The 51,686-nt window shown below is 62.1% G+C and carries 44 protein-coding genes and 1 pseudogene (1 of these 45 only partly in view); 18 read left to right on the plus strand and 27 right to left on the minus strand.

The genetic code is table 11. The annotated features are described in order from the left end of the window. From gltA to INF35_RS12370, 4 genes are all read right to left on the minus strand, one after another. Positions 1-772, minus strand: the 5' portion of a protein-coding gene (gltA, locus tag INF35_RS12355) for an NADPH-dependent glutamate synthase (protein WP_193502866.1). Its footprint begins 632 nt before the window's first position; only the first 772 of its 1,404 coding nucleotides appear in the window; it begins with the start codon at positions 770-772; the stop codon falls past the left edge of the window. A gap of 1 nt (position 773) precedes the next feature. After that, positions 774-1,616 carry a sulfide/dihydroorotate dehydrogenase-like FAD/NAD-binding protein gene (locus INF35_RS12360; protein WP_193502868.1) on the minus strand — a complete coding sequence of 281 codons (843 nt, stop codon included), beginning with the start codon at positions 1,614-1,616 and terminating at the stop codon, positions 774-776. Between the two features lie 165 nt (positions 1,617-1,781). Next, positions 1,782-2,444: a response regulator gene (locus INF35_RS12365; protein WP_193502870.1), complete on the minus strand. Its 663-nt coding sequence runs from the start codon at positions 2,442-2,444 to the stop codon at positions 1,782-1,784. 14 nt (positions 2,445-2,458) lie between these two features. After that, on the minus strand, positions 2,459-4,129 hold the full coding sequence (locus INF35_RS12370; protein ID WP_193502872.1) for a sensor histidine kinase: 1,671 nt from the start codon (positions 4,127-4,129) through the stop codon (positions 2,459-2,461). 235 nt (positions 4,130-4,364) lie between these two features. Between INF35_RS12370 and INF35_RS12375 the strand changes: the two genes are divergently transcribed. The 9 genes from INF35_RS12375 to INF35_RS12415 all read left to right on the plus strand — a co-directional run bounded on the left by INF35_RS12375 (position 4,365) and on the right by INF35_RS12415 (position 14,134). Then, positions 4,365-5,063 (plus strand): F0F1 ATP synthase subunit A, encoded by a 699-nt coding sequence (locus INF35_RS12375; protein ID WP_193502874.1) that lies wholly within the window; start codon positions 4,365-4,367, stop codon positions 5,061-5,063. 71 nt (positions 5,064-5,134) lie between these two features. Next, entirely contained in the window at positions 5,135-5,353 is a 219-nt protein-coding gene (gene atpE / locus INF35_RS12380; RefSeq protein ID WP_193502876.1) for an ATP synthase F0 subunit C, read from the plus strand. A 14-nt stretch (positions 5,354-5,367) separates the two neighbouring features. Then, positions 5,368-5,856, plus strand: coding sequence for a F0F1 ATP synthase subunit B (gene atpF / locus INF35_RS12385; RefSeq protein WP_193502878.1), 489 nt, complete (start codon positions 5,368-5,370; stop codon positions 5,854-5,856). After that, on the plus strand, positions 5,853-7,892 hold the full coding sequence (gene atpA, locus INF35_RS12390; protein WP_193502880.1) for a F0F1 ATP synthase subunit alpha: 2,040 nt from the start codon (positions 5,853-5,855) through the stop codon (positions 7,890-7,892). Before atpF ends, atpA begins: the two co-directional genes overlap by 4 nt. Continuing rightward, positions 7,880-8,809, plus strand: coding sequence for an ATP synthase F1 subunit gamma (gene atpG / locus INF35_RS12395; protein ID WP_193502882.1), 930 nt, complete (start codon positions 7,880-7,882; stop codon positions 8,807-8,809). The genes atpA and atpG overlap by 13 nt, the downstream gene beginning before the upstream one ends. A 49-nt stretch (positions 8,810-8,858) precedes the next feature. Further along, on the plus strand, positions 8,859-10,256 hold the full coding sequence (gene atpD / locus INF35_RS12400) for a F0F1 ATP synthase subunit beta (protein WP_193502884.1): 1,398 nt from the start codon (positions 8,859-8,861) through the stop codon (positions 10,254-10,256). Further along, positions 10,256-10,663 (plus strand): F0F1 ATP synthase subunit epsilon, encoded by a 408-nt coding sequence (locus INF35_RS12405; RefSeq protein WP_193502886.1) that lies wholly within the window; start codon positions 10,256-10,258, stop codon positions 10,661-10,663. The genes atpD and INF35_RS12405 overlap by 1 nt, the downstream gene beginning before the upstream one ends. Before the next feature lie 356 nt (positions 10,664-11,019). Then, the gene (locus tag INF35_RS12410; protein WP_193502888.1) at positions 11,020-12,399 is read left to right on the plus strand and encodes a hemolysin family protein; all 1,380 of its coding nucleotides are present in this window, start codon (positions 11,020-11,022) and stop codon (positions 12,397-12,399) included. A gap of 169 nt (positions 12,400-12,568) precedes the next feature. After that, the gene (locus INF35_RS12415; RefSeq protein ID WP_193502890.1) at positions 12,569-14,134 is read left to right on the plus strand and encodes a nitrite/sulfite reductase; all 1,566 of its coding nucleotides are present in this window, start codon (positions 12,569-12,571) and stop codon (positions 14,132-14,134) included. A 99-nt stretch (positions 14,135-14,233) separates the two neighbouring features. On the opposite strand, the gene INF35_RS12420 is transcribed toward INF35_RS12415, so the two are convergent. From INF35_RS12420 to INF35_RS12455, 8 genes are all read right to left on the minus strand, one after another. Further along, entirely contained in the window at positions 14,234-15,145 is a 912-nt protein-coding gene (locus INF35_RS12420; protein ID WP_193502892.1) for a ketopantoate reductase family protein, read from the minus strand. Between the two features lie 15 nt (positions 15,146-15,160). Beyond that, positions 15,161-15,892: a polyphosphate polymerase domain-containing protein gene (locus INF35_RS12425; protein ID WP_193502894.1), complete on the minus strand. Its 732-nt coding sequence runs from the start codon at positions 15,890-15,892 to the stop codon at positions 15,161-15,163. Beyond that, positions 15,889-18,126 carry a CotH kinase family protein gene (locus INF35_RS12430; RefSeq protein ID WP_193502896.1) on the minus strand — a complete coding sequence of 746 codons (2,238 nt, stop codon included), beginning with the start codon at positions 18,124-18,126 and terminating at the stop codon, positions 15,889-15,891. The genes INF35_RS12425 and INF35_RS12430 overlap by 4 nt, the downstream gene beginning before the upstream one ends. Beyond that, positions 18,123-18,797 (minus strand): DUF4956 domain-containing protein, encoded by a 675-nt coding sequence (locus tag INF35_RS12435; protein WP_193502898.1) that lies wholly within the window; start codon positions 18,795-18,797, stop codon positions 18,123-18,125. The genes INF35_RS12430 and INF35_RS12435 overlap by 4 nt, the downstream gene beginning before the upstream one ends. 349 nt (positions 18,798-19,146) lie before the next feature. Next, a complete protein-coding gene (locus INF35_RS12440; protein WP_193502900.1) occupies positions 19,147-19,302 on the minus strand; it encodes a hypothetical protein in 156 nt (51 codons plus the stop codon). Beyond that, positions 19,299-21,605: a xanthine dehydrogenase family protein molybdopterin-binding subunit gene (locus tag INF35_RS12445; protein ID WP_235983221.1), complete on the minus strand. Its 2,307-nt coding sequence runs from the start codon at positions 21,603-21,605 to the stop codon at positions 19,299-19,301. The genes INF35_RS12440 and INF35_RS12445 overlap by 4 nt, the downstream gene beginning before the upstream one ends. Next, the gene (locus INF35_RS12450; protein ID WP_193502902.1) at positions 21,595-22,071 is read right to left on the minus strand and encodes a (2Fe-2S)-binding protein; all 477 of its coding nucleotides are present in this window, start codon (positions 22,069-22,071) and stop codon (positions 21,595-21,597) included. The genes INF35_RS12445 and INF35_RS12450 overlap by 11 nt, the downstream gene beginning before the upstream one ends. Then, the gene (locus tag INF35_RS12455) at positions 22,061-22,861 is read right to left on the minus strand and encodes an FAD binding domain-containing protein (RefSeq protein ID WP_193502904.1); all 801 of its coding nucleotides are present in this window, start codon (positions 22,859-22,861) and stop codon (positions 22,061-22,063) included. The genes INF35_RS12450 and INF35_RS12455 overlap by 11 nt, the downstream gene beginning before the upstream one ends. A 197-nt stretch (positions 22,862-23,058) precedes the next feature. Between INF35_RS12455 and INF35_RS12460 the strand changes: the two genes are divergently transcribed. From INF35_RS12460 to INF35_RS12480, 5 genes are read left to right on the plus strand one after another with little or no spacing between them, the layout of a single operon-like run. Then, on the plus strand, positions 23,059-24,150 hold the full coding sequence (locus INF35_RS12460; RefSeq protein WP_193502906.1) for an ABC transporter substrate-binding protein: 1,092 nt from the start codon (positions 23,059-23,061) through the stop codon (positions 24,148-24,150). Beyond that, positions 24,113-25,111, plus strand: coding sequence for a FecCD family ABC transporter permease (locus tag INF35_RS12465; protein WP_193502908.1), 999 nt, complete (start codon positions 24,113-24,115; stop codon positions 25,109-25,111). The genes INF35_RS12460 and INF35_RS12465 overlap by 38 nt, the downstream gene beginning before the upstream one ends. Continuing rightward, positions 25,108-25,932: an ABC transporter ATP-binding protein gene (locus INF35_RS12470; RefSeq protein WP_193502910.1), complete on the plus strand. Its 825-nt coding sequence runs from the start codon at positions 25,108-25,110 to the stop codon at positions 25,930-25,932. The genes INF35_RS12465 and INF35_RS12470 overlap by 4 nt, the downstream gene beginning before the upstream one ends. Beyond that, positions 25,920-26,261 carry a winged helix-turn-helix domain-containing protein gene (locus INF35_RS12475; RefSeq protein ID WP_193502912.1) on the plus strand — a complete coding sequence of 114 codons (342 nt, stop codon included), beginning with the start codon at positions 25,920-25,922 and terminating at the stop codon, positions 26,259-26,261. The genes INF35_RS12470 and INF35_RS12475 overlap by 13 nt, the downstream gene beginning before the upstream one ends. Then, positions 26,188-27,318, plus strand: coding sequence for an NTP transferase domain-containing protein (locus INF35_RS12480; protein WP_193502914.1), 1,131 nt, complete (start codon positions 26,188-26,190; stop codon positions 27,316-27,318). Before INF35_RS12475 ends, INF35_RS12480 begins: the two co-directional genes overlap by 74 nt. Before the next feature lie 88 nt (positions 27,319-27,406). Here the strand turns inward: INF35_RS12480 and INF35_RS14085 are convergent, their stop codons facing one another. From INF35_RS14085 to INF35_RS12520, 8 genes are all read right to left on the minus strand, one after another. Continuing rightward, the gene (locus tag INF35_RS14085) at positions 27,407-31,033 is read right to left on the minus strand and encodes a DUF7601 domain-containing protein (protein ID WP_193502916.1); all 3,627 of its coding nucleotides are present in this window, start codon (positions 31,031-31,033) and stop codon (positions 27,407-27,409) included. A 189-nt stretch (positions 31,034-31,222) separates the two neighbouring features. Then, positions 31,223-32,269 (minus strand): SIS domain-containing protein, encoded by a 1,047-nt coding sequence (locus tag INF35_RS12490; protein WP_193502918.1) that lies wholly within the window; start codon positions 32,267-32,269, stop codon positions 31,223-31,225. Positions 32,270-32,292: 23 nt separating this feature from the next. Then, positions 32,293-33,012, minus strand: coding sequence for a sulfite exporter TauE/SafE family protein (locus tag INF35_RS12495; RefSeq protein WP_193502920.1), 720 nt, complete (start codon positions 33,010-33,012; stop codon positions 32,293-32,295). A 5-nt stretch (positions 33,013-33,017) separates the two neighbouring features. After that, positions 33,018-33,869, minus strand: coding sequence for a class II fructose-bisphosphate aldolase (locus INF35_RS12500; RefSeq protein WP_193502922.1), 852 nt, complete (start codon positions 33,867-33,869; stop codon positions 33,018-33,020). 35 nt (positions 33,870-33,904) lie between these two features. After that, positions 33,905-34,753, minus strand: a complete 849-nt coding sequence (locus tag INF35_RS12505) for a carbohydrate ABC transporter permease (protein ID WP_193502924.1) — start codon at positions 34,751-34,753, stop codon at positions 33,905-33,907. A gap of 14 nt (positions 34,754-34,767) precedes the next feature. After that, complete coding sequence (locus tag INF35_RS12510; RefSeq protein ID WP_193502926.1) at positions 34,768-35,706, minus strand: carbohydrate ABC transporter permease; 939 nt, start codon at positions 35,704-35,706, stop codon at positions 34,768-34,770. A gap of 151 nt (positions 35,707-35,857) precedes the next feature. Continuing rightward, a complete protein-coding gene (locus INF35_RS12515) occupies positions 35,858-37,162 on the minus strand; it encodes an ABC transporter substrate-binding protein (protein WP_193502928.1) in 1,305 nt (434 codons plus the stop codon). A 559-nt stretch (positions 37,163-37,721) separates the two neighbouring features. Continuing rightward, the gene (locus tag INF35_RS12520) at positions 37,722-38,714 is read right to left on the minus strand and encodes a LacI family DNA-binding transcriptional regulator (RefSeq protein ID WP_193502930.1); all 993 of its coding nucleotides are present in this window, start codon (positions 38,712-38,714) and stop codon (positions 37,722-37,724) included. A 295-nt stretch (positions 38,715-39,009) separates the two neighbouring features. On the opposite strand from INF35_RS12520, the gene INF35_RS12525 reads away from it, so the two are divergent. Next, complete coding sequence (locus tag INF35_RS12525) at positions 39,010-40,389, plus strand: L-fucose/L-arabinose isomerase family protein (RefSeq protein ID WP_193502932.1); 1,380 nt, start codon at positions 39,010-39,012, stop codon at positions 40,387-40,389. A gap of 15 nt (positions 40,390-40,404) precedes the next feature. Beyond that, complete coding sequence (locus INF35_RS12530) at positions 40,405-41,586, plus strand: diphosphate--fructose-6-phosphate 1-phosphotransferase (protein WP_193502933.1); 1,182 nt, start codon at positions 40,405-40,407, stop codon at positions 41,584-41,586. 118 nt (positions 41,587-41,704) lie between these two features. On the opposite strand, the gene nagA is transcribed toward INF35_RS12530, so the two are convergent. Then, a complete protein-coding gene (gene nagA / locus INF35_RS12535; RefSeq protein ID WP_193502935.1) occupies positions 41,705-42,847 on the minus strand; it encodes an N-acetylglucosamine-6-phosphate deacetylase in 1,143 nt (380 codons plus the stop codon). Between the two features lie 322 nt (positions 42,848-43,169). Here nagA and INF35_RS12540 point away from each other — a divergent pair, with 322 nt between their 5' ends. Further along, positions 43,170-44,501, plus strand: coding sequence for a DUF3329 domain-containing protein (locus tag INF35_RS12540; RefSeq protein WP_193502938.1), 1,332 nt, complete (start codon positions 43,170-43,172; stop codon positions 44,499-44,501). Between the two features lie 212 nt (positions 44,502-44,713). Continuing rightward, positions 44,714-45,073, plus strand: coding sequence for a helix-turn-helix transcriptional regulator (locus INF35_RS12545; RefSeq protein ID WP_193502940.1), 360 nt, complete (start codon positions 44,714-44,716; stop codon positions 45,071-45,073). Positions 45,074-45,126: 53 nt separating this feature from the next. On the opposite strand, the gene INF35_RS12550 is transcribed toward INF35_RS12545, so the two are convergent. The 6 genes and pseudogenes from INF35_RS12550 to rpiB form a co-directional block, all read right to left on the minus strand. Then, positions 45,127-45,330 carry a cysteine-rich KTR domain-containing protein gene (locus tag INF35_RS12550; RefSeq protein WP_328740888.1) on the minus strand — a complete coding sequence of 68 codons (204 nt, stop codon included), beginning with the start codon at positions 45,328-45,330 and terminating at the stop codon, positions 45,127-45,129. A 222-nt stretch (positions 45,331-45,552) separates the two neighbouring features. Further along, positions 45,553-47,916, minus strand: coding sequence for a phosphoketolase family protein (locus tag INF35_RS12555; RefSeq protein WP_193502942.1), 2,364 nt, complete (start codon positions 47,914-47,916; stop codon positions 45,553-45,555). Between the two features lie 77 nt (positions 47,917-47,993). Then, on the minus strand, positions 47,994-48,689 hold the full coding sequence (locus INF35_RS12560; RefSeq protein WP_193502944.1) for an L-ribulose-5-phosphate 4-epimerase: 696 nt from the start codon (positions 48,687-48,689) through the stop codon (positions 47,994-47,996). 8 nt (positions 48,690-48,697) lie between these two features. Next, the gene (gene araA / locus INF35_RS12565) at positions 48,698-50,176 is read right to left on the minus strand and encodes an L-arabinose isomerase (RefSeq protein ID WP_193502946.1); all 1,479 of its coding nucleotides are present in this window, start codon (positions 50,174-50,176) and stop codon (positions 48,698-48,700) included. Between the two features lie 315 nt (positions 50,177-50,491). After that, positions 50,492-51,145 (minus strand): annotated as a pseudogene (locus tag INF35_RS12570) (ribulose-phosphate 3-epimerase). Beyond that, the gene (gene rpiB / locus INF35_RS12575; RefSeq protein ID WP_193502948.1) at positions 51,145-51,576 is read right to left on the minus strand and encodes a ribose 5-phosphate isomerase B; all 432 of its coding nucleotides are present in this window, start codon (positions 51,574-51,576) and stop codon (positions 51,145-51,147) included. Before rpiB ends, INF35_RS12570 begins: the two are co-directional and overlap by 1 nt. Between the last annotated feature and the right edge of the window lie 110 nt (positions 51,577-51,686).

Consider the following 51,686-nt stretch of genomic DNA (forward strand, 5'->3'; position numbering starts at 1 on the left):
CGTTGGCGGAGTAAACGCCCTTCAGGCTCTCGCCGGGGATGCCCATAAAGCGGGGCAGACCGGCGCCGGAGGCGATGTAGACAGCCTCAAAGCCGTACTCGCCCATAAGCTCGTCGATGGTCAGCACCTTGCCGATGACCATGTTGGTCTCGATGTCCACGCCCAGGGCGCGCAGGCCCTCAATCTCGGTCTGGACGATGTCCTTGGGCAGACGGAATTCGGGGATGCCGTACATGAGAACGCCGCCCGCCACGTGCAGCGCCTCAAAAATGGTGACCTTGTAGCCCATCTTGGCCAGGTCGCCGGCGGCGGTCAGGCCGGAGGGGCCTGCGCCGATGACAGCCACCTTGTGGCCGTTGGGAGCCGGCGGGGTGACCGGGGTATGTACGTTTTCCCGGTGCCAGTCAGCCACAAAGCGCTCCAGACGGCCGATGCCCACCGGCTCGCCCTTGATGCCGCGGACGCACTTGCCCTCGCACTGGTTTTCCTGGGGGCAGACGCGGCCGCAGACGGCGGGCAGAGCGCTGGAGGCGGACAATACCTGATAGGCGGCCTCAAAGTCGCCCTCGGCCACCTTGGCGATGAAGCCGGGGATGTCGATATCCACGGGGCAGCCGGAACGGCAGGGATGATTCTTGCACTGCAGGCAGCGCTTGGCCTCATTGACGGCCATGTCGGCGGTGTAGCCCAGAGCGACTTCCTTGAAGTTCTTGTTGCGGACGTTGGGGTCCTGGCTGGGCATGGGGCACTTTTTGGGGTCCATATTGGGCATGTTACTCGACCTCCTTCTTCAGCAGGTTGCACTCTGCTTCCCGGGCGTGGGCTTCAAAATCGCGGTACATGGTGCCGCGGTGCATGGCCTCGTCGAAATCGACCTCAAAGCCGTCGAAGTCGGGGCCGTCCACGCAGGCGAACATGGTCTTGCCGCCCACGGTCAGGCGGCAGCCGCCGCACATGCCGGTACCGTCGATCATGATGGGGTTCATGGAGACGACGGTCTTGACGTTGTATTTCTTGGTGACGGAAACCACGAATTTCATCATGATGAGGGGTCCGATGGTGATGACCTCGTCAAAATTCGCACCGTCCTGGATGCACTTTTCCAGCGGAGCGGTGACAACGCCCTTGTCGCCGTAGCTGCCGTCGTCGGTCATGAGGATGAGCTCATCGCAGCAGGCCCGGAACTCATCCTCCAGGATGACCAGGTCCTTGTTGCGGAAGCCCACGATGCCGGTGACCTTGGCGCCCGCCTCGTGGAGAGCACGGGCCACGGGCAGAGCGATGGCGCAGCCCACGCCGCCGCCCACCACGCAGACGTTCTTCAGGCCCTCGATCTCGGTGGGTTTGCCCAGGGGGCCGACAAAATCGTGGAGGCTGTCGCCCTGGTTCAGGCTGTTGAGCTGCATGGTGCCTGCGCCCACGATCTGATAAATGATGTCAACGGTGCCCGCAGCGGCGTCGGTCCCCGCAATGGTCAGGGGGATACGCTCGGAATCTTCCTTGGCGCGCAGAATGATGAACTGTCCCGGCTTCGCTTTTTTGGCGATCAGAGGTGCTTCGATCGACATTTCCGATACCGTGGGGTTCAGGCTGCGTTTCTTTACGATCTTAAACACGGTCGTTCTCCTTTTCCTTGACTGGATTTTTCCGGCGTGGCGATAGGGACAGGCCTTCCGCGCCGTGAAAGCATTACAGAGTAATTGTACGGCATTTTGCCCGCAATGTAAAGCAAAACTATTTATTGTGCTGAAGTGCCCGGCCGCCTTTTTCGGGCGGGGCAGTCACTTGATGAGCCGGTAGACCAGGCAGGGGCGTCCGCCGGTGCCGTAGTCCATGTCCCCGGCCACCATGCCCTGCTGGGCCAGATAGCTCATATACCGCCGCACCGTCACCACCGACAGCCCCGATGCCTCGGCAATGGCCTCGCAGGTATGGCGGCGGGCGGGGTCGGCCCGCAGGCAGGCCAGCACCCGCTCCTGGGTCTGGGCCTGCATTCCTTTGGGCAGGGGGGCGGGGGGCGCGGCATGCATCAGGCTGTCCAGAGCGCTCTGGTCCAGACTGCCCGCCCGCATGGCTGCCCGGCGGCGGCAGAATTCCTCCAGTGCCCGGCAGAACCGCTCGTAGGCAAAGGGCTTGACCAGATAGTCCACAATGCCCAGCCGGGTCAGGGCTTCCACGGTGGCGGCGTCGTTGGCGGCGGTGATCATGATAACGTCGGACGCCACCCCCGCAGCCCGGATGGACCGCAGCAGTTCCAGCCCGTTCATCTGGGGCATATAAAAGTCCAGGATGACCAGATCCGTCGGGTGGCGGGTCAGCCAGTCCAGCGCCTGCCGGGGGGCCGAGAAGGTCCTTGTCACGGTAAAGCGGCCGTCCTTTTCGGCGTAGCGGCGGTTGAGCTCGGTGATGATGGGATCGTCCTCCACAATAACCACTGTATACATAATTGCCTCCGGTCTCAGGGTTGGGATTGGGGTTCGGGTGCAGGGTCGGTCCCCTCGTCCTGTTCCGCCTCGGGCGGGCGGAAGGTCACGATGAAGGAGCTGCCCACCCCCTGGGTGGACTCCACCCGGATATCGCCGTTGTAGGCGTCCACCACGCTCTTGACCAGGAACAGGCCGGTGCCGTGGCTGCCGCCCTTGGTGGTAAAGCCCCGCTCAAAGATATGTTCCCGCAGTTCGGGCGTCATGCCGGGGCCGTTGTCGTCCACGCTGAGGATGAGGCCCCGGTCACTCTCCCGGATGGTCACATCCACCTCATGCAGCACCCCCGACGGCGCGTTGCTGAAGGCGTCCAGGGCATTGCCGATGAGGTTGCCCAGAATGGTGATGAGCCCTGCCGTGGGCAGGTAGTTGGCGTCGGCGGAAAGGTGGCTTTCGGGGTCCAGGGTCATGCGCACCCCCAGCTCGGCGGCGCGGCAGCTCTTGCCGATGAGCAGCGCCGCCACCGACGGCTCGGCAATGCGCTCGGAGATCATGCCCACCGACAAAGCCCGGGTCTGGGTCAGCTGCAAAACGTATTCCTCCGCCTGTTTGGCCTCTCCCAGCTGCAAAAGCCCCAGAATGACGTGGAGCTTGTTCATGAACTCATGGGTGTAGGCCCGCATGGCCTCCACAATGTGCTGCACGCCGGTGAGCTCTTTTGCCAGGTTTGCCACCTCGGTGCGGTTGCGGAAGATGGCCACCGCTCCCACGATCTTTCCGCCCCGCCATACCGGCATCCGATCGGACAGAATGCGCACATGCTTGAGGGATTCCAGCCCCACATTGTACTCCGCCCGGCCGGTGCGCATGACCCGGGGGATGGTGGACTGGGGATAGACCTGGGACAGGGGCTTTCCCACCACCGCGCTCTTGTCAAAGGAGAGCATCTCGGCGGCGGCGCGGTTGATGTATATAATATGTTTTTCCTTATCAATGGCCAGCATGCCCTCGTCCAGGGCGTCCAGCAGTTCCATCCGGCGGAGGAACAGATCCCGGAAGGCATCGGGCTCATAGCCCAGCAGGTCGCTCTTGATGCGGCGGGCCAGCTGGGTGCTCAGCAGCGTCCCCACTCCCAGAGCCGCTGCCCCGATGAGGAGATAGACGGCCAGCGTGCGCAGAACGGTATCGTGGATGGACTGCAGGTAGAGGCCGGCCATAACATAGCCCCGCACCGTCCCGTCCCGGTCCACCACGGCGGTATAGGCGCAGTGGTCAGCGCCCTCGGGGGCCTGGGCGTCGTCAAACACCGGCTCCCCTGACGCCTGGAGCAGTTCCATCAGGGCAGCGTCCAGCGGGGCGATGCGGTCCTCCCCGGAGCCGGTGTCATCGCCGGCCTCGGCGTCATAGAATACCTGAGGGCTGCCGTCGGGCCCGTACACTGCGAACAGATCGATGCCCGAAATATTCCGGGTAGCCTCTTCCACGTAGGCCGCCGCCTCCGCCCACTCTTCCCCGTCCGCCAGGGCCATGGCGTCCGCCACCGCCTGCACTGCCGCCGTGAGGGTGCGGTCCCGGGCGGCGCTCTCCTGGGTCAGGCTGATCCACAGCCCCGCGCCCGTAGCCAGGATCATGGCCACCAGAATGCCCAGCACCGACACCCGCCGGATCTGCTGGGACACCGTCTGTCCGGTCTGCTTTCTGTCCATGGCGCACCCTCCCGCTGTCCATATGCTCTGTGCCGCCGTTGACCGCGGCAGATTCTGATGCCATGATACCACATCGGACAAAATGCATCAATCTTGCACAAAATTGCACAAACCTTGCCCGGTTTTGTTCCCTGCTTCCCTGTCGCTTTGCACGGTTTTGTTTTTTTTATTTTCGTAACCCTTAACCGCTTTCCCGCGCAGGAGTAAGATGTAGGCGAAAAAGAGGTGAACAAGTTTGGAAGGTTTCAAACAAGCCCTGGTCGACGCGCTTGCCAACGAAACGGCCTTCACCATCCCGGTGCTGGGCGGCATTCCCATCTCCTCGGCGGTCCTGGTGAGCTGGATCATCATGGCCGTGTGGATGGTGGTCACGCTGCTGGCCACCCGGAACCTGAAGGTCCGCAACCCCGGCAAGGTGCAGGTCATCCTGGAATCTGCCGTTAATTTCCTCAACGGCTTCGTCAAGGAGACCATCGGTCCGCACTGGCGTCCCTTCGCCCCCTATCTGGGTACGGTGGCGCTGTACATCGGCCTGGCAAACATCATCAGCATTTTTGGTCTCGTTCCGCCCACCAAGGACGTCAGCGTGACCGCGGCTCTGGCCATTATGAGCCTGTTTCTGATCTACGGCGCGCAGTTCCGCTACAACGGCCTGCGCGGCGGCATGAAACGCTTTGCCGAGCCCATGCCCCTGCTGACCCCCATCAATCTGATGGAGATCGCCATCCGTCCGCTTGCTCTGTGCATGCGACTGTTCGGCAACGTTCTGGGCGCCTACATCATCATGGAGATGATCAAATATCTGGTGCCCGCCGTTGTCCCCGCCGTCTTCTGCATCTATTTTGATCTGTTCGACGGCCTGATCCAGACAATCGTCTTTGTCTTTTTGACCGCTCTGTTCGCGGGCGAGGGAATCAAGGAAGAAGAAGCCTGATCCCCGGCCCATCCCCCTGCGCGGCTGACCCCGCGCCACCCAACACGATATTATTTCAGGAGGAACGTATTATGTCTATCGGAATCATCGCCGCAGGTCTCGCAGTTCTCACCGGCATCGGCGCCGGCATCGGCATCGGCATTGCCACCGGCCACGCCAGCGACGCCATCGCCCGTCAGCCCGAAGCTTCCGGCAAGATCAACAGCACCCTGCTGCTGGGCTGCGCCATGGCCGAAGGCACTGCCATCTTCGGCTTCATCACCGCGCTCATCATCATCTTTGTCGGCTGAGGGAGGTGTGCCCAATGCTGGATTTCCAGCCCTGGACGATCTTTTTTACCATCGTCAACCTTTTGATTCTGTATTTCTTTTTCCGCAAGTTCCTGTTCGGCCGCATCAACGCTGTTCTTGAGCAGCGGGAGGAGCTGATCAAGAGCCAGATCTCCGAAGCCGAGGAGAACAACTCCAAGGCTGCGGCTCTGAAACAGGAGTATGAGACCAAGCTGGCCGGTGCCCGCGAGGAAGCCGCCCAGCTGGTCACCGACGCAAAGAACCGCGCCGACCAGGCCTATGCCGACCGCATGGCCCAGGCCGAGGCCGACGCCAAGAAGACCGCCGTGGAGGCGGAGGCCCGCATTGCGGCCGAACGCAGCGAAATGATGCGTCAGGCCCGGGGCGAGGTGGCGCGTCTGGCCGTCATGGCTGCGACCGAGGTTGCAGGCAAGCGTCTGGACACCGACTCCGACCGTGCGCTGGCCGAGGAGTTTTTGGCAAAGGTGGGTGAGGAGCAATGAGCGAAGCGACCGAGCGTTACGCGGCGGCCCTCTTTGGGACCGTGAACGGCGATGCCCGAATCGTGCGCGAAGCCGCCGATGCCCTGATGGCGGACGCCCGCCTTTGGAACACGCTGCAGAGCCCCGCTGTCACCGCCGCTGAAAAGAAGGAGCTCATTGCCGGTGCCGCCTGCCTGGACGGCCGGGACGAGCTGAAAGCTTTTCTGACCCTGCTGGCGGAGGAAGACCACCTTGCCGCCCTGCCCCAGGTCATGGCGGAATTTTCCCGCCTGGCCCTGGCTGCCGAGGGCGGCGTCAACTGCCTGGTGACCTGCGCCCGTGAGCCGGATGAGGCCACCCGGGAAGCCATCCGCAAGGCAGTGTGCAAGCTGCGCGGCGCGTCCAACGCCGTTTTGCAGATCAAGATCGATCCCTCCCTGCTGGGCGGCTTTGTGCTGGATGTGGACGGCGTCACCTACGACCGCAGCGTCAAAGGCCGTCTCAACCGCCTGGCCAAGGGCATTCAGGACGGCCCCGCCGACGCCGACCTTGACAAGCTGGCCAACCAGATGAAGCAGTCGCTGCAGGGCAACTCCGGCGACGCCATGGCCACCGAGACCGGCCGCGTCATGGAGATCGGCGACGGCATCGCCACCGTCAGCGGCCTGCGCCGCGCGGTCTACGGCGAGCTGGTGGAGTTCGAGAACGGCACCCCCGGCATCATTCTGGACCTGCGCCGCAAGCGCACCGGTGTTGTTCTGCTGGGCAGCCAGGAGGGCTTGGCCGAGGGCAGCATCGTCCGCCGCACCGGCCGTCCCGCCGACGTGCCCGTGGGCGACGGTCTCATCGGCCGTACCGTGGACGCCCTGGCCCGCCCCATCGACGGCCTGGGCCCCATCGAGTGCACCGAGACCCGCCCCATCGAACATGAGGCCCCCGGCGTCATCAGCCGTGAGCCGGTCAACCAGCCCATGCAGACCGGCATTCTAGCCATCGACGCCATGGTCCCCATCGGCCGCGGCCAGCGTGAGCTCATCATCGGCGACCGCCAGACCGGCAAGACCTCCATCGCCATTGACGCCATCCTGAACCAGAAGGGTCAGGACATGATCTGCATCTACGTGGGCATCGGCCAGAAGGCTTCCACCATCGCCCGCCTGCGTGAGACGCTGAAAAAGCACGGCGCCATGGATTACAGCATCATCGTTTCCGCCACCGCAGGCGAGTCTGCTCCCATGCAGTACATTGCTCCCTATACCGGTGCCGCCATCGGCGAGTACTTCATGTCCAAGGGCCGGGATGTGCTTATCGTCTACGACGACCTGTCCAAGCACGCGGTGGCATACCGTACCCTGTCCCTGCTTTTGCGCCGCTCCCCCGGCCGTGAGGCTTACCCCGGCGATGTCTTCTACCTGCATTCCCGCCTGCTGGAGCGCGCCTGCCGCCTGACCAAGGAATACGGCGGCGGTTCCATGACGGCCCTGCCCATCGTAGAGACCCAGGCGGGCGACGTTTCCGCCTACATTCCCACCAACGTCATTTCCATCACCGACGGTCAGATCTATCTGGAAAGCAACCTCTTCTTCGCCGGACAGCGTCCCGCCGTCAATGTGGGCCTGTCGGTGTCCCGTGTGGGCGGCTCCGCCCAGACCCGGGCTATCAAAAAGACCGCCGGCACCCTGCGTATCGACCTGTCCCGTTACCGCGAACTGGAAGTTTTCACCCAGTTCAGCTCCGATCTGGACGCCGAGACCCGCCAGACGCTGGATCACGGCAAGCGCATGATGGCGCTGCTGCGTCAGCCCCTGTGCCAGCCTCAGTCGGTCAGCCGTCAGTCGGTGAGCCTCTACATTGCTACCGCCGGTCTGCTGGACGACGTTCCTCTGGAAAAGGTCAACTCGTTTGCCAAAGACTTTGCCGATCTGCTCGACCGTGAACAGCCCGCGCTCATGCAGGAGATCGACGACACCGGTTCTCTTTCCGGCGCCGCCACCGAGCAGATCCGCACGACGCTGGAAAGCTATAAAGAGCAGGTGAGCGCCACATGGAAAGCATAAAGGAGATCCGTACCCACATCGACAGCGTTGAGCAGACCCTCAAGATCACCAACGCCATGTACCTGATCTCTTCCTCCAAGCTGCGCAAGGCCCGCCGCCAGCTCAACGACGTTCAGCCCTACTTCATGAAGATCACCGAGACCATCTCGGATATCCTTCACCGTGCGGCGGACGTGGACCACGCCTATTTTGACCGCCGGCCGGACAAAAAGCACCGGATCGGCTACATCGTCATCACCGGCGACAAGGGTCTGGCAGGTGCCTACAACCACAATGTCCTGCGCATGGCCGAGGAACACATCGCCAAGGACGCAGACGCCACTCTGTTCGTCATTGGTCAGGCGGGGCGCAACTATTTCCGCCATCGGGGCATCCAGGTGGACGGCGAGTTCATGTACACCGCCCAGGACCCCACCATCTACCGTGCCCGGGAGATCAGCGATACCTTTATCGACCTGTTCCGCAAGGGCCGCCTGGATGAGATCTATGTGGTCTACACCGAGATGGTCTCCGCCATGAAGCTGGAGCCCAAGATGATCAAGCTGCTGCCCCTGGACCGGGACGCCTTCCCCTGGAATCCCCGTCCCCGGGCCGACGGCACCGAGCGCCGGGAGGTCACCTACATGCCCTCCCCCGGGCAGGTCCTCAACCACATTGTGCCCAGCTACCTGAAGAGCGTGCTGTTCGGCACCATGGTGGAGTCCTTCTGCTCCGAGCAGAACGCCCGCATGAGCGCCATGGACACCGCCACCGACAATGCCCGCTCGCTGCTCAAGGAGCTGTCGCTGCACTACAACCGCGCCCGCCAGAGCGCCATCACCCAGGAGATCACCGAGATCGTGGGCGGCTCTCAGCCCTCCGGCGAAGATGACTGGGACGACGATTGGGATGACGACTGGGACGACGCCGCTGAGTGATTGTTATCCGGCCCCGGGCCGGAGTTCGAGATAGAAAGGAAAGACTGCAATGCAACACAAAGGTGTGATCGCGCAGGTGCTGGGCCCTGTCGTCGACGTTCAGTTCGACGAGGGCAGCCTGCCGCAGATCAACGAGGAGCTGGTCGTTGAAAAAGACGGCGAGCGCCGCGTGATGGAAGTTGCCCGCGATGTGGGTCACGGCGCCGTGCGCTGCATCCTGCTTTCGCCGGGCGAGGGTCTTGCCCGCGGCGACGAGGTCATCGCCCAGGGCCACGCCATCGAGACGCCCGTGGGCGAGGCCACTCTGGGCCGCATGTTCAACGTCCTGGGCGACCCCATCGACGAAAAAGGCCCTGTGGATGCTCCCGAAAAGTGGTCCATTCACCGCGACCCGCCCCCGTTTGAAAAGCAGAACCCCACCGCTGAGATCCTGGAGACCGGCATCAAGGTCATCGACCTGCTGGCCCCCTACACCCGCGGCGGCAAGATCGGCCTGTTCGGCGGCGCCGGCGTGGGCAAGACTGTCCTGATCCAGGAGCTGATCCGCAACATCGCCACCGAGCACGGCGGCTACTCCATCTTTACCGGCGTCGGCGAGCGTACCCGTGAGGGCAACGACCTCTGGCGCGAGATGGGCGAGTCCGGCGTTCTGCAAAAGACCGCCCTGGTCTTCGGCCAGATGAACGAGCCGCCGGGAGCCCGTATGCGCGTGGCTCTTACCGGCCTGACCATGGCCGAATACTTCCGCGACCGTCAGAAGCAGAACGTACTGCTCTTCATCGACAATATTTTCCGTTATGTGCAGGCCGGCTCCGAGGTCAGCGCCCTGATGGGCCGCATGCCCTCCGCCGTCGGTTACCAGCCCACCCTGGCCGATGAGGTCGGCGCTCTGCAGGAGCGCATCACCTCCACCAAGGACGGGTCCATCACCTCGGTGCAGGCCGTCTACGTGCCCGCCGACGACCTGACCGACCCCGCCCCGGCCACCACCTTCAGCCACCTGGACGCCACCACCGTGCTTTCCCGTAAGATCGTGGAGCAGGGCATCTACCCCGCCGTCGATCCTCTGGAATCCACCAGCCGCATCCTGGAGCCCGATCTGGTGGGCCGCCGCCATTACGACATCGCCCGGGGCGCTCAGGAGCTGCTCCAGCGCTACCGCGACCTGCAGGACATCATCGCCATCCTGGGCATGGAAGAACTGTCCGAGGAGGACCGCCGCACCGTCGCCCGCGCGCGCCGCATGCAGCAGTACTTCTCCCAGCCCATGTTCGTGGCCGAGACCTTCACCGGTCTGGAAGGCCGCTATGTCCCGCTGGAAGAGACCCTCAAGGGCTTTGAGGCCCTGCTGGGCGGCGAGCTGGATAAATATCCCGAGTCGGCCTTCTCCATGGTCGGCACTGTTGACGAGGTGCGCGAGAAAGCGCGCGCTCAGGGGGCGATCTGATGGAAAAGACCTTCCTGCTGGAGATCATCACCCCGGAAAAGCGTTTTTTCACCGGTGAGGTCGAGAGCCTGATCATTCCTGCGGTGGACGGCAGCTACGGCGTTCAGGCCGGGCATGAGCCCATCGTCACCGCCATCGAGCCGGGCGAGGCCCGCTACAAGGTGGACGGCGTGTGGTATACCGCCGTGGTGACCCAGGGCTTTGCCGAGATCATGTCCGACTACGCCGTCGTTCTGGTCTCCACAGCCGAACGCCCCGAGGACATCGACGAAGCCCGCGCCCGCCGTGCCAAGGAGCGCGCCGAGGAACGTCTGCGCCAGCACGTCAGCAAGCAGCAGTACTTCCGCAGCAAAGCTGCCCTGGCCCGCGCCACCGCCCGACTGCACGGCAGCAGCCACAGAAAATAAACGCGTATCATCTTTTTTTCATAGAGGGGTTGACGCCCGCCGTGCCCGCCGGATCTCCGGCCGCACGGCGGGCGTCGTGTTTTGCTTTCCTGCCTTCCCGCCTTGACGCAGGACCGTTTTTGCGGTATACTATCCAATCAGATACAGCAGCAGACACTGCGGAAAGGGAACGGATACCTCTATGGACGCCGACGGCGACGCGGAACCGAGCCGACCGAACACGCATATCTTATCAGACCAGGCATAGCTCCACCGGATTTCTGGTGCAGGGCTATGCTTTTTTATGTTTCTGCCGTATCCTGCAACACATATTCGCCAAATCCTATTTTGACAACTGACAAAGGAGAGAATCTTCCGTGGAAAACCTGCCCTCACAAATTCTACTGCAGGTGGTGTTTATCCTGCTCAACGCCTTTTTTGCAGGCTCCGAGATCGCGTTTCTGTCGCTGAACTCGGTCAAGCTGGGCAAAATGGCTGATGAAGGTGACAAGACCGCCGCCCGTATGCTGGCTCTGGTGGAAAACCCCAACCGCTTCCTGTCGGCCATTCAGGTGGCCATCACCCTGTCCGGCTTTCTGGGCGCCGCCTTTGGTACCGAGAACTTTTCCGGCTACCTGACCAACTTCCTGCTCACCCTGGAACTGCCCCTGCCCGCCAATGTGCTCTCGGTCTTTTCCATGGTGGTGGTCACCATCGTCATTTCCTTCTTCTCCATCGCCTTCGGCGAGATGGTGCCCAAGCGTATCGCCATGCAGCAGCCCTACGGCTGGGCCAAGGCCGCCCTGGGGGTCATGCATGTCATCAGCGTGGTGTTTGCTCCCATGATGGGCCTGCTCAACCTGGCCACCAACGGCAGCCTGCGCCTGCTGGGCCTCAAGACTGAGACCGAGGACGACGCCGCCAGCGAGGAGGACATCCGCCTCATGGTGGAGAACAGCGGCGAGCAGGGCACCATCGCCCAGGAAGAACAGCAGTGGATCGAGAACGTGTTCGACTTCGGCGACATGGTGGCCAGCGACGCCATGACCCCTGAGCCCGACGTGACGGCCTTCAGCCTGGAAGAAAGCAGCGAGGACATTCTGGAAGCCATCCGCACCACCGGCCTGAGCCGCTACCCCGTCTATGAGGAGGACATCAACGACATCCGGGGCATTCTCAATGCCCGGGACTTCCTGCTCAACCTCCAGCGGGAACAGCCCAAGACGCTGGCGGAGCTGCTGCGCCCCGCCTACTTTGTGCCCGAGACCGTCCACGCCGACCAGCTGTTCAAGGACATGCAGTCCCGCAAGCAGCACCTGGCCATTGTGGTGGATGAATACGGCGGCACCGCAGGCGTGGTGACCATCGAAGACCTGCTGGAACAGATCGTGGGCAACATCTACGACGAGTTCGACCCGGAGGAGCCCCAGCCCATCATTGAGGTGAGCCCCGGCGTCTGGCGGGTGGAGGGCAGCCTGCGGGTGGAGGACCTGGCCGAGGTCCTGGACATCGACCTGCCTGAGGACATGGACTACGACACGGTAGGCGGCATGGTCATGAGCTGCCTGAACACCATCCCCGCCGACGGCACCAAGCTGACGGTGGAGACCAACGGCCTGCGCATCCGGGTGGAAAAGTTCGAAGACCGCAAGGTCTCCTGGGCGCTGGTGGAAAAGCTGCCGCCTCTTCCCGAGTCGGAGGACGGCAAGGACAGCCGGGACAAAAAGTCCCGCCGGGACGACGATGCCGAAAAATAACATTTTCCGTTCTTTTTTGGCATCCCGTGCACATTGCGCTGCACATCGGGATATGCTACAATAAAAGTCCGCTGCGCGCCGTCATGCGGTGCGCAGCGGTTCGTTTTGACCGGCGCAGGAAAACCATGCGCCGTGCCGTCAGTCAACAGACAGAAAGAGAGGCCGTTTCATGGCTGTACCCCAGAAAATCGATCCCCAATCCTGGAAAGAGGACCTTGCCGCTTTCCGGCAGAAAACCGAAGAATTCTACGCTGGCAATATGGACAAGATGGCCTACAAGGGCTTTTCCGGCCTGTACGGCAGCTACGCCCAGCGGGGCGGCAAGGCCAATATGCTGCGACTGCGCATGACCGCCGGCCGCGTCACCCCCGAGAAGCTTGCCTTTACCGCCGACGCTGTCCGCCGCCATCAGGTAAGCCGCCTCCACTTCACCACCTGCCAGACCATCCAGCTCCACGACCTGCAGCCCGACGCCGTCTTCGACATCATGGAGAAGGCCCTGGACGCGGGCATCGTCACCCTGGGCGGCGGCGGAGACTATCCCCGCAACGTCATGTGCTCTCCCCTGGCCGGTGTGGAGGAGGGCGAGTACTTCGACGTACTGCCCTGGGCCGAGGCTGCCGGTGACTACCTCATGCACTTCATCAAGGCGGAGAAGATGCCCCGCAAGCTGAAGGTCGGCTTCTCCTCCACCGCCGCCAACATCCCCCACGCCACCTACCGCGACCTGGGCTTTGTGGCCCGCGCCGACGGCAAGTTTGACGTGTACAGCGCCGGCGGCCTGGGCAACAACCCCCGCTTCGGCGTGAAAGTTGCCCAAGGCATTGACCCGGAGAAGATCCTCTACTATATCAAGGCCATGTGGCTGACCTTCCGGGCCTACGGCAATTACGACAACCGCGCCCGGGCCCGCACCCGCTATATGCAGGACGCTCTGGGCGGCCCCGAGGCCTACGCCGCCGCCTACAACGCCAAGCTGGAGGAGGTCTTTGCCTCCGGTGAGGACCTGACCCTCACCGGCATCGCTCCCGCTCCCCCGACCAAGGCCGGGGACGGTTCCGCCGCCCCCGAGAGCCCCCGGGTCATCCCCCAGAAGCAGCCCGGCCTCTACGCCGTGGCATGGCATCCGGTGGGCGGCCAGCCCGCCCCCCAGGTGTTCTGCCAGGTGGCCGACGCCGTCTGCGCCATGAACGGCGCCGAGATGCGTCTGGCTCCCGACGAGACAGCCTACCTCATCAACCTCACCGGTGCCGAGGCCGCCCGCCTGCTGGAGCTCACCTCCGGCGACACTGCCGCCAGCCTGTTTGAAACTTCGGTCAGCTGCATCGGCGCTTCCATCTGCCAGGTGGGTGTCCGGGACTCCCAGGCCCTGCTGGCCGCCTGTGTGGCTGCCGTGCGGGAGGCCAATCTCCCCGACGGCGCTCTGCCCCAGATCCACATCTCGGGCTGCCCCTCCAGCTGCGGCACCCATCAGACCGGCATGCTGGGCTTCCGCGGCGCCGCCAAGGTCATCGACCGCAAGCCCCAGTCTGCCTTCACCCTCTATGTGGGCGGCTGCGACCGTCAGGGCAGCGAGCGCATGGGCCGCGAGCTGGGCGTGGTGCTGGAAAAAGACATTCCCGCCTTCCTGGTGGAGCTGGGCCGCACGGTGGCCGCTTCCGGCAGCAGCTTTGCCGAATGGTACGCCAAGGATGCCTCGGCCTTTGACCGTGTGGCCGTCAAGTACCTGGCCTGAGCCCTTTAGCATCCCTGAAAATTCTGAATCGACAAACCGCCCCCGCACCGGGCATTTCCTCCGGTGCGGGGGCGGTTGTTTTTTTGTGCAGCCGCCGGGTCAGTAGTTGGCCTCAATGCGGCGGATGGCGTCATAGAAGAAGTCGTTGGCGGGGGTTGGCATGCCGTGCCTGCGGCCCAGGCGGCGGATGGTGCCCGCGAACTCCTCCACCTCGGTAGGGCGGTGGGCCAGCACATCCTGGCGCATGCTGGGCATGCCGTCGGCGTTGAAGCCCGGCATGTTGGCGTCCAGCCATTTGGTGTCACAATCAGGGGGCAGGGGCACCCCCTCCAGATTGGCCAGCCGGATGACCTCCTGCATGGCCTGGCGCATCTTGTCCTGAGCAGGGCCGGGGGTGCGCAGTCCCTCGTAGGTCAGGTCAAAGGCAGCGGCGGTCTGGTTGAGTCCCACGTTGATCATGAGCTTGGCCCACTGCTTGGTGAGGATGTCGCCGCAGGGCTCGCTGATGATGCCGCAGGCGGTGAGATAGCGGTCCACCGCCGCTACCCGTTCGGTCATGCGGCCGTCCCGCTCCCCGAACTGGATCTTGCCCGGACACTTGCAGACCAGCTCCCGCCCGGTGCGGGTGGCGTCCATGCCGATAGCCACGCTCCACAGCAGATGGCCGGGGTATGCGGCGTTGAGAGTGTCCTCGCTGGTGATGCCGTTGAGCACGCTGAGGATGACGGTATCCGGCCCCACAAAGCGTCGGATGTCCTCCACCGCGCTGTCCAGGGCAGTGGCCTTGACCGCCACCAGGACCAGGTCCACGGGATGGCCGTTTTCCGGGGTGGTGTAGTCAAACCGGCATTCCTTGCCGTTGAAAAGGGTAGGCTGCCGGCTGTAGCGGCGGATGCGGTCTTCCCCCGCAATGACGGTGAAGCTGCCCGGGGCGGTGTGCTCTTCCATGGGAGCCCCGAAGAGAATGCCCAGTGCGCCCAGGCCGATGAGAGCCGATGTACGGATTTCCATGGGATTCTTCCTTTCTCAGTACAGCATTTCCCGGGCGGCGGCGTACTTGCTGATGCTCATGCCCTGCCCGCCCACGGTGGAGAGGGCCTGCCGCACATAGCCGGGCAAATAGCGGTCGTACTTGACCTCCAGGATCACCGCCCCGCCGGAGTGCACCCCCAGCATGGGGACGTTGGGGTCAAACAAGGCGTCGCTTTTGGCGGCGCGGACATGGCGGTCCAGGGTGATGCGCACCCGCTCCACCGGCATGGTCCAGGCAGTACGCTCATAGTCGATGAGGGCGGAGGGCGTGCGCCGGGTACGGGCAAACTCGGTCCAGGCCCGGCGGGCAGCCGCCGTATCCTGACGGAGCAGCACCGAGGCGTCGCCCCCGATGAGGGCCAGCGCCTCCTCCCGGGTCAGCCAGACGCCGGTCTTGTGAGAGTAGACCCCACTTTTCTGCTTGATCTCCAGCCTGACCCGGGGCGTTTGGGTATCGTAAATGCGCAGGCGGACCTTGCACCGGTCGCTGACGCCCAGCACCTTGTCCAGATAATCCCCGTCGCCGGGGGTGTCAAAGTACAGGCTGCGGATGGAATAGGCCCCCGCGGCGGAATACCTGTCCCGCCGCAGCAGACCGTCCAGCAGCTTTTGGGTGTAGGCGGCCTCCCCGGGGCTGAGGAGAAACTTTTCCTCGTGCCGGTCCACGGCCAGAGCCGCCCCGCCTGCCGCCCGGAGGGGGGGCTTGTTCCAAGCATTCAGATTCATGCCGCGCCCTCCTCCGCCAGCTGCAGATATTGATCCAGGTAGTCGAGCATGATGTCCGCCCGCCGGGTAAAGTAATCCCGCACATAGTCCACCTGCTCTTCCCATTCCTCCACGTTCATCTCCCAGGGTTCCATCTGGTAGCCCAGGATCTGGTCGGCCAGGGGCGCCAGCTCGGTGACGCCCACCTTCTGCCGGGCCAGGTCCTGCCCGATCTCGGGGCGCAGCAGCTCGGCCCAGGCGTCAAAGGCGGGAACAATGTTCTCCGGGGCGTAGATCGTCTCCATCTCCCTGCGGTATTCCTCCGCAAAGCGCTGCCGGAACTCGGCGCTGGCCCACAGCTTCTGGAACAGGTTGTCAATCACCGAGTACCAGGGCGCCGTCTCGTGGGTCTCAAAGGAGAACTCGTTCTCCAGCAGGTAGGCAAAGGGATCTACCTCCACGTCAATGAGGGTGGCGTCCAGGTCGTTGAGCAAAAACCGCCAGCGGCCGTCGGCATAGGGGTTGTCCTCGTCCACCTCGGCGCTCTTCCACAAAATGGAGTTGTTGCCGCCGTTGTACAGACCGTCGGCGTTGTAGGTATACATCTGGGCAATGATATAGCGGATGTACTCATCCACATCCACGTTTTCCTCCACCCAGGCCATGCCTTCGGGGGTGGTTGCATCCAGGGCATCCACGCCCAGTCCGAAGGCGCTCTTCTCCGGCTGGGCCTGCTCGTCGGGAGTGGTGCCGGGACAGATCAGATCGTCCTCCTCAATGCCGTAATGGCGGAGGAAGAAATCGGTGTTCTTGCTTTCCCGCACAGTGTAGACGCCCCAGTATTCGTCCTGCAAAAACAGCACCACCGGCTGGTTGTACTGGGTACCCACGTCCAGCCCATACAGGTAGTTGCAGAGGAAGGCATCCTGATGCAGGGAGGTATAGGCAGAGCCGTTGCCGCTGCCCCGCAGCACCAGGGTATCCAGGGCATCGCCGCCGGGAGCCTGATCCAGCAGGCCGGAAGTGGCGCCGTCCTGCAGTTTCAGGTGCAGGTTTTTCATGACCGAATCCAGACGGCTCCAGCCGCCGGACACCCGCACTGTGGTATCGGCATTGAGCAGCTCGCTGCCGTCGGTGTCCAAAATCTGGATGCGGGCGTCGATCTTCTCGCTGCTGGTAAAGTTGCCCACACGGTCGGTACTGCCGTACTTGCGCAGGGTGTAGTAGCTCTGGCCGGGGACATAGATGCCCTCCGGGCCGAAGAGGTCGTCCGCCTCGGCGGTGAGGCTGACCACCGGCAGGGTATAATTTTCCAGCCCCACCCAGTAGGTTTGGGTGGTGACGGCTTCGCCCAGCACGCCGTCCTTGTAGACACAGGCCGTGACCGTGGTGGCCTTGGCCACGGGGTCGGGGGCATAGTCGCAGGCGTAGCCCACCACCCACTCGCCCAGGAAGGCGGAGGGCAGGCTGACGTACTCGTTGGCGTCGCCTTCCCGGCTGTCGATGGTGATGGGGCCGGTGTAGATGTTGCTGGAGGTGGTGGGCAGGCTGCCGTCCAGGGTATAGACGATGGCGGCGTCGGGGTCGTCGCAGCTCAGGGTCAGCTCAAAGGCTTCCCCGTAAAAGCCCGCCTGGGCGGAGAACTCCACTTCCCCCAGGTCCACCGGCTGCACCGTCTCCTCCAGGAAACGGGTGGAGTTTGCGCTGCCCGGCGTGGGGGCGGCCAGCACGCCCACCCGGCTGGCATCGCCCCGCAGGCGGCCGTAGGTCAGGTCGTATTCCTGGCTGTCATAGCCCAGGGTATCCACCGTGCCGCCGTCGGGGTCGGTGAGGACCAGCGTCTCCCCCTTGCGGGAAAGACGGAAATTGGTGTGCAGGCTGCCCGCGGCGTCGTAGCCGTTCTTGCCGTCGGCAAACAGCACCATGATGTTGTTTGCCCCGCCGCTGAGCACCGTTCCCTCGGGGAAGGTCCACTTGTAGGGGCGGTCGGGGTTGTCGCTCAGACCCCAGCCGTCCAGGACAATGTCCTCCCCTGACAGGTTGATGAGCTCGATCCAGTCCCCCGTCTCACCGTCGGCGTCGGTGAGACCGGTAAGGTTTTTGACGCAGACTTCATTGATAACGACGGTGCGCCCTGCGTTGGCCGAAAGATCCGGCAGCTCCGACACGCACCACGCCCCCGCGGCCAGCAGGGCCGCCAGGGCCAGAAGCGGCGCCGCAACGCGCAGCACCCGCTTGTAAAACGGAATGCTCATCCGATGGTCTCTCCGCTGTAACTGACAAGGTTGACGCTCTCCACACCGGTGCAGGCCTTCACGGCGTCCACCAGGGCGGCTTCGTTTTTGCTGCGGATGCGCAGTTCAAAGGTCACTTCCTCGTCGGTGCCGTCCAAGCTGCGCATGCGCAGCTTGCAGGCGCGGACCTTGCCCTTGACGGCCTCCTGCACGGCGGCGGCATCCAGAGAGCCCTGGGTGCCCCGCACCACCAGAAGAAAGCTGACCGAGTCATACAGGTCCAGATTTGCCACGGCCAGCACCACGGCGATGGCCACACTGCCCAGCGCCCCGGCCAGATAGAACTCGCTGCCGCAGGCCAGGCCGATGCTCACCGCCCAGAACAGAAAGGCGATGTCCCGGGGTTCCTTGATGGCGGTACGGAAACGGATGATGGACAAGCTGCCCACCATACCAAGGCTGAGCGCCAGGTTGGTGCCGATGATCATCATGACCACCGTGGTGATGAGCGCCACCAGCACCAGGGTGATATTGAAGTTTTTGGAGTACAGCGTGCCGCGGTAGGTGGCACGGTAGACGAAGTACATGAAGATGCCCAGCACCATCGCCGCCAGCAGCGCAAAGCACATCTGGGCGATGGAGACGCTGGTGTTCGTCTCCAGCAGGTATTCCAAAATCTGACGTTTGCTCATGGATAAGTCCCTCCGGTATGCCGCTCTGCCGGGGCAGGCGTAAAATCAACACAATGACATGTACCAGACATGCCTCAGGCATGTGTCATTATAGCACATTCCCGCTTTTGCGACAATTTTCTCTTCGGCCTGCCCCTGCCCCAAAAATTACCGGCCCGGAAAAACGCTTTCCGGGCCGGCAGGCAAAAAGATTGCCCCCTCCTGCTTGCGGTAACAGGAGGGGGCGGTTGGGGTATCGTTTTGGTGTGAGGAGGAATCATGTTACAGGGTATCGGTTGCGGCTCCGTCCCTGTGAGTATAGAATACCCAAGACTTGCGAAGAAAATATTATCACGCTGTGAACATTCTGTTAATTTGGGCCGCCCGCTTTTCTTTCCGCCGTCCCGCTCCATATTTTTATCGAAATATCGACGGTATTTTCAAATTGTGAAACTTTGGAAAGAACAGGGACAAGGCAAAATTTCTCCGCCTTTTCCATAAAATTTCCGCTGGAGCGGCGTTTCAAGCCCGGTGGGTTTCCTCGGGGCGGCTCATGGCGATGTCCTCGGGGGTGATGGGCAGCTCCCGGTGCCAGACGCCGGTGGCCCGGTAGATGGCATGGGCGATGGCCGGGGCCGGGGTGTTGATGACGATCTCGCCGATGGACTTGGCGCCAAACGGCCCGGTGGGCTCGTGGCTGTGCTCAAACTCCACCTTGAGATGTCCCATGTCCAGCCGGGTGGGGATCTTGTACTGCATGAGAGAGGACTCCACCGGGCGGCCGTTGTGGTCGTAGGTGACGTTCTCGGTCAGGGTCATACCGATGCCCTGCACGATGCCGCCTTCGGTCTGGATGCGGGCCAGGGCGGGATTGACGGGGATACCGCAGTCCACCACGGCCATGTAGTTGAGCACCTTCACCTCGCCGGTACCCTTGTCCAGCTCGATCTCGGCCATGCCCACCATGAAGGGCGGCGGCGACACCGGGCTGGAATGGGTGGCGGTGACCTCCGCCGCATGGACGTTGCCCACCTGGGACTTGTAGGCCACCTCCTCCATGGAGACGGTGCGGCCGTCGGCGGCACAGCGGACGCGGTCGCCCTCAAAGACGGTGTCCTCCGCCGCACAGCCCAGCAGGTCCGCGGCAATGCGGCAGATCTGGCCTTTCAGTTCATTGCAGGCCTTTTCCACCGCCTTGCCGGTGACGTAGGTGGTGGAGGAGGCATAGGAACCGGAATCGTAGGGGGAGACATCGGTGTCCGCCCCGAACACGGCAATGTTTTCCACCGGGCAATCCAGGCATTCGGCGGCCATCTGGGCCAGGATGGTATCGCAGCCGGTGCCCATGTCCGCCGCGCCGATGATCAGGTTATAGGTGCCGTCCTCCGACAGCTTGACGGTGGCGGAGCCCACGTCCACGCTGGAAATGCAGGAGCCCTGCATGGCCATGGCCACACCGGCTGCCCGCACCTTGCCGTTGCCCATATCCCGCACGGGATAGCGGTGCTCCCAGTCGAACATTTCCCGGCAGTGGGCCATGCACCGATCCAGAGCACAGGCCGCGGCAGGCTCGCCGTAGTAGGCGGGCATGTTCATGCCCTCCCGGACCATGCAGCGGTCACGCAGCTCGGTGGGGTCCACGCCCAGCCGTTCGGCCAGCTCGTTGACTGCCGACTCCACCGCAAAAATGCCCTGGGTGGCGCCGTAGCCGCGGTAGGCGCCCGCCGGCTGCAGGTTGGTGTAGACCACATCGTAGGCAAAACGGAAGGCCTCCAGGCTGCCGGTGTACAGCGGGATGGACTTGTGGCCCGACAGGCCCACGGTGGTGGGGCCGTGCTCGCCGTAAGCGCCGGTGTTGGACAGGGTATGCAGATCCAGCGCCCGGATGCGCCCGTCCGACGAAGCACCCAGCCGCACCCGGATCTCCATCTCATGGCGGGGAGAACCGGCGATCTGGGATTCCTCCCGGGTGTAGATCAGCTCGGCGGGGCGGCCGGTTTTCAGTGTGACAAAGGCGGGGTAGACCTCGCAGACAGCGGTCTGCTTGGCCCCGAAGCCACCGCCGATGCGGGGCTTTTCCACCCGGACGCGGCTCTTGGGAATGCCCAGCGCCCGGGACAGGATCCGCCGGCAGTGGAAGACGATCTGGGTGGAGGAAATGACATGCAGGCGGCCATAGCGGTCCATCTCCGCATAGGTTCGGAAGGTCTCCATCATGGCCTGCTGGAAGGCACGGGTGTGGTAGGTGCGGTCGATGACGATGTCACAGTCCGCCAGCACCTTGTCCACGTCGCCGTTGGACTCCACATCGCTGGCCACCAGATTGCGCCTGTTGTCACCGCCCACCGGGCAGGGAGGGTACCAGTCCTCCTCGGGGTGGACGAGGACGGGGTTGTCCAGGGCCTCGTGCATATCCAGAATGGCGGGCAGCAGCTTGTATTTGACTTTCACCAGACGCATGGCCTTGTTGGCGGCTTTCTCATTCTCCGCCGCAATGATGGCCACCGGGTCCCCCACAAAGCGCAGCTGCCGGTCCAGAATCAGCCGGTCATAGGGGGAGGGCTCCGGGTAGGTCTGGCCCGCGATGGCAAAGCGGGTTTTGGGCACGTCCTTCCAAGTATAGACGGCCACCACGCCGGGGACTTTCAGGGCGATGGAGGTGTCGATCTCCTCCACTAGGGCGCTGGCATGGGGGCTGCGCAGCAGCTTGACCACCAGGGCGTCCCGGGGGACGATGTCATCGGTGTAGACCGGCTTGCCCAGCAAAAGCTGCATCGAGTCTTTCTTGCGCATGGCATGGCCTACATAGCGATAGTTCTCAGTTGCCATTTTGCGCTCCTTTCCCCTTTCTGCTGTCCAGATAGGCGCGGATGCCCCGCAGCTGACCCTCGTAGCCGGAGCAGCGGCAGAGATTGCCAGCCAGATACCCCCGGATCTCGTCGTCGGTGGGGTCGGGATTTTCCCGCAGCAGGGCGATGGTGTTCATGACAAAGCCGGGGTTGCAGAAGCCGCACTGGTCGGCGCCCTGGTCGGCGATGAACCCGACGAAATCGGCAGCCTCCTCCTGCAGGCCCTCCAGGGTGGTGACGGCGCGGCCGTCCGCCCGGGCGGCCAGCACCGAGCAGGACAGCACCGGCACATCATCCAGAAATACGGTGCACAGGCCGCAGTTGGAGGTCTCGCACCCGCATTTTACGCTGTAACAGCCTTTTTCCCGCAGCAGATCAAACAGGGTGGTGTCCGCCTCCACCGCAGCGGTGACGGCCCTGCCGTTGAGCTTCAGTTTAATCTCCATTTCCAGAACCTCCCACCTGGGACAAAGTCCGCTGGGCCAGCACCCGCACCAGATGGCTGCGGTAGGCCGCGCTGCCACGGGAATTGCTGCCCGTGGGGATTTGTTTTGCTGCCTCTTCGGCCAGCGATTGGACGGTATTCGGGGTCAGGCCTCCGGCGGCATCGGTCAGGTCCAGCACCGTGGCCTTGCCCGGCCGTGCTCCCACACACAGGCGCACCTTGCCGTCCAGCCGGGAGGCGGCGCAGGTCAGCACCGGGAAATCCGTCCGGGCAATGCGCACCGCACGGTAGGCCACCGTGCCCGGGGTCTTTTTAATGTAAATGCGCACCAGCAGGTCCCGGGTGGTCTGGGGCAGCTCGGCAAACTGGGACAAGGGCATCCGGCCCGCGCCGTAGAGTTCCACCTCGGTGTCCAGGGCCAGCAGCAGGGTCAGCACGTCGGAAAAGCCGAACCTGCCGTAGACGCTGCCGCCCACCGTGGCCAGATTGCGGAACTGCACGCCGACGATATCCCCCAGCGCCCGGGCGGCGGCCCCGCCGGTGTAGGCGGCAAAGCCGGGGTGGAGTTCCAGCTTGCGCAGCGGCGTCATGGCGCCGATGACAAAGGCGTCGTCGGTTTCTTCCATGGTGTCCAGGCCGAGGTCACACAGGTCCACGGCAGTGTTCACGCTGCCGCCGGTCTGGCGCAGCCACAGCATACCCGCCACAATGCGGTTGCGGCGGTTGCTGGTCAGGAGTTCATACGCCTGCTGCAGGCTCTGCGCGCGGACGTAGTTTTGAATCGTCATCATGGGACAGTCTCCTTTTTTCGGGGCAAAAGGGCAAAAATCATTCTTTTGCGCACTGTTTCACCTTGATTGTACCATATTGGGTTTGAATAAGGAAGAAAGGTCTGGTATAATCTCGTTGTACTTTCTAAACTACAACGATGGCCGGGCGGCGGCTTTCGCTGACCGGCGGCCGGAGAAAAAGGAGAATGATCTGCCCTATGAAGCGTCTTACCACCCGTGTGGCCGCCCTGGCCACCGCCCTTGCCCTGACGGTCTCCCTGGCCGCCTGCAACAACACTGCCGATACCAGCCAGTCCTCCTCGGTGACGGTGGAGACGGAGGAATCCACCGCCGCCCCCGCCACCCCGGAGGAGTCTGTGGAGGCTCAGCCCCTCACCTACCCCATGACCCTCACCGATCAGGCGGGCCGCACCGTCACCATTGAGAGCGAGCCCCAGACCATCGTCAGCGGCTACTACATTTCCTCCAGCCTGCTCATCGCTCTGGGCCGGGCCGACCGCATGGTGGGCATTGAGGCCAAGGCGGACACCCGCCCCATCTACAGCCTGAGCGCTCCCGAACTGCTGGAACTGCCCAGCGTGGGCTCCGCCAAGGAGTTTGACCTGGAAGGCTGCGCGGCTCTGGAGCCGGATCTGGTCATCCTGCCCCTCAAGCTGGAGAGCGCCGCCGACTCCCTGACCGAGCTGGGCATCCCCGTGCTGCTCATCAACCCCGAGGACCGCACTCTGCTGGCCGAGACCATCACTCTGGTGGGCCAGGCCACCAACGCTGCGGAAGCTGCCGACAGCCTGCTGGCCTTCACCCAGGAGCAGCAGACCCGTCTGGAGACCACTCTGGCCGACGCCGACCGCCCCGATGTCTATCTGGCGGGCAACTCCGATCTGCTGTCCACGGCGGGCAGCGCCATGTACCAGAGCGACCTCATCGACCTGGCGGGGGGCCGCAATGTGGCGGAGGGCATCACCGACACCTACTGGGTGGACATCGACTATGAGCAGCTGCTGGCCTGGGACCCCGACTACATCATCCTGGCCTCCGACGCCTCCTACACCTGCGACGATGTGCTGAACGACGCCAATCTGGCCGACTGCACCGCCGTCAAGAACGGCAGCGTCTACCAGATGCCCGGCGACGCCGAGGCCTGGGACAGCCCGGTCCCCGGCGGCATTCTGGGCGCGGTGTGGCTTTCCACCGTGCTGCACCCCGACCTCTGCTCCGCCGACGAGGCCAACGCCGTGATGGGCAACTTCTATGAGAACTTCTACGGCTTCACCTACCCGCTGGCGTAAGGCCGGGGGGCTGTGCGCGGCGGCGGGCGTCCTGCTGGTTGTCCTTGCCCTGTGCAGCCTGTTTGTGGGCAAGTATCCCCTGACGCTGGAAGGCCTGCTGGCCGGGGATGAAATGCAGGTCCGGGTATTCTGGACGCTGCGCTTCACTCGCATGCTGGTGGGGGTGCTGGGGGGCTTTGCCCTGGGCGCCTCCGGCTTTGTGTATCAGACGGTGTTCCGCAATCCGCTGGCCTCCCCCGATGTCATCGGCGTTTCCTCGGGGGCCAGTGCGGGGGCCGCGGCGGGCATTCTGTTCTGTTCCGGCACGGCGGCGGTCACTGCCTGCGCCTTCGGGGGCGCCATTGCGGCGGTCTTTGCGGCTCTGGCTCTGGCGTCTCTCGACCGCTCGGGACGGGGCGGCACCATCGTGCTGGCGGGCATCGCGGTGCATGCTCTGGCCCAGACGGCGCTGATCTGCCTTAAGCTCACCGCCGACCCGGAGCGCCAGCTGGCCTCCATCGAATACTGGATCATGGGCAGTCTCAACGGCATCAGCCTGCACTCCGCCGCCCTCAACATGGCCCTGTGCGCCGTGGTGCTGGCGGTGCTCTTGGCCCTGCACCGGCAGGTCATTCTCCTCTCCGCCCGGGAGGACGAAGCCCGCATGCTGGGGGTGCCGGTGGGCAAGCTGCGCCTGGTGGTGCTGCTGGCCGCCACCCTCACCGTCTCCTGCGTCGTCAGCCTGACGGGACTCATCAGCTTTATCGGCCTGCTGGCCCCCCACGGGGCACGGCTGCTCACCCGCTCCAACCGCTTCTCCACCATGGTGCTCAGCGGGCTGCTGGGCGGGGTGCTGCTCTGCGCCGCCGACCTGCTGGCCCGGTCCCTGGCCGAGACCGAGCTGCCGGTGAGCATCTTTACCAGCCTGCTGGGGGCTCCCTTCCTCATCTGGCTGGTGGTAAGGGGGAGGCGGAGTCTTTGAACCACGAACCGTTTTTCACCGTCACCGGCCTGACCGCCGGCTACGGCGGCCCGGACATTCTGCGTGGGGTGGAGTTTTCCTCCGCCCCCGGGCTGATTACCGGCATTCTGGGGGCCAACGGCAGCGGCAAGACCACCCTGCTCAAGGCGGTCTGCGGCCTGCTCCCCCACGGCGGGCAGAGCCTGCTGGAGGGCTGCGACCTGGGGACCCTGCCCCCCCGGCAGCTGGCCCGGCGGTGTGCCTATATTCCCCAGCGCAGCGGCATCGGCATCGACATCTCGGTGCTGGATGTGGTCCTCATGGGGTATAACCCCCATCTGGGCCTGCTGGAACGCCCCACCGCCCAAATGAAAGAGACCGCCCGCCGGGCGCTGGCCCTCACCGGGCTGGCGGGACGGGAGGAAGAAAACTACCAGACCCTGAGCGAGGGCCAGAAGCAGCTGTGCATTCTGGCCCGGACGCTGGTGTCCGGGGCGCAGCTTTTGCTTCTGGACGAGCCGGAGAGCGCCCTCGACTTTCAGCTGCGGTACCGGATGCTCCATCTCCTCCGCCGCTGGGTGCACCAGGAGCGCCGGGCCGTGCTGGCCGCCCTCCACGACCCCATGCTGGCCCTCTCCTGCTGCGACCGGCTGCTGATTCTGGAAGGGGGCAAGACTCTGGCGGTACTCTCCCCCGCTTGCGACCCGCTGCCGGATCTGGAGACCGCTCTCTCGGCCATCTACGGCCCCGTCAGCCTGACGGCCTGCCCCGGCCGGGACGGGCGTCGGCATCTTGTCATGCTCAGTGAAGAGCGGGAGGAGGACGAACCATGGAACCTGTGACCAAGGTATTTTTGCTGGACAACGAGGGGGAGCGCTTTTTCGGGGATGGCCCCTACCGGCTTCTGCTGGCCGTGGAGACCGAAGGCTCCCTCCGGGCCGCGGCGGCCTCCATGGGCATGGCCTACACCAAGGCCCTGCGCCTGGTCCGCCATGCCGAAGAGGCCCTGGGCTTTGCCCTGACCCAGCGCACCACCGGCGGCAGGGATGGCGGCGGCAGCCGCCTGACCCCCCGGGGAAAGGAGTTTCTGGACAAGTATGCAGCCTACCGCGAACAATGCACCCAGGCCTGCCGCGGCATCTACTGCCAGGTATTTGGCAGTCAGCGGTAAGCGCCACCTGTTTCTGACCGGCGGCCGGGGTGCGGGCAAGACCACCCTGCTGAAGGCCCTTCTGCCCCTGCTCTGCCCGGAGCCCGTCCCCGGCGTGTGCACCCGTGCCATCCCCGGGGACGGGGTGGACCTGGCGGAGGTGCCCTCCGGCCGGGTGACCCGGGTGGGGGTCTTTGACCCTGCCCTCCCAGGCCCTGAAAACCGCATGCGCCCGGTGCCCGGGGGATTTTCCGGGGCGGGGGTGGAGGCCCTGGATGCCTGTATGGAGAGCCCCTGTCCCTGGGCCTTTGTGGACGAGGTGGGGTATCTGGAATCCCAGGACACCGCCTACCGGGATGCCCTCCTCCGCCTGTTGGACAAAAAGCGGGTGGCGGCGGTGCTGCGCAGTCAAAACCTTCCCTTTCTCAACGAACTGAAAGCCCGGCCCGATGCCTGCCTCGTCGATCTGGACCGGCCCTTTGGAAATACCGGCTGTGTCATCATGGCGTCAGGGCTGGGGCGGCGGTTCGGCGGCGGCAAGCTGCTGGCCGAACTGGATGGCCGGACGCTTCTGGACCGGGTGCTGGACGCCACGGAACAGGGATTTTCCCGCCGGGTGGTGGTCACCCGGGATGCCGGGGTGGAGGCACTCTGCCTTGCCCGGGGCGTCCCCTGCCTGCGCCACAGCCTGCCTTTGCGCAGCGATACGGTACGGCTGGGGCTGGAGTTTCTCACAAAGGATAGCCCCCTGGACGCCTGCGCCTTCTTTCCCGGAGATCAGCCCCTGGTCAGGTCGCAGACGGTGCACGCCCTGCTGCTGGCCGCGGCCGGAGAACCCGGCGCCATCTGGCGGCTGGGGTACGGGCAGCAGGCCGGGGCGCCGGTGGTCTTTCCCCGGACCCTCTTTGGGGAACTGCGCGCCCTGCCCGCCGGACGGGGCGGCGGGGCGGTGGCTGCCGCGCACCCTGAGCTGGTGCGGGTGCTGCCCGCCCTCTCCCCCGCCGAACTGCGGGACGTGGACACCCCCGCCGACCTGGCAGAGCTGGAAGGCCTGCTGAGGCAGAATCCGCTTCCCTGACCGCAACATCATACAGCAACAGGCTCCCTGCCGGGATTTGGCAGGGAGCCCGTTTTGCATCATAGAGTGATTTTTCAGGGATTTATTTTTATCTTCTTCGGCGGCGTCTCAGGCGGAGGACCGCCCCCAGTCCCCCGGCGGAGGCCAGACAGAGAGCCAGCCAGACCCCCGGCAGAGTGGCGTCCCCGGTGGCCGGCAGCAACCCAAGAACAGGCTTTCGGGTAGCGGAGGGCCGTTCTCCGGTGGCGGTGACGGTCTGGGTGTTGTCCGGTACGGGGGTGGGGGTGGGTTCCGGCAAAGTGCTGCGATTGATGAACAGAATCTTTGTTCCGCCCGCCGGCAGGGTGACTGTGATGGTATTGGCGCTCTGCTGGGCGCCTCCGTTGAGGGCCACGGTGGTGGCATAGGCGGTCTCCGGCGTCTCCGTGACGGTGCAGACGGTGCCGGGGGTGAGCCCCTCAATGACAATGCTCTGGCCGTCCCGCAGGGTGGTGCGGGCAATGCCTTTGGCGTCAAATTCCAGCCCGCCGTGTTCCCCGGTGACGGGCATGCCGTCCTCCCCCGTGAGCATGAGGGTGAAGGCGAAGTCCTTTTCCCGGTCGGCCCCGGCGCCGGTGACCTTCTTCTCTACCGTCAGGCGGGTGGGGTCATCCCGGAAGCGGACAATGGTACTGCGGGAGAAGATGTTGGTCAGATCCTGATCGCCCAGGTTGATCTTGAGGTCCTGGTCGGTGCCTGCGGCATAGTTCTGAGTGATGCCCAGCCGGGACCATCCCGCATTGACCAGATAATACACCGGTCCGCCGGGATCGGTGGGGCCGTATTCCAGAATCTGGCTGTTGCTGTAGTAGGAGAGATCCAGCGGCGCCAGGCCGGAGGCCGTCCACACCGCCGGGTCGTCCCCGGTGCCGGGGGTATAGCTGTTTGCGGTATACAGCGCCGCCTTGATGTCGGTGAGGGTGGCGTTGATGTCGTCGGGCACGGCAAACTGCAGCATGCTGCGCACCACCTTGCCCACGCCCCGCAGCACCGCCACATCGTCGTCAGGGGTGCCGGCATCGGCATAGACGCCGGTATCATCCACCACCACCTCCACCAGCTGGTCGGAGGGCGCGTAGCCGTCGGGAGCGGTGATTTCTTTGATGTAATAGGTACCCGCAGGTATCACATCCCGGGTGTTGGGGAAGGTGCCCGAGCCGTTTAAGGTGATAATGTCACCCTGCTCCTGGCTCTGATCCTTTGTGGTGACGGTATCATAAGGCTGGGCGCCGGGATTGACCTGACCGTCGGTGACATCGCCGGCCTGATAAAGGGCAAAGACGGCACCGGTCAGGGTGGTGTCATCGTCCTCCCCCACCTTCTGGACAAAGAAATAGTTTTTGATGTCCGGCACAAACAGCCGCACCGAGAATTCCCGGGCAAAATTGCCGTCCTGGCCCTCGGCGTCGGCATCCAGACGGACGGTGTTGGCCGCGTCGGCCCCCGCCAGGGTGGGGGCGGTGGTGCGGTAGAAGGCTACCGTGTACTGGGCGTTGTCGGGGGTGAGGCGGCCGTTGGTGGCCAGCACGTAATGGTAGGTCAGGATATCTCCGGGCAGGTTGTCGATGGTCGCCTTGTAGGCACCGCTGCTGTCCAGGGTGAAGAGATAGGGGTTGGCCCGGGCTGCCTGGATGGCCGCCTCAATGCCGGTGGAGGAGGAGACCTTCCAGCCGGTGATGGGGTCGCCGGAGACAGGGTACCAGTCGCTCTGGGTGCTGCCGCCGTCCCCGGAGGCCCCCTGCCGCTTGAGCACCACCGCAAAGTAGGTGCCGTCATCCGCCGGATAGGGTGTGCCGTCGATGCCCCGGGGTTCATCGGGCAGGGTGACGGTGACCACCGGGCTGGCGTAGGCGCCGGTATCCCAGGGATTGGCCGACAGCAGGGTGGCCAGGTTGGGGTAATCCGCCGGGAAGTAAAGGTTCATCTGCGGAGGCGCGCGGTACCCTTCGGGGATGTTGGTCTCCACCAGAACGAACTTGCCGGTCTTGCCGGTGCCGCCGTACTCGTTTTTCAGGTTGTTGAGGCTGAGCAGGGTACCGTCGGGGTTCTGGAAGACAAAATAGCCGTTGGGCCCCGTGGTACCGGTGGCGATGAGGTCCTGGGGGCTGTAGCTGTAGGCCTCGCCGGCATAGTAGAGGCGGAATTCCGCCCCCGGCACCGGATCTCCGATCTGATCGATCTTGATGAGGTCGCTCTGGGGGATGGAGACCAGGTTGAATTTGAGCTTCATGTTGGAGTCGAAGTTGCCCCGTTCCAGATAGAAAAACTTGAGGGTGTGGTAGGTATCGTCGCCAAAGGTGTCGGAGCCGGGATTGGACCAGGTCCGGCCCGCCGCCTCGAACTTTTCCCGGATGGTACCGTTGGTGCTGCCGTTGACCTGGACCTGTCCGTTCTGGAAATTGATGCTCAGGGACGCGGCGTCGTGGATGCCCCCCAGATCCCCCACCAGCACATCGTCGATAAAAACCCAGACATCATCGTCGCCGGTAAACTCATAGGTAACGGGTGTTCCTCCCGCCGTGCCGTCCACCGTGCCGTAAGGCTGCTGGACAAAGCGTGTGGTCATGGTCATGCCGAAATAATGGTTGATGACCGGATTGGTGGAGGTCAGATTTTTCACCTGACTGAATTGGTTGAAGGGAAAGAACTGCCCTCTCGGCGAGGCGCCGCTGGAGTTTACTCCCGGTTCGCTGTACAGAATGAAAGAGTTGGTGGACTGGTTATACTGCGCGAAATTCTGTGCGCTGTCGTAATAGTAGTAGCCCTGGGCGTCGATTTGCAAAAGGTCCCGCACCCCGGGGTAGGACGCCTTGCCCGCACTGGGCAGGCTGGGGTTGAACAGATACGCCAGAGACTGGTCGTCCTCGGTGAGGGCGGGATAGCCGTTTTGCAGCAGGTTCCGGACGATGCCCGTGCGGGGCTGGGCACTGCCGGTATAGTTGTTGATGGGATTGGGCTGATTGTAGGCATTTTTCAAAAACCACAACAGGTGCCCTGCATTGATGCCCTGATCCAGGTTGGCGGGGTCCACGTTGTCGGGTTCAAACTGACCGGTGATCCAGTAATCGAACAGGTTGATGGTGGTGCCCACCGGCGATACGGTATCGGTGAGAATGTCGTCGGCCTGCTGCACCGGCGCCGATGTCTCGGCGGAGGCCGGTGTCCCGTCGGCTGTGACCCGCAGCAGCAGGCCGGGCGCCTGCGTTCCCTCGGCTAAGACATAGCCTTCCGGAAGTGAGGCGGTGAGCCGGTATCCCCCTGCCTGCAGTGTGGAGTCAACCTTCGGCAGGTCCCAGGAAACGGCAAGCGTCTGCTCGACGGGTTCGGCATTGCCAAATGGGGCGGAGGTTTCCCCCGTAGCATTCCCCTGCACCTGTACGGTGATGGTGCAGGGCAGCAGCGCGGCCACGTTCTGACCGCCGGACACTGTCAGCTGCCAGCTCTTGTTGGCCGCGTCATAAACAAGGCCCTCCGGGTCGGTCCAGGACCAGGAAGTCACCTCCCGTTCCCCGGCAGGAACGGTTGCTGTCCGGGCGGTCTCCCCCGTAGAGGTCATTCCGGCCGCGGCGGCGGGGACATACCGTCCCGTACCGGTGCACATCAGGACGGCCGCCAGCAAAAGTGCACCCAGCCGCCGGCACAATATGTAGATTTGTCGTTTCGTGTTGCTCTCCACCTTCCCTTGTGCTGTGCAGGGTCTGAGAGAACAGGCCCTGCCATACCGGTATTATACGCAGGGGGCAGATACGCATTATGACGGCTTTTGTCGGGCTATTCCGGGTTTTGGGGCCAAAAGAACCGCAGACCGCCTGGTCAGGCGGTCTGCGGTTCCAAAAGGAGGGGGGGACTCTCACAGGGAGAAGTATTATTTCAGTACAATGGCCTGGGTCAGATGCCGGGGAGAGTCGGCGTCAATGTTCTTGGCCAGAGAGATATAGTAGCCCAGGAACTGGCCGATGAAGCCCATCAGCGCGGCGGCCTGCAGCTCGGTATAGCCGTTCTCGGTCTTGATGGTATAGTCCAGGTCGGCCATCTTGTCCACGTTGGGACCGATGGCGGCGGTCACACCGCCGAAGCTCTTCATCTGGCTCATGAGGGAGGCGTCGGTCTCCTCGGTGTGCTCGTTGGACAGCAGAACCAGCAGGGTGTTCTCGTCCACCAGGCTCATGGGGCCGTGGCGGTACTCCATGCTGTAGTAGGCTTCGCTGTTGGAGATGCCCATCTCCTTCATCTTGTTCATGCACTCGTTGCCCACGCCATAGTAGGCGCCCTGGCCCAGGGTGATGAACAGGTTGAGGTTGGGATGCTCGGCGATGATCTGCTTGGCCAGGGCATCGCTCTGCTCCAGCAGTTTCTGGGCCTCGGCGGCATAGTTCTTCATGGCGGCGATCTCATCCTTCTTGCCGGCGGCGTAGAAGGCCAGGATCTGGGCCAGGAAGACCATGGCGGTGAAGCTGCGGGTCATGATGACGCTGTCCTCCGGAGTGTTGGGGGCCAGGATGAAATGCTCGTTGTACTTGCTGCTGTCGGGGTCGCAGGTGATGGCCAGGCTGGTGACGCCGGGCAGGGTGTGGACCTTGTCGATGGCCATACGGACCTCGGTGGTGTAGCTCTTGCGGGTGATGGGCAGGACCAGAGTGCGCTTGCCCTTGATGTAGTTCTCGGGGAAGAAGAGCAGCTCGCTGCAGGGAACCGCGGTGGCGGGAACGGAGTTGGACGCCTGCCACAGGTAGGCGGAGGTCTGGGCCAGATACAGCGAGGTGCCGCAGCCGGTGAAGATCAGCTGATCGTAGGACTGGGCGAACACCTCGTCCAGGGTCTTTTCAATGTCGGGCAGCGTGTCCAGAATGGCCTGGAAGGACGCAGGCTGCCCGTAGATTTCTTTATAGGTGAGAGAGCTGTTTTCTTTCATGAGAAATACCTCCTAAAAATGCTTCAGCCGGTAATGACGAGATAGCATCCCACAATGGCCATAAATCCGCAGACCACCTTTTTCAGGCCCTCGGCGCTGAGACGGTCAAAGAGTTTGAGCCCGCAGAAGGTCCCGGCCGCCAGTCCAACCAGCGCCAGGGCGCTCCAGGTCAGGATCTGGCCGGTGACGTGGCCCATGACCACGTGGGCGGCAAAAATGTATACCGTGGAAAAAATGAAGTAGGTCTGCAGGGTGGCGGCGTACTCTTCCTTGGAGCGGGTGGCCGCCAGATAGTAGGCCACCATGGGCGGCCCGCCGATGCTCATGAGTCCGCCGCACACGCCGCTGATGGCTCCCGCGGCAAGCCCGGTCCACAGGTTTGCCCGGATGGTGAGCCTGCTGCTGAAAAAGATGAAGTAAATGCTGAGCACCACCAGCGTGACGCCCAGAATGCGGCGCAGCAAGGTCTCGGTGCCGGCATCCTGAAACCAGATGCCCGCCAGGCTGAACACGCTGTTTGCCACCAGCGGCCACCACAGCAGCTTCCAGTTAATGTGGTGGCGGTACTTGACGGCGATCCACAGCACCATGGCCAGGGCGGACAGCACCTCCACAATGGAGGCGGCCTGGAAGGGAATGAACAGCGGCAGGATGGACATGACCACAATGGCGTAGCCGAACCCGCTGGCCGACTGGATAAAGCTGCCTGCAAAGGCCGCCAGCAGGATGTACAGCGCCGTCATGGCAATCAGGCTTTGCCGGCGGAACCGGAAAGCTCAATGATCTTTTTCACATCCTCGGCCAGGGCGTCGCTGGCGTACTGGCTCAGCTTCCAGCTGTGGCCCTGGTGATCCAGCTTCTCCAGAGCTTCCTGGTAGTGCTGGACGTACTTGTAGCGGATCTCGGTGCCGAAGTTGATCTTGGCAACACCCAGCTTGATGGCATCCTTGACGATGCTCTCCTCCATGCCGGTGCAGCCGTGGAGCACCAGGGGAATATCGGTGAACTTGCGGACGTTTTCCAGCACGTCCAGGTGGATGTCCGGCTTGCCCTTGTAGTAGCCGTGGGCGTTGCCGATGCCGATGGCCAGGGTATCCGGCTGGCAGAGGGACAGGAATTCGCGGACCTGCTCGGGGTCGGCAATGTTCTTGTTCTCCTGCACCACGCCGTTGTCCAGGCGCTGCAGCTCACCGATCTCGGCCTCCACCGGCACGCCGAAGCATCTGGCCACCTTGATGACCTCGTTGGTCATGGCGGCGTTTTCTTCAATGGGACGGGTGGAGCCGTCGATCATGACGCTGGTAAAGCCCAGCTTCAGGGCTTCCATGCAGATGTCGAAGTCGGCGCCGTGGTCCAGATGGATGGACACCGGCACATCCACCTTGTTGGCACACCACTTGGCCACTTCCACAAAGAAGTCGTTGCCGGAGTAAGCGCCGGTGGACACATAGTGGGCCAGGATCATGGGGCTGCGCATCTCCTGCGCCGCCTTGCAGCAGGCACGGATAATATCGTAGTTACCGCCCTGGGTGTTGATGGCCGGAACGGCATAGCCTTCGCGGGCTGCCTTTTTCATGGTTTCCAGATTTGTGGTCAGCACAAAGCATTTCCCCTTTCGGTAATTTCAGAATCGGCTCAGCCCTTGACGGCTCCCGCCACAAGGCCCTTGACCATGTACTTTTGGAAGAAGAAGAACAGCAGGATCATGGGCAGCATGGCAACCACCGAGATGGTGTTGACCAGCGACCAGTCGTAGCTCAGCTCGCCCAGATACCGCAGCGCAATGCCGGTGGACAGGGTGCGCAGGGCATCGCTCTGGATGAGGGTGGCACAGTGGAGATAGTCGTCCCAGGTCATCAGGAAGGAGTAGATGCCCACGCTGAGCAGACCGGGTTTGACCAGGGGCAGGACCACCCTTGTCAGCACCTGGGGACGGGTGCAGCCGTCAATAATCGCTGCTTCCTCAATATCCCGGGGAATGCTGTCAAAGAAGGAGCTCATCAGCATGGTGGTAAAGGGCACCATGGCGCCCAGCAGGGCCAGCGTCAGGCCGGTGCGGGTGTTGAGCAGATGGACCTTGCCCATCAGACCATAGAGACTGATCATACGGCTGACCACCGGGAACATCTGGCTGGCGTACAGGATGGCGGCCACCAGGCTGTTCCACTTGTAGTGGAAGCGGGACAGCACATAGCCGCCCAGCACAGCCAGCAGCGTGGTCAAAATGGCGGTAGCGCCTGAAACGATCAGATTGTTTTTATAGTAGACAAAGAACTCTGCATTTTCGGTAAACAGATTGATGTAAGCCTGAATGGAGGGATTCTGTGCAATGAAGGTAGGAGGATAAGCGTAAGCCTCCATATTGGTCTTGAAGCTGGTCAGCACCACCCAGTACAGGGGGAAGAGCAGCATCAGAAGAATGACGATGAGCACAAAATACCGGATGAACGCCGAGAGCCGTTTGGCTGCTTTTACACTTTTCATGGGCGCATTCCTCCTCATGTGGTCTCGTTGTCGCCCATAAATTTATTATAAACGACAACGACAACGATCATCAACAGCATCCATACCGTTGTGACAGCGGCGCCGGAGCCCAGATTGTTGGAGACAAAGGCTTCGCGGTAGCTCAGGACGGCAAGTGTGGTGGTGGCGTTGTTGGGGCCGCCGCCGGTCATGGTCCAGATCAGGGGGAACTGCTTGAAGTTCTCGATGATGGCCATGCTCAAAACGACCTTGATAACGCTCTTCATGTAGGGCAGCGTAATGCGGAAAAAGCATACCCGGGCGCTGGCGCCGTCCATGGTGGCGGCTTCCTGGATCTCGCCGGGGACATTCTGCAGGCCCGCCAGCAGAAGCAGGGTGGAAAGGGGTACCTGCTTCCACAGCGCCGCAATGGCAATGCCCAGCAGGGCGGTGGATGGGCTGTTCAGCATGGCAAGATCCGTTACCTGACCAAAGGTCACCACGCTGACAATGTAGCGCATAAGTCCGTACTGGGGCTGGAAGATCCACATCCAGATCAAAGCCGAGATGACAGTGGGCACGCACCAGGGCGTCATCATGATGGAGCGGAAAAAGCGTGCGCATTTGATGTTGGAGTTGAGCACCAGTGCCAGCGCCATGCCCAGGATGAACTGCGCCACCACCACGATCAGGCAGAAGAGGAAGGTCTGCAGGATCGCCGGGCCAAGCTTGGAGTTGGTGAACAGCTTGATATAGTTTTCAAAATTATTCCAGGTGCCGGGCTTGCCGGAGATGATGTTTTTCATCTTGTAATCCAGAAAGCTCTGGATGACCGAGTCCACAACCGGAACCAGAATAAAGACCGTCGTGACCAGGATCGTCGGCAGGATCAGAAGCACGGAAAAGATCGTGTCTCCCTGACGCTGGGTCAGAGTCCGGCCCCTGCGGATATTTTTAGCGGCGGAGAAAGCCATCTTGTTGCCCCCCATCTTACTGTAAAAGCGAATCGTTCTGCCTCTGCCGGCCGAAAGTCAGTGCCGGACCGGCTGCGCGGTCCGGCACTGAGCAGGTTTCGATCCGGCCGGGCCTGGCGGTGCCGGCACGGCAGGGTTTCCAGGGTTATGGTCAGCCGATGATGTTGGTGGCTGCCGTGCGGAATTCCTCAATGGCGGTATCCACATCGGTGCCGGTAACGGTCACTGCCTGGGCCAGGGTGCACAGTTCCAGGTTCAGGTCGTTCATGGCCGGGACGGAAGGTGCAGCCACCGCCTTGTCAATGGAGCCGAGAGAGCCCTGCAGAACCGGGTTGTCGGGCATGGACATGGTCTTGAGGGTGGGATAGCCGGGAACGATGTTGTTCAGGTAATCGCCCAGGACTTCATCGCTCATGAGGTACTCAGTGAGCTTGGCGCAGGCTGCGCGGTTGGCGTCGCCGTTGTCGCAGTAGAACAGCGTCTGGGTGGACAGCAGGGAGGCGCCTTCGCCGGAGCCGCCGGCCAGAGGATTGGCGGAAGCGGTCACGCTGAGGATGTCGGGGTTGATGTTCTCCACACCGGAGATGCCCCAGCTCTGGTCATAGTACATGGCCAGCTGGCCCAGAGCAAACAGGTTGCGCAGATCCTTCAGCTTGCAGTTTTCGGGGGTGTAGCCCTTCTCGTCCAGCTGCTTGAGCATTTCAAAGGTCTGCTTGAAGCCGTCGTTGTCGATGCTGAGCTGGCCGTCGGCGGTCAGGACCTCGCCGCCGAAATTGAAGATCATCGAGTTGATGGCCGAGCCGGAGATCGCCACCGACGCCGTGGTCTGACCAAAGGGATAGATGGCGTTGCCGTCTTCGGTGGTCATGCCGCTGATCTTTTCGCAGGCGGCCAGCAGCTCGTCATAGGTGGTGGGGACAGACTCCACACCGGCCTTTTGCAGGATGTCGGTGTTGTAGTAGAGGATAAAGGGAGACATGTACATGGGCAGCGTATAGATCTCGCCGTCCACCATGCTGGCTTCCAGCGAGTTTTCGTAGAAGCCGTCCAGATATTCCTGGCTGAGAACATCGGTAACAGGGATGATCAGGCCGGAATCCACCAGACTGGAAGTCCAGGTGCCCTCGCCGAAGATCATGTCCACCTTGTCGCCGCCGCCCGCCATGGTGGTGACGGTGCTGACGATGTCGGCATAGGGTGCGGTGACCCATTCGATGGTAATGTCGGGGTTTTCCGCCTCAAAGCCGGTCTTGACGCCCTCCCAGAATTCGGTGTAGGCATCCTCCAGCAGGGCATAGTTTGCAAACTTGATGGTCACCTTTTCGCCGGAGCTCGTCTCGGCGGTACCGGACGCCTGGGATGTGGAGCCGGAATCGGTGCCCCCGGAACAGGCGGTCAGGCTGAAAGCCATGACGGCCGCCATGGCGGCTGCGGTCCATTTCATCTGCTTCTTCATGTGAGATCCTCCTTTTTGATGATTGCATATCCATTCTCCCCCGTTTTCGGGCGGAGACAATCCACAGTCACTTTACACGTGTGTACATGGCTTTCAAAAGTTGCCGCCGTTTCTGTGCCTGTTGCGCAAGTCAGGCTTTTCCGGGATAAGCGGCGGCTTCCGTTTTGTACATTCGTGTGTATTTCTGCGATAAGAAATGCTCGCGTGTCATCTCAGCCATATCGTTGGGGCAAATGTACCTTGCCTTTGGGGTAGGATTGCAAGATACCGGGATGTACACACGAGTTTCTGTCTCGTTGTCTCAATTATACCGATTCCCTTTTCATTCGTCAACAATTTTTGTTATTTTTGTCGCAACTCACAAATCCGCTCTTTTGCTTTGGTCAAATCCACGGGATTTTCGGCACCTGGCCCCGGCCGCTCACGTTTCTGCGCCGGCGGCAGGTATGGACAACGGCGAAGTATGCCGCAGCCTTTGATTGACGTATAAAAAAGCCCGGGCGCTCTGCAGGGAACCGCCCGGACAATCTTCTGTTTGGAGATGAAATCCGCAATTTTCTCAGGCACTCTCCCGCCGGATCAGACGGGTGTGGAATTCCTGAGGTGCGGGTACCTCCCCGCCGTTGAGCATCTGGTCCAGCATGGCCACCGCAGCCTTGCCGATGGAATCCCGCTGGATCTCAATGCTTGTCATGGTGGGGCGCATATACTGGCTCAGGCTGGAATTGTCAAAGCCCACCACCGCAATGTCCTGGGGCACCCGCAGCCCGATGTCCATAACCGCCTGCATGGCAATGCAGGCCACCTTGTCACTGCGGCCCAGAATGGCATCCACCTGATGATTGCAGCAGTATTCCGCCACGGCATGGGCAGTCTGGGCGGGGTCAATACATCCGGTGATCACGTGGGTGGGCAGGCCCCGGGCCTCCATCTCATCAAAGTAGCCGTGGAGACGGTAATCGCTGCGGTCGCTGAAGTGCCCCCGTCCCGAAAAGCGGTCCACGTATACAATGTGTTTGCGGCCCTGCTCCGCCAGATAGCTTACGCCGTCCCGGGCGCCGCCGTACAGTCCCGTCTGAATGACGGCCGTGCCGGACAGGTCCTTATAATCGCGGTTTTGCAGCACCACCACCGCGATCCCCACATCCACAAAGCGATGGATGTAGGCCTCCGGAATGCTCAGTGAGCTGACAATGATGCCGTCACACTGACGGCTGATGATCTGTTCCACAAAATCATCATCATTGCGGTTGGAGATCAGGCTGATCAGATAGCCCTTGTCATAGGCATAGTGGTCCATCACGGCGATCAGCTGGCTGAAGTGCTCGGTGCTGATGTTGTCTGCAATAAAGACAATATGGTTGGTCTTTTTGCCCTTGAGGGCCCGGGCAATGCTGTTGGGGTGGTAGTTGAGCTCTTTCACTGCCTGCAGAACCCGTTCCCGCTTGTTTTTGTCCACATAACGGTTATTGTTCAATACATAAGAGACGATCGTTTCGCTCACACCGGCCCGCTGGGCGACATCCTTTCTGGTAACCATCCCTCTGGTCATTTTCGCCTGCTCCTTCGCCCTTTTTAAAGGATTTTCTCTTGTTTAGTATACCACATATTTCCTTGCCCGGGCAACAGCTTTGCACTGCGTGTTTGTGTGGCCGCCACGGCTTTGGCGTTTTGCCCAATCTTTTTGTTCTTTTTTGTCGGGGCAGCCAAATCTGCACCGTTTGCCGCTCCTTCCTTTGACAGGGTGCAAGGCAGCGGCTATAATGGAAGCAACAATATTATACACACGTGTTTATCCTTATGCAACTGTCATCTTTCCTTCCCAAACAGAAAAGGAGTGAACTGTTATGGTAAAAGCCAAACTGAACGTCGGATTTGTGGCCACCCTGTCCGGCCGCTGGCCCCGGGAGCGCCCGCAGAAACTGCAGACCTTGTACGGCGACTGGGCCGAGCGGGAACTGACCGGCGTCAACGTGGTGCGTTATCCCCAGATCGTTACCAACACCGACGAAGCCGCCGCCTGCGCGGACTACCTGCGGGCCCACCAGGTGGACGTGGTGCTGCTGGTCATCGGCGCTTTCACCGGCGACGACGTGGGCTGCAAGCTGTCCCAGGAACTGGGCAAGCCCATCCTGCTCTGGGCCACCCACGAGGCCCCCTTTGTCCGCCAGGAACGGCTGTGGGCCAACGCCATGTGCGGCGCCATGATGAACAATGCCGCCATCAAGCGCATCGGCGGCGAGTGCTGGCCGGTCTACGGCGATCTGGATGAGCCGGAAGTCTGTGCCCGGGTCAAGACCCTCATCGCCGCCTGCTCCGCCAAAAAGAAGCTGGCCAACACCAGCCTGGGCCTGCTGGGCTACCGCCCTACTGCCTTCTATAACTGCTCGTTTGACGAAATGACCATCCGCCGCCTGTTCGGCATCCGCATGGAAGGCACCGAGCTCAAGCTGGTCTTTGACCGTATGGCCCAGCTGGACGCCGATGCCGTCCATGCCGACATGGACAAGGTCCGGACACAGTTCGGCCTGGACAAGCTGCCCCGTCTGCCTGACGAGGACCGCAACCTGTCCGAGGAAAATCTGGAAAACCACAGCCGCACCTATCTGGCGCTGAAAGAAATGATCCCCGAGTTCGGCTATGACTACTGCACCATCAAGTGCTGGCCCGAGATGGGCGCCGTCAAGTGCCAGCCCTGCGGCGTGCTCAGCCGCCTGGCCGACGACGGCATCAGCGTCATCTGCGAGGGCGACGTGGACGCCGGTATCGGCACCATCATCGAGCGGGAAATGACCGGCCAGCCCACCTTTGTGGCCGATATGATCAACATGGACAAGCAGGCCAACACCCTGACCTTCTGGCACTGCGGCAACGCACCGCTCAGCCTGTACGACATGTCCGACGGCCTGGAGCTGCGCAACCATCCCCTCATCGGCAACGGCAGCGCCTTCTGGGGCGTGCTCAAGCCGGGCAAGGTCACGGTGGTCCGCGCCAGCGTCATTGACGGGCAGTATCATCTGGTCGTCCTGCGGGGCGAGGCCGTCCCCACCAAGCGCAACACCCGGGGCACCATGGTCAACGTCCGGGTGGCCCGCCCGGTGGAGGAGGTCGCCCGGGATATCTTCGACAAGGGTATCGCCCATCATTACAGTCTGGTCTGGGATGACATCGGCGACGCCGTGGTCCAGCTGGGCCGCCTGCTGCACATTCCCGTCATCGAACTGTAAAGGAGGAACATCGTCATGTCCAACGCCCTGATCGTCCACGGCGGCGCCCCCACTGCCGTCATCAACGCCTCGCTCTACGGTGCGGTGACCGAGGCCCGCAAGCATCCCGAGATCGAGCATTTCTATGCCGCCATCGGCGGGTCCGGCGCCGTGCTCAAGGAGCACTTTCTGGACCTGTTCACCGCCCCGAAGGAGGAGCTGGAGCTTTTGCTCCACACCCCCGGCAGCGCCATCGGCACCAGCCGCGACCCGCTGGAGACTGAGGACTACGACCAGATGGCCCGGGTCATTGCCCGCCACAACATCCGGTATGTCTTTTTCACCGGCGGCAACGGCAGCATGGACACCTGCGGCAAGGTGTATCAGGCCTGCTGCCGGGCCGGGGTGGACGTGAATGTTGTGGGCATCCCCAAGACCATCGACAACGACATTTCTGTCACCGACCATGCCCCCGGTTTTGCCAGCGCGGCCCGGTATATTGCCGAGACCACCGCCGAGATCAGCCAGGATGTCCGGGGCCTGCCCATCCACGTCTGTGTCATCGAGGCCATGGGCCGCAACGCAGGCTGGATCGCCGCGGCTTCGGCCCTGGCCCGCAGCGGAGACGGCGACGGCCCCGACCTGATCTACCTGCCTGAAGTTCCCTTTGACGAAGATGCCTTCCTGACGGAGGTGGAGCGTCTGCACCGGGAGAAAGGCGGCGTGGTTGTGGTGGCCAGCGAGGGCCTGCGCAAGGCCGACGGCGAACCCATCGTGGAGCCCATCTTCCAGGTGGGCCGTGCGGTGTACTACGGCGATGTGTCCGCCCATCTGGCCAATCTGGTCATCCGCAAGCTGGGCATCAAGGCCCGCAGTGAGAAACCCGGCATTGCCGGGCGTGCCAGTGCGGCCTATCAGTCCCGCCTGGACCGTGACGAAGCGGTGGAGGCAGGCAGCACCGCCGTGCGCGCCGCCGTGGAAGGCAAAAACGGCGTCATGGTGGGCTTCCGCCGCCTTCCCGGGGAGGAATACCGCGCCGAGACCATCCTGATCCCCATTGAGGAGGTCATGCTCCACGAGCGCACCATGCCCAGGGAGTTCATTGCCGAAAACGGCCACGATGTCACCCAGGCCTTCATCGACTGGTGCCGTCCCCTGCTGGGCGAGCCGGTGCGCAGGTATGTCACCTTCAAGAACCGGCCCCTGTCGGTTGATTGAGCGTTTCTCTTCCTTTCTATACAGCCGGTTGCCGGACAAAAGCCGGGCGGCGCCTCCCCGCGGGGAGGTGCCGCCCGGCTTTGTTATTTGTACGTTCTTCCGGGATGGACAGGGTCCCTCATGCCTGGTAGACTACTTCGCCGCCCACCACCGTGGCCGCGACCTGCAGGTCGTCGTCCAGCAGCACAAAATCGCCGTCCTTGCCGGGGTCCAGACGTCCCTTGTCCGGCAGGCCGATGAGATCGGCGGGGTTTTCGGTGAGCAGAGGGATGACCTGTTCCAGAGTGTAAGAAGTAAATTGTTTCAGATTGCGCAGGGCAACGTCCATGGTCAGGGTGCTGCCTGCCCGGCCGCCGCCGTTGGCCAGCTGGGCGTCGCCGTTGACCACCACCACATCGTTGACCCCCAGCTTGTAGTTGCCGTCGGGCAGGCCTGCGGCCTGGATGCTGTCGGTGATGGCCACCACCCGGTCCAGCCCCTTGCAGCGCAAAAGCATCTCCACCGTGCCGGGATGCAGGTGACGGCCGTCGCAGATGGCCTCGCAGTAAACGTCGGGGCTGGCCAGCACCGCCCCCATGATGGCGGGCTGGTGCTGATGGAACAGCCGCATGCCGTTGAAAGTATGGGTGCAGGCCCTGGCCCCATTGGCGACGGCCTGCTTCGCCGTGGCATAGTCTGCCCCCGAATGTCCGATGGCAATGGTGAATTCCCCGGAAAATTCCCGGATGAGGTCCTGTACGCCCTCCACCTCCGGAGCGACGGTCATGTAACGGATGGCACCGCCCGCCTCCTGCTGGCAGCGGCGCACCCAAGCGGCATCTCCCTTGCGCAGCAGCGACTCCGGCATGGCTCCTTTGTAGTCCGGGGACAGGAAGGGTCCTTCCAGATGGATGCCCAACACCTGCGCGCCGCCGGTGGGCTCCCCCATGGCCCGGGTAATGCGGGAGATGGCCAGGGAGGTCTGTTCCTCCGTGTCGGTGAGGACGCTGGTCAAAAAGCCGGTGGTGCCGTGGCTGGCAAAGAAGGCCGCCAGGGTGCGGATGTCCTCCGGCGTGGCTGCGTTCACGTCCACATTGCAGCCGCCGTGGGTGTGCACGTCCAGAAATCCCGGCAGGCACTTTTTGCCCCGGGCGTCCAGCACCGGAACGTCGGCGCTCAGGTCGGGGTCGACGGCCTCGATCTTGCCGTCGCGGATGAGCAGGTCGGCCGGTTCAAACCGGTGGTCATGGTATACCTGTGCGTTTTTGAGCAGCAGATTCACAGCAGATTCCTCCTTACAGGCCGGGGTCTGCCCCGGCAGCGGCGTCCTGGCCGCCCGGACGGGCAGCTCTTATACACACCAGTGTATATTGTCTGTTTTCCCCTGTCAATGGGAAAAACAGACAAAAAACCGTCGCTTTTTTGCACACCGATTCTTTCGATCCCTCTGATACAAGTTTGATGAAACTGCCGTTTAAATTGAGGACAGTGCATGGCACACTTTGTAACAATCCTCGAGGGGACTTCACTTGTATACTGAAAGGACAAAACCGTTTTTTCAGCACCGGTCTGCCTGTCCGCCAGGGGAAGGGAGGAATCCGCCTGTGACAATCCTTCAAACTGTCAAAAAAGACCGCTTGTCTGCGTTGGTTCTCATTGGAGCGGGAGGACTTTCCCTGTTCCTCAATCTGCTTACCCCCATGACGGCGGACGATTATTTCTATGCCTGCCGCCTTGGCTATGGGGCGGACGGCACCTTGACACCCCTCCACCGCCTGCAGGGAATACTGGACATTCTTCTTTCCCAGAAATGCGTTTACATGGCTCACAGCGGACGGATTCCCGTTCTGGCCGCCGCCCAGTTCTTTACCCTGCTGCCCGATCTTGTATTTGATGTCTGCAACACTCTGATGTTTCTGCTTCTGCTCCGGCTGCTTGCCCGGCTGAGCTGTGCCCAATCTCCGTGCCGCACCGCCCTGACCATGGCCGGGGCCGGTCTGCTGATCTGGCAGTGCACCCCCGCCTTCGGGCAGGATCTTCTGTGGCATACCGGTTCCCTCAATTATCTATGGACCATAACGATCACACTGGCCTTTCTGCTGCATTGTCTGCAGCCGTATCCCGGCCTTGGCGCGGCGGCATCCTTCTGTCTGGGCCTTGCCTCCGGCTGGAGCATGGAAAATCAGTCCGCCTCCGCCTGCTGCCTGTGTCTGGTCTGCCTGTTCCGTCACCGTCTGCAGGAGCATCGCCTGTCGCCCCCTCTGCTGGCCGGGGCGGCGGGTCAGCTGGCAGGCTTTGCCCTGCTGATCCTGGCCCCCGGCAACTATCGCCGCAGCGCCGGTTACGGACAGCCCGGCCTGATTCCGGCAGCCGTGCTGGAACGCACCGTACAATATACAAAGGCTTTCTGGCAGGAATACCAGGTCCTGATCGTGCTGACCTCCGCCCTGCTCCTGCTGGTGCTTCTGATTGCTCCCCGCAAGGCCGCCCGTCCCCTCTGGCTGGCGGGCAGCGCGGTCCTTTGCCATCTTTCCATGGCGCTCTCTCCCTCCTACCCCATGCGCAGCATGTTCGGTTCGGAAATTTTCCTGATCGCGGCCCTGTTTGCCTGCCTGAACCTTCTGGACGCCGGGAAGCTTCTGCTGCCGGTCCTGTGCATCGGGCTGGGAGCCGGTCTGGCCCTGCGTTTTCCCGCCGCGGCGGACGACCTGTATCAGCTGCATGAGCTCACACAGGGGCGGGCCCGGTATATTCTGGAGCAGCGCGCTCAGGGCAATCTCGATATTACCGTTCCCGTAGCGTCGGCAGACACCCGCTTCAACCCGCTGTGGGGCGATGGGCTCTCCGATCTCATGCAGAATCCCACCAACGAGCGCAACCGGGCACTGGCCCTCTATTACGACGTGGACATCATCCGGGGCGACCCGGACCTTTGAAGCCCACCGCGATACCTTTCGGATACAACCTCCTGTTAGTTTAATGATTTCTTGTAAAACAAAATGTTTTGTCACAGCCACCTTTCTTCTTTCATATAATTATTTTTCTAATAAATATAGAAATATAATTCGTTCAACTCTATTTTCGACACCTATACAATATATTCGTAACTCGTAAAATATCGAAAGTGCTTATTTTGGGGTGAACAGAATTGTACGAATTTTCCGAAAATCTCGCATCTATTGTTCAAGCTGCGCGTATCGCTCACGGCTTGACGCAGGACGAGTTAGCAGAACACATCGGTGTCACAGGAAAATCAATTTCCAATATTGAACGTGGTATTGCCAACCCAGAATTCGAATCCATCTATTTACCGTTCCGTTGCTTAGGCATCAATGTCAACGATGTTTTCTTCCCTGGGCATGGAGACACCTCTAATCTGCAAGAACAATTTCATCATTTAATCGACACTTGTACACAAGATGAACTTGAGATGCTGCTTTCCATTAACCGTGAAATCTTAATTCACACCAGAAAAAAAGACTCGGTTGGTGAGGTTCAGACCGCATAAAGAAAGACCCGTTTTTCACACATTCGAAAAGCGGGTCTTACCTTTTGCTTCTTTTACTGAGAACAGAAATAAATTATTCCTTGGATGACATCTACCTTCATTTCCTTTTTGCATCGGGGGCAGTAGAGCGGAAAACGAAGAAGAATAGAATCATCAAGTATTTTAGTCTTAGTTTTCGCCTGACAAAATGGACATAGTACCCATGCTGATCTGATCTCATCTTTATCCGTCAATTTCTTGTTTATCAGATTTTTCACGTTGCCATCCTTGAAAATGTTTCTCGCTTCAAATTATTTTCCATACTTGAGCGATTTAAAAATCTTGTCCGTTCGCCCCCCTGGGCAGTTATTTATACTTACAGTGATCCAAATCACGAAACATAAAACCGCGCCGGTTTTATCTTACCCGGCGCGGTTATTGGTTCAGGATGTTATATTGTAAATTTCAGCTGTCGGCGTTCTCAAGGGAGGCCGCTTGGCTCAGGACTCCCACTTCCAGTCCAGGATCTCGGGCAGGTCCTGGCCCACTTCGTGGATGTAGTTCTTGTGTTCCACCAGCTTGTCGTTCATCTGCTGGATGAGATAAGCGCCGCGATTGCCCAGCTGGGGCAGATGCTGCACCGCATCCTTGACCAGGTGGAAGCGGTCGATCTCATTCTGCACGCGCATATCAAAGGGCGTGGTGATGGTGCCTTCCTCCTGGTAACCGTGGACGCTCAGGTTACGGTTGGCACGGTCGTAGGTCAGCTCATGGATGAGGGTGGGATAGCCGTGGAAGGCGAAGATGATGGGCTTGTCCTTTGTGAAGAGGGCGTTGTAGTCGGCGTCAGAAAGACCGTGGGGATGCTTGGTGTTGGGTTCCAGCTTCATCAGGTCCACCACGTTGACCACCCGGATCTTCACCTCCGGCAGAGCCTTGCGCAGAATGGTAACGGCGGCCAGGGTCTCCAGGGTGGGGGTATCGCCGCAGCAGGCCATGACCACGTCGGGTTCCTCGCCCGCATCGTTGGAGGCCCAGTCCCAGATGCCTACGCCCTGGGTGCAGTGCTTGACGGCCTGCTCCATGGTCAGCCACTGGGGCCGGGGATGCTTGGAGGTGACCAGCACGTTGACATAATCACGGCTGCGGATGCAGTGGTCAAAGCAGGAGAGCAGGCAGTTGGCATCCGGCGGCAGGTAGAGGCGGACGACGTCGGCCTTCTTGTTGGCGATGTGGTCCAGGAAGCCGGGGTCCTGATGGGTGAAGCCGTTGTGGTCCTGCTGCCAGACGTTGGAGGAGAGGATCAGGTTCAGCGAAGCGATGCTCTGGCGCCAGGGCAGCTGGTTGCAGACCTTGAGCCACTTGGCATGCTGGGCCACCATGGAGTCCACCACGCGGATGAAGCTCTCGTAGGAGGCGAAGAAGCCGTGACGGCCGGTGAGCAGATAGCCTTCCAGCCAGCCCTCGCACAGATGCTCGGACAGCATGGAGTCCATGATGCGGCCGTCCTGGGCCAGGAATTCATCGCCGGGCACCGTGGTGGAGTTCCAGTCACGGTTGGTGGCCTCGAAGCACTTGTACAGACGGTTGGACATCGTCTCGTCCGGTCCGAAGATGCGGAAGTTCCTGGCATCGGCGTTGAGCTTGAACAGATCGCGGATGTAGCCGCCCAGTTCGATCATATCCTGCTTTTCCACACTGCCGGGCGCAGGCAGATCGACGGCGTAGTCCTTGAAGTCCGGCGTGCGCAGGTCCCGCAGCAGCTTGCCGCCGTTGGCATGGGGGTTGGCCGCAATGCGGCGGTCGCCGGTGGGGGCCAGTTCCTGCAGTTCGGGGATCAGGGTGCCGTTGTCATCAAACAGTTCCTCGGGATGGTAGCTGCGCAGCCATTCCTCGATCTGCTGCAGGTGCTCTTCCTGATGGGGGGTGCCGAGGGTGATGTCGATGGGCACCTGGTGGGCACGGAAGGTGCCCTCGATGGTCTTGCCGTCCACCACTTTGGGGCCGGTCCAGCCCTTGGGGGTGCGCAGCACGATCATGGGCCACAGGATATGGCCCATCTCTTCCCCTGCGCGGGCGCGGCGCTGGATGTCGTGAATTTCCTCGATGACGGTGTCCAGGGTGTCGGCCATCTTGGCGTGCATCGTCATGGGATCGTCACCCTCGACAAAGTAGGGCTTCCAGGAGCAGCCCAGGAAGAAGTGCTCGATCTCCTCATGGGTCATGCGGCCGAAGACGGTGGGGTTGGAGATCTTGTACCCGTTCAGGTGCAGGATGGGCAGCACAGCGCCGTCGCCCTTGGGGTTCAGGAACTTGTTGGACTGCCAGCTGGTGGCGAGAGGCCCGGTCTCGGCCTCGCCATCGCCCACCGTCACGGCGCAGATGAGTTCGGGGTTATCGAAAACAGCGCCAAAAGCGTGGGCGATGGAATAGCCCAGCTCGCCGCCTTCGTTGATGGAGCCCGGGGTCTCGGGCGCCACGTGGCTGGAGATACCGCCGGGGAAGCTGAACTGCTTGAACAGCCGTTTCATACCCTCTTCGTCACGGCTGATGTTGGGGTAGACCTCGCTGTAGGTGCCGTCCAGATAGGCGTTGGCCACAAAGAAGTTGCCGCCGTGGCCCGGACCGGAGATCAGGATGAGGTCCTGGTCATACTTCTTGATAATGCGGTTCAGGTGCACATACACGAAGTTCTGGCCGGGCACGGTGCCCCAGTGGCCAACGATCTTCTTTTTCACGTCGTCCCTGGTCAGGGGGCGGCGCAGAAGAGGGTTATCCAGCAGGTAAAGCTGACCCGCCGCCAGGTAGTTGGACGCCCGCCAGTAGGCGTTTATGCGCTGTAGTTCTTCTTGGGAAAGACTCATGGACAATTCCTCCTTATTGTTTCCAATCCTCGCAAACGAAAGGAATCACAGAAATTATGGATGCAAGACGCCTTGCGTTACTTTTGCCCGTAGTATGCGTTGGGGCCGTGTTTGCGCATGTAATGTTTGTCCTGCAGGTACTGGGGCGCCGGGGCGGCGTCGGAGTCCACCTGACGGGTCAGCAGGGCCATTTTTGCCACCTCTTCCAGCACCACGGCGTGGTAGACGGCCTGGGCCGCATCTTTGCCCCAGGTGAAGGGACCGTGGCTGTGGCAGATGACCCCCGGCACCGCTACCGGGTCGATGCCCCGGTCGGTGAAGGTATCGATGATGATCTTGCCGGTGTTCTTCTCGTAGTCCTCGTCCAGCTCCTCCTTGGTCAGGTGGCGGGCACAGGGCACGGCACCGTAGAAGTAGTCGGCGTGGGTGGTGCCGTAGCAGGGAATGTCTCGCCCGGCCTGGGCCCAGGCCACCGCGTAGGGGCTGTGGGTGTGGACGATGCCGCCCAGGGTGGGGAAGGCCTTGTACAGCTCCAGGTGGGTCTTGGTATCGCTGGAGGGGTTCAGCTCCCCCTCCACCCGGTTGCCGTCCAGATCCAGTACCACGAGGTTTTCTGGCGTCAGTTCGTCGTATTCCACGCCGGAGGGCTTGATGACCACCAGTCCCTTCTCCCGGTCGATGCCCGATACATTGCCCCAGGTATAGGTCACGAGGTTGCGGCGGGGCAGTTCCATATTGGCCTCATAGACCTGTTTGCGCAGTTCTTCCAGCATAGTGTGCCTCACTTCAGTTTCCAGGCAAGGTCGGCCAGGAACAGGTCGTGCTCCAGTCCCTCGGGGGTGGTGTCCTTGCCAATGTGAACGAACTCAATGCCCATGATGTTGGCCCAGTCGTGCATCTGCTCGGCGGTGACGTCGTAGCTCAGCACCGTGTGGTGGGCGCCGCCCGCCGTGATCCAGCACTCCACGCCGGTGGTCAGGCTGGGCAGGGCTTTCCACATGACCCGGGCTACCGGCAGGTTGGGCATGGGCAGAATGGGCTTCACGCACTCGATGTCCTGGCAGATCAGCCGCAGACGGCCGCCCATGTCGATAAGGCTCACCACGATAGCCTTGCCGGGCTTGCCCTCAAAGACCAGACGGGCAGGGTCCTTCTCGTTCATGCCGATGCCCAGGGGATGGGTCTCGATGCGGGGCTTTTCTGCCGCGCAGCAGGGGCAGACCTCCAGCATGTGGGCGCCCAGGCTGTACTCGGCGCCGGGCACCAGATTGTAGGTGTAGTCCTCCATGAAGAGGGAGCAGCCGTTGCCGCCCTCGCCCATGGCTTTCAGGATGGCGGTCATGGCGGCCACCTTCCAGTCGCCCTCACCGCCGTAGCCGTAGCCCTGGGCCATCAGGTGCTGGCTGGCCAGACCCGGCAGCTGTTCCATGCCGTACAGGTCCTGGAAGGTGTTGGAGAAAGCCTTGCAGCCCTCGGCGTCCAGCATCTTCTTGATGGCGATCTCCTCCCGGGCCTGGTAGCGGATGGCCTCGATGTCGTCGGTGGCGATCTCGTAGCTGGCGCGGTAGACTTCCATCAGGGCGTCGATCTCGGCGTCGGTGACTTCGTTCATCACCTTTACCAGATCGCCCACGGCCCAGGTGTTCACCTGCCAGCCCAGCTTAGCCTGCACTTCCACCTTGTCGCCCTCGGTGACGGCCACCTCCCGCATGTTGTCGCCGAAGCGCATGACCTTGAAGTCACGGGAGACGGCCACGCCCACGGCCACCCGCATCCAGCGGCCCAGGCGCTTCTGGACTTCCTCGTCCTGCCAGTAGCCGGCGATGATCTTGCGGGGCATCCGCAGCCGGGCGGCGATGAACCCGTGCTCCCGGTCGCCGTGGGCGGCCTGGTTCAGGTTCATGAAGTCCATGTCGATCTCCTCGTTGGGGATCTCCCGGTTATACTGGGTGGCAAAGTGGCAGTAGGGCTTCTGCAGGTCCACAAAACCGTTGATCCACATCTTGCTGGGGCTGAAGGTGTGGCACCAGGTGATGATGCCCGCGCAGCGGGGGTCATAGTTGGCCTCCCGCACCACGTCGGCAATCTCCTTGTTGGTCTTGGCGGTGACCTTGTAGACGATCTTGCAGGGCAGATTGCCGGAGGCGTTCAGCGCCTCGGTCATCTCGGCGGCACGGTTGGCCACGGTTTCCAGCACTTCGGGGCCGTATAGGAACTGACTGCCCACCACAAACCAGAATTCATAATCTTGCATATGCATGGGTTAATACCTCCTTACGATACTTGCCGGCAAACCGTTTTTCCGGTTGGCGGCAACCTCTCTTGGAAAATGAAACCAAGCTGTGCTCCTGATGTTATTATACTCCCTGCCCCCTCGGTGCGAATAGTCATTGATGTTCGATTTACTGGACTTTTGTTCGAATTTCTTGCAAGAATCCCGGGGCAATCAGGAAGAGCATAACTTTCCCAAAGCGCCGTTCGTTTTGGTGGCAAAACAAAAACCGTCCTGCGGTTTTGGCAGGATAGCCCTTTCTACTCGAGATCGGATATGGGAGAACTCCGATTCTCTTCAATATCAGAACGCACAGCTCCTCCGCAGGTAAGCCACTCCGGACTGGACGGTCCCGCCAAAAACGGCACTGCCTGCCACAACGCTACGCGCACCTGCCGCATACGCTTCCGGCAGGTTTTGAGGGGTAACGCCCCCGTCAATCTGAATCACAGCCCGACTGCCGACACGGTCCAGAAGAGAGCGAAGGCCCGCAATCTTCTGATTGCTGCCCTCCAGATACGTCTGGCCGCCCCGGCCCGGGCATACCGTCATCAGCAGGATCCGATCCAACCCGTGCAGATACGGTTTCGCCGCCCCGTTCGGGGTTTCCGGGTTCAGGACCAGTCCAGCCTGCATACCTGCTTCCCTGATGGCCCGCAGGGCTTTTTCCGGGCCGCCGGGGATTTCGTAATGGACGGAGACCCGTTCCACCTTTTCTTCGGCCAGTTCCGGTATAAAAGGCAGCGGATTTTCCACCATCAAGTGCACATCTAGCGGCTTTTAGGTCAGTCGGCCCATGGTGCGGACGATTCCAGTGCCAAAGGAGATCGCCGACACAAAGTGGCCATCCATAATGTCGATGTGGGAAACGTCTCCCCCCGCCGATTCAGCGGCACGGACTTCCCGTTTCAGGCAGGCGAAGTTTGCTGCCAGAATCGAGGCGCATAGTTCAAACATCAGGCTTCCTCCAGTTGTGCAATGCGGCGGCGATGCCGCTCCTCCTCCGAGAACGGTGTATCCAGGAAGATGTCCACGATCTCCAGCGCCAGACCGGAACCGGTGACCAGCGCCCCCAACGCCAACACATTGACGTCGTTGTGCTGCCGGGTGGCCCGGGCGGAGAAGCAATCCCCGCACAGCGCGCAGCGGATGCCGGGCACCTTGTTGGCGGCGATGGAGATGCCGATGCCGGTGCTACAGATGACGATGCCTTTTTCGCACTCGCCCGATGCCACGGCATGGGCCACCGCCTTGCCATAGACGGGGTAATCCACCGAAGCGGTAGAATCACAGCCGAAGTCCCGGTATTCCAGTCCGCGCTGCCGCAGGTGAGCCAAAATCTTCTGCTTGAGTTCGTATCCGCCGTGGTCGCAGCCGATGGCGATCATCTTACACCAGCTCCTTTACAGCGGCGATGATGGCGTCGGAACGCAGGCCGAACTGCTCCAGCAGATCCCAGGCGGGGCCGGAGTGACCGAAAACGTCCTTCACGCCTACC

It is taken from the genome of Gemmiger gallinarum (assembly GCF_014982805.1).
GTDB classification, from domain to species: domain Bacteria; phylum Bacillota; class Clostridia; order Oscillospirales; family Ruminococcaceae; genus Gemmiger; species Gemmiger gallinarum.

Excerpts from the sequence above, each read along its gene's own strand:
- INF35_RS12365 (WP_193502870.1), bottom strand. The coding sequence starts at position 2,444 with ATGTATACAGTGGTTATTGTGGAGGACGATCCCATCATCACCGAGCTC.
- INF35_RS12370 (WP_193502872.1), bottom strand. The coding sequence starts at position 4,129 with ATGGACAGAAAGCAGACCGGACAGACGGTGTCCCAGCAGATCCGGCGG.
- atpE (WP_193502876.1), top strand. The coding sequence starts at position 5,135 with ATGTCTATCGGAATCATCGCCGCAGGTCTCGCAGTTCTCACCGGCATC.
- atpF (WP_193502878.1), top strand. The coding sequence starts at position 5,368 with ATGCTGGATTTCCAGCCCTGGACGATCTTTTTTACCATCGTCAACCTT.
- atpA (WP_193502880.1), top strand. The coding sequence starts at position 5,853 with ATGAGCGAAGCGACCGAGCGTTACGCGGCGGCCCTCTTTGGGACCGTG.
- atpG (WP_193502882.1), top strand. The coding sequence starts at position 7,880 with ATGGAAAGCATAAAGGAGATCCGTACCCACATCGACAGCGTTGAGCAG.
- atpD (WP_193502884.1), top strand. The coding sequence starts at position 8,859 with ATGCAACACAAAGGTGTGATCGCGCAGGTGCTGGGCCCTGTCGTCGAC.
- INF35_RS12405 (WP_193502886.1), top strand. The coding sequence starts at position 10,256 with ATGGAAAAGACCTTCCTGCTGGAGATCATCACCCCGGAAAAGCGTTTT.
- INF35_RS12415 (WP_193502890.1), top strand. The coding sequence starts at position 12,569 with ATGGCTGTACCCCAGAAAATCGATCCCCAATCCTGGAAAGAGGACCTT.
- INF35_RS12420 (WP_193502892.1), bottom strand. The coding sequence starts at position 15,145 with ATGGAAATCCGTACATCGGCTCTCATCGGCCTGGGCGCACTGGGCATT.
- INF35_RS12425 (WP_193502894.1), bottom strand. The coding sequence starts at position 15,892 with ATGAATCTGAATGCTTGGAACAAGCCCCCCCTCCGGGCGGCAGGCGGG.
- INF35_RS12430 (WP_193502896.1), bottom strand. The coding sequence starts at position 18,126 with ATGAGCATTCCGTTTTACAAGCGGGTGCTGCGCGTTGCGGCGCCGCTT.
- INF35_RS12435 (WP_193502898.1), bottom strand. The coding sequence starts at position 18,797 with ATGAGCAAACGTCAGATTTTGGAATACCTGCTGGAGACGAACACCAGC.
- INF35_RS12445 (WP_235983221.1), bottom strand. The coding sequence starts at position 21,605 with ATGGCAACTGAGAACTATCGCTATGTAGGCCATGCCATGCGCAAGAAA.
- INF35_RS12450 (WP_193502902.1), bottom strand. The coding sequence starts at position 22,071 with ATGGAGATTAAACTGAAGCTCAACGGCAGGGCCGTCACCGCTGCGGTG.
- INF35_RS12455 (WP_193502904.1), bottom strand. The coding sequence starts at position 22,861 with ATGATGACGATTCAAAACTACGTCCGCGCGCAGAGCCTGCAGCAGGCG.
- INF35_RS12460 (WP_193502906.1), top strand. The coding sequence starts at position 23,059 with ATGAAGCGTCTTACCACCCGTGTGGCCGCCCTGGCCACCGCCCTTGCC.
- INF35_RS12465 (WP_193502908.1), top strand. The coding sequence starts at position 24,113 with ATGAGAACTTCTACGGCTTCACCTACCCGCTGGCGTAAGGCCGGGGGG.
- INF35_RS12475 (WP_193502912.1), top strand. The coding sequence starts at position 25,920 with ATGGAACCTGTGACCAAGGTATTTTTGCTGGACAACGAGGGGGAGCGC.
- INF35_RS12480 (WP_193502914.1), top strand. The coding sequence starts at position 26,188 with ATGCAGCCTACCGCGAACAATGCACCCAGGCCTGCCGCGGCATCTACT.
- INF35_RS12490 (WP_193502918.1), bottom strand. The coding sequence starts at position 32,269 with ATGAAAGAAAACAGCTCTCTCACCTATAAAGAAATCTACGGGCAGCCT.
- INF35_RS12495 (WP_193502920.1), bottom strand. The coding sequence starts at position 33,012 with ATGACGGCGCTGTACATCCTGCTGGCGGCCTTTGCAGGCAGCTTTATC.
- INF35_RS12505 (WP_193502924.1), bottom strand. The coding sequence starts at position 34,753 with ATGAAAAGTGTAAAAGCAGCCAAACGGCTCTCGGCGTTCATCCGGTAT.
- INF35_RS12510 (WP_193502926.1), bottom strand. The coding sequence starts at position 35,706 with ATGGCTTTCTCCGCCGCTAAAAATATCCGCAGGGGCCGGACTCTGACC.
- INF35_RS12515 (WP_193502928.1), bottom strand. The coding sequence starts at position 37,162 with ATGAAGAAGCAGATGAAATGGACCGCAGCCGCCATGGCGGCCGTCATG.
- INF35_RS12520 (WP_193502930.1), bottom strand. The coding sequence starts at position 38,714 with ATGACCAGAGGGATGGTTACCAGAAAGGATGTCGCCCAGCGGGCCGGT.
- INF35_RS12525 (WP_193502932.1), top strand. The coding sequence starts at position 39,010 with ATGGTAAAAGCCAAACTGAACGTCGGATTTGTGGCCACCCTGTCCGGC.
- INF35_RS12530 (WP_193502933.1), top strand. The coding sequence starts at position 40,405 with ATGTCCAACGCCCTGATCGTCCACGGCGGCGCCCCCACTGCCGTCATC.
- INF35_RS12555 (WP_193502942.1), bottom strand. The coding sequence starts at position 47,916 with ATGAGTCTTTCCCAAGAAGAACTACAGCGCATAAACGCCTACTGGCGG.
- INF35_RS12560 (WP_193502944.1), bottom strand. The coding sequence starts at position 48,689 with ATGCTGGAAGAACTGCGCAAACAGGTCTATGAGGCCAATATGGAACTG.
- araA (WP_193502946.1), bottom strand. The coding sequence starts at position 50,176 with ATGCATATGCAAGATTATGAATTCTGGTTTGTGGTGGGCAGTCAGTTC.
- rpiB (WP_193502948.1), bottom strand. The coding sequence starts at position 51,576 with ATGATCGCCATCGGCTGCGACCACGGCGGATACGAACTCAAGCAGAAG.